The sequence below is a fragment of the Amycolatopsis sp. WAC 04169 genome, assembly GCF_003947535.1.
GTDB lineage: Bacteria > Actinomycetota > Actinomycetes > Mycobacteriales > Pseudonocardiaceae > Amycolatopsis > Amycolatopsis keratiniphila.
On the sequence record NZ_QHJI01000006.1, the window covers coordinates 112457 to 170127 of the forward strand.

The 57671-nt window shown below is 70.3% G+C and carries 49 protein-coding genes (2 of these 49 running past the window's edge); 28 read left to right on the forward strand and 21 right to left on the reverse strand.

The genetic code is table 11. From position 1 onward, the window contains the following. Window positions 1-345, reverse strand: the 5' end (the start) of a protein-coding gene (locus DMC61_RS16735) for a cytochrome P450 (protein WP_016332111.1). It extends 846 nt beyond the left edge of the window; only the first 345 of its 1191 coding nucleotides appear in the window; it begins with the start codon at window positions 343-345; its stop codon lies beyond the left edge, outside the window. A gap of 112 nt (window positions 346-457) precedes the next feature. Between DMC61_RS16735 and DMC61_RS16740 the strand changes: the two genes are divergently transcribed. Next, window positions 458-1024, forward strand: a complete 567-nt coding sequence (locus tag DMC61_RS16740) for a TetR/AcrR family transcriptional regulator (RefSeq protein WP_016332110.1) — start codon at window positions 458-460, stop codon at window positions 1022-1024. 40 nt (window positions 1025-1064) lie between these two features. Next, window positions 1065-1967: a phosphotransferase family protein gene (locus tag DMC61_RS16745; RefSeq protein ID WP_125690058.1), complete on the forward strand. Its 903-nt coding sequence runs from the start codon at window positions 1065-1067 to the stop codon at window positions 1965-1967. On the opposite strand, the gene DMC61_RS16750 is transcribed toward DMC61_RS16745, so the two are convergent. Both DMC61_RS16750 and DMC61_RS16755 read right to left on the reverse strand, forming a co-directional pair. Further along, window positions 1948-3150 (reverse strand): cytochrome P450, encoded by a 1203-nt coding sequence (locus DMC61_RS16750; RefSeq protein WP_125690059.1) that lies wholly within the window; start codon window positions 3148-3150, stop codon window positions 1948-1950. The two genes, DMC61_RS16745 and DMC61_RS16750, sit on opposite strands and share 20 nt — an antisense overlap. A 45-nt stretch (window positions 3151-3195) precedes the next feature. Continuing rightward, on the reverse strand, window positions 3196-3747 hold the full coding sequence (locus DMC61_RS16755) for a TetR/AcrR family transcriptional regulator (protein WP_199750014.1): 552 nt from the start codon (window positions 3745-3747) through the stop codon (window positions 3196-3198). Between the two features lie 52 nt (window positions 3748-3799). On the opposite strand from DMC61_RS16755, the gene DMC61_RS16760 reads away from it, so the two are divergent. Continuing rightward, window positions 3800-4348 (forward strand): hypothetical protein, encoded by a 549-nt coding sequence (locus tag DMC61_RS16760; RefSeq protein WP_125690061.1) that lies wholly within the window; start codon window positions 3800-3802, stop codon window positions 4346-4348. Here DMC61_RS16760 and DMC61_RS16765 read toward each other — a convergent pair. After that, window positions 4328-7102: an FAD-binding and (Fe-S)-binding domain-containing protein gene (locus tag DMC61_RS16765; protein ID WP_370456413.1), complete on the reverse strand. Its 2775-nt coding sequence runs from the start codon at window positions 7100-7102 to the stop codon at window positions 4328-4330. The two genes, DMC61_RS16760 and DMC61_RS16765, sit on opposite strands and share 21 nt — an antisense overlap. An 86-nt stretch (window positions 7103-7188) precedes the next feature. Here DMC61_RS16765 and DMC61_RS16770 point away from each other — a divergent pair, with 86 nt between their 5' ends. From DMC61_RS16770 to DMC61_RS16800, 7 genes are all read left to right on the forward strand, one after another. Next, window positions 7189-8364: a GAF domain-containing protein gene (locus DMC61_RS16770; protein WP_016332104.1), complete on the forward strand. Its 1176-nt coding sequence runs from the start codon at window positions 7189-7191 to the stop codon at window positions 8362-8364. Continuing rightward, entirely contained in the window at window positions 8349-8975 is a 627-nt protein-coding gene (locus DMC61_RS16775) for a response regulator transcription factor (protein WP_125690062.1), read from the forward strand. The genes DMC61_RS16770 and DMC61_RS16775 overlap by 16 nt, the downstream gene beginning before the upstream one ends. A 179-nt stretch (window positions 8976-9154) precedes the next feature. Beyond that, window positions 9155-9964: an ABC transporter ATP-binding protein gene (locus DMC61_RS16780; RefSeq protein ID WP_043848629.1), complete on the forward strand. Its 810-nt coding sequence runs from the start codon at window positions 9155-9157 to the stop codon at window positions 9962-9964. Next, complete coding sequence (locus DMC61_RS16785) at window positions 9961-10737, forward strand: ABC transporter ATP-binding protein (protein WP_199750015.1); 777 nt, start codon at window positions 9961-9963, stop codon at window positions 10735-10737. Before DMC61_RS16780 ends, DMC61_RS16785 begins: the two co-directional genes overlap by 4 nt. Beyond that, entirely contained in the window at window positions 10734-11612 is an 879-nt protein-coding gene (locus DMC61_RS16790) for a branched-chain amino acid ABC transporter permease (RefSeq protein ID WP_016332100.1), read from the forward strand. Before DMC61_RS16785 ends, DMC61_RS16790 begins: the two co-directional genes overlap by 4 nt. Further along, window positions 11605-12762: a branched-chain amino acid ABC transporter permease gene (locus DMC61_RS16795; protein ID WP_016332099.1), complete on the forward strand. Its 1158-nt coding sequence runs from the start codon at window positions 11605-11607 to the stop codon at window positions 12760-12762. Before DMC61_RS16790 ends, DMC61_RS16795 begins: the two co-directional genes overlap by 8 nt. Further along, the gene (locus DMC61_RS16800) at window positions 12759-14009 is read left to right on the forward strand and encodes an ABC transporter substrate-binding protein (RefSeq protein ID WP_016332098.1); all 1251 of its coding nucleotides are present in this window, start codon (window positions 12759-12761) and stop codon (window positions 14007-14009) included. Before DMC61_RS16795 ends, DMC61_RS16800 begins: the two co-directional genes overlap by 4 nt. Here DMC61_RS16800 and DMC61_RS16805 read toward each other — a convergent pair. Then, window positions 13951-15009, reverse strand: a complete 1059-nt coding sequence (locus DMC61_RS16805) for a Glu/Leu/Phe/Val dehydrogenase dimerization domain-containing protein (protein ID WP_125690064.1) — start codon at window positions 15007-15009, stop codon at window positions 13951-13953. The genes DMC61_RS16800 and DMC61_RS16805 overlap by 59 nt on opposite strands. 112 nt (window positions 15010-15121) lie before the next feature. On the opposite strand from DMC61_RS16805, the gene DMC61_RS16810 reads away from it, so the two are divergent. The 3 genes from DMC61_RS16810 (at window position 15122) to DMC61_RS16820 (ending at window position 16623) form a co-directional block, all read left to right on the forward strand. Continuing rightward, a complete protein-coding gene (locus DMC61_RS16810) occupies window positions 15122-15601 on the forward strand; it encodes an Lrp/AsnC family transcriptional regulator (protein WP_016332097.1) in 480 nt (159 codons plus the stop codon). A gap of 132 nt (window positions 15602-15733) precedes the next feature. Then, entirely contained in the window at window positions 15734-16003 is a 270-nt protein-coding gene (locus tag DMC61_RS16815) for a hypothetical protein (protein ID WP_063271359.1), read from the forward strand. 41 nt (window positions 16004-16044) lie between these two features. Then, window positions 16045-16623, forward strand: coding sequence for a GNAT family N-acetyltransferase (locus tag DMC61_RS16820; protein WP_125690065.1), 579 nt, complete (start codon window positions 16045-16047; stop codon window positions 16621-16623). On the opposite strand, the gene DMC61_RS16825 is transcribed toward DMC61_RS16820, so the two are convergent. After that, window positions 16620-17255, reverse strand: coding sequence for a YigZ family protein (locus tag DMC61_RS16825; RefSeq protein WP_125690066.1), 636 nt, complete (start codon window positions 17253-17255; stop codon window positions 16620-16622). The genes DMC61_RS16820 and DMC61_RS16825 overlap by 4 nt on opposite strands. 551 nt (window positions 17256-17806) lie before the next feature. On the opposite strand from DMC61_RS16825, the gene gltB reads away from it, so the two are divergent. The 4 genes from gltB (at window position 17807) to DMC61_RS16845 (ending at window position 26823) form a co-directional block, all read left to right on the forward strand. Beyond that, window positions 17807-22345, forward strand: coding sequence for a glutamate synthase large subunit (gene gltB, locus DMC61_RS16830; RefSeq protein ID WP_125690067.1), 4539 nt, complete (start codon window positions 17807-17809; stop codon window positions 22343-22345). A 65-nt stretch (window positions 22346-22410) separates the two neighbouring features. Further along, window positions 22411-23862: a glutamate synthase subunit beta gene (locus tag DMC61_RS16835; RefSeq protein WP_125690068.1), complete on the forward strand. Its 1452-nt coding sequence runs from the start codon at window positions 22411-22413 to the stop codon at window positions 23860-23862. 501 nt (window positions 23863-24363) lie between these two features. After that, window positions 24364-25776 (forward strand): Dyp-type peroxidase, encoded by a 1413-nt coding sequence (locus tag DMC61_RS16840; RefSeq protein ID WP_125690069.1) that lies wholly within the window; start codon window positions 24364-24366, stop codon window positions 25774-25776. Between the two features lie 261 nt (window positions 25777-26037). Next, window positions 26038-26823, forward strand: a complete 786-nt coding sequence (locus DMC61_RS16845) for a DeoR/GlpR family DNA-binding transcription regulator (RefSeq protein WP_125690070.1) — start codon at window positions 26038-26040, stop codon at window positions 26821-26823. Window positions 26824-26986: 163 nt separating this feature from the next. Here DMC61_RS16845 and DMC61_RS16850 read toward each other — a convergent pair whose 3' ends face one another. The 5 genes from DMC61_RS16850 to DMC61_RS16870 are packed head-to-tail and all read right to left on the reverse strand — an operon-like array spanning window position 26987 to window position 31509. Continuing rightward, on the reverse strand, window positions 26987-27880 hold the full coding sequence (locus tag DMC61_RS16850; RefSeq protein WP_016332088.1) for an ROK family protein: 894 nt from the start codon (window positions 27878-27880) through the stop codon (window positions 26987-26989). A gap of 56 nt (window positions 27881-27936) precedes the next feature. After that, window positions 27937-28566: a response regulator transcription factor gene (locus DMC61_RS16855; RefSeq protein WP_125690071.1), complete on the reverse strand. Its 630-nt coding sequence runs from the start codon at window positions 28564-28566 to the stop codon at window positions 27937-27939. Then, window positions 28563-29846: a sensor histidine kinase gene (locus DMC61_RS16860; protein ID WP_125690072.1), complete on the reverse strand. Its 1284-nt coding sequence runs from the start codon at window positions 29844-29846 to the stop codon at window positions 28563-28565. Before DMC61_RS16860 ends, DMC61_RS16855 begins: the two co-directional genes overlap by 4 nt. 3 nt (window positions 29847-29849) lie before the next feature. Beyond that, entirely contained in the window at window positions 29850-30590 is a 741-nt protein-coding gene (locus tag DMC61_RS16865) for an ABC transporter permease (RefSeq protein WP_125690073.1), read from the reverse strand. Between the two features lie 10 nt (window positions 30591-30600). Then, window positions 30601-31509: an ABC transporter ATP-binding protein gene (locus tag DMC61_RS16870; protein WP_125690074.1), complete on the reverse strand. Its 909-nt coding sequence runs from the start codon at window positions 31507-31509 to the stop codon at window positions 30601-30603. Window positions 31510-31822: 313 nt separating this feature from the next. Between DMC61_RS16870 and DMC61_RS16875 the strand changes: the two genes are divergently transcribed. Together DMC61_RS16875 and DMC61_RS16880 are read left to right on the forward strand one after the other, a co-directional pair. Next, window positions 31823-32029, forward strand: a complete 207-nt coding sequence (locus tag DMC61_RS16875) for a CbtB-domain containing protein (RefSeq protein WP_005162643.1) — start codon at window positions 31823-31825, stop codon at window positions 32027-32029. 15 nt (window positions 32030-32044) lie between these two features. After that, the gene (locus DMC61_RS16880; RefSeq protein ID WP_125690075.1) at window positions 32045-32800 is read left to right on the forward strand and encodes a CbtA family protein; all 756 of its coding nucleotides are present in this window, start codon (window positions 32045-32047) and stop codon (window positions 32798-32800) included. 62 nt (window positions 32801-32862) lie between these two features. Here the strand turns inward: DMC61_RS16880 and DMC61_RS16885 are convergent, their stop codons facing one another. Further along, entirely contained in the window at window positions 32863-34323 is a 1461-nt protein-coding gene (locus DMC61_RS16885; protein ID WP_125690076.1) for a cobyric acid synthase, read from the reverse strand. After that, window positions 34320-35252, reverse strand: a complete 933-nt coding sequence (locus tag DMC61_RS16890; protein WP_125690077.1) for a cobalamin biosynthesis protein — start codon at window positions 35250-35252, stop codon at window positions 34320-34322. Before DMC61_RS16890 ends, DMC61_RS16885 begins: the two co-directional genes overlap by 4 nt. Window positions 35253-35288: 36 nt before the next feature. Here DMC61_RS16890 and DMC61_RS16895 point away from each other — a divergent pair, with 36 nt between their 5' ends. From DMC61_RS16895 to DMC61_RS16905, 3 genes are read left to right on the forward strand one after another with little or no spacing between them, the layout of a single operon-like run. Then, on the forward strand, window positions 35289-35894 hold the full coding sequence (locus DMC61_RS16895; RefSeq protein WP_016332080.1) for a bifunctional adenosylcobinamide kinase/adenosylcobinamide-phosphate guanylyltransferase: 606 nt from the start codon (window positions 35289-35291) through the stop codon (window positions 35892-35894). Between the two features lie 7 nt (window positions 35895-35901). Beyond that, window positions 35902-36915 (forward strand): nicotinate-nucleotide--dimethylbenzimidazole phosphoribosyltransferase, encoded by a 1014-nt coding sequence (gene cobT / locus DMC61_RS16900; RefSeq protein WP_125690078.1) that lies wholly within the window; start codon window positions 35902-35904, stop codon window positions 36913-36915. Further along, the gene (locus DMC61_RS16905) at window positions 36912-37658 is read left to right on the forward strand and encodes an adenosylcobinamide-GDP ribazoletransferase (protein WP_125690079.1); all 747 of its coding nucleotides are present in this window, start codon (window positions 36912-36914) and stop codon (window positions 37656-37658) included. The genes cobT and DMC61_RS16905 overlap by 4 nt, the downstream gene beginning before the upstream one ends. Window positions 37659-37911: 253 nt before the next feature. Here the strand turns inward: DMC61_RS16905 and DMC61_RS16910 are convergent, their stop codons facing one another. Both DMC61_RS16910 and DMC61_RS16915 read right to left on the reverse strand, forming a co-directional pair. Beyond that, a complete protein-coding gene (locus tag DMC61_RS16910; RefSeq protein ID WP_125690080.1) occupies window positions 37912-38532 on the reverse strand; it encodes a hypothetical protein in 621 nt (206 codons plus the stop codon). Between the two features lie 112 nt (window positions 38533-38644). Next, a complete protein-coding gene (locus DMC61_RS16915) occupies window positions 38645-39037 on the reverse strand; it encodes a MerR family transcriptional regulator (protein ID WP_125690081.1) in 393 nt (130 codons plus the stop codon). Between the two features lie 64 nt (window positions 39038-39101). Between DMC61_RS16915 and DMC61_RS16920 the strand changes: the two genes are divergently transcribed. Further along, window positions 39102-39986, forward strand: a complete 885-nt coding sequence (locus tag DMC61_RS16920) for an NAD(P)-dependent oxidoreductase (RefSeq protein WP_125690082.1) — start codon at window positions 39102-39104, stop codon at window positions 39984-39986. Here the strand turns inward: DMC61_RS16920 and cobC are convergent. From cobC to DMC61_RS16940, 4 genes are read right to left on the reverse strand one after another with little or no spacing between them, the layout of a single operon-like run. Continuing rightward, window positions 39967-40986, reverse strand: coding sequence for an Rv2231c family pyridoxal phosphate-dependent protein CobC (cobC, locus tag DMC61_RS16925; RefSeq protein WP_125690083.1), 1020 nt, complete (start codon window positions 40984-40986; stop codon window positions 39967-39969). The genes DMC61_RS16920 and cobC overlap by 20 nt on opposite strands. Beyond that, complete coding sequence (locus DMC61_RS16930) at window positions 40979-42313, reverse strand: cobyrinate a,c-diamide synthase (protein ID WP_125690084.1); 1335 nt, start codon at window positions 42311-42313, stop codon at window positions 40979-40981. Before DMC61_RS16930 ends, cobC begins: the two co-directional genes overlap by 8 nt. Continuing rightward, window positions 42307-42921 carry a cob(I)yrinic acid a,c-diamide adenosyltransferase gene (gene cobO, locus DMC61_RS16935; RefSeq protein ID WP_125690085.1) on the reverse strand — a complete coding sequence of 205 codons (615 nt, stop codon included), beginning with the start codon at window positions 42919-42921 and terminating at the stop codon, window positions 42307-42309. The genes DMC61_RS16930 and cobO overlap by 7 nt, the downstream gene beginning before the upstream one ends. Continuing rightward, window positions 42921-44882 (reverse strand): putative cobaltochelatase, encoded by a 1962-nt coding sequence (locus DMC61_RS16940; RefSeq protein ID WP_125690086.1) that lies wholly within the window; start codon window positions 44880-44882, stop codon window positions 42921-42923. The genes cobO and DMC61_RS16940 overlap by 1 nt, the downstream gene beginning before the upstream one ends. A gap of 61 nt (window positions 44883-44943) precedes the next feature. On the opposite strand from DMC61_RS16940, the gene cbiE reads away from it, so the two are divergent. Genes cbiE through DMC61_RS16965 form a run of 5 tightly spaced genes read left to right on the forward strand, consistent with a single transcriptional unit; the run spans window position 44944 to window position 51711 of the window. Next, window positions 44944-46083, forward strand: a complete 1140-nt coding sequence (cbiE, locus tag DMC61_RS16945; RefSeq protein ID WP_125690087.1) for a precorrin-6y C5,15-methyltransferase (decarboxylating) subunit CbiE — start codon at window positions 44944-44946, stop codon at window positions 46081-46083. Then, entirely contained in the window at window positions 46080-46841 is a 762-nt protein-coding gene (gene cobM, locus DMC61_RS16950; RefSeq protein ID WP_125690088.1) for a precorrin-4 C(11)-methyltransferase, read from the forward strand. Before cbiE ends, cobM begins: the two co-directional genes overlap by 4 nt. Continuing rightward, window positions 46838-47833 carry a Gfo/Idh/MocA family protein gene (locus DMC61_RS16955; RefSeq protein ID WP_125690089.1) on the forward strand — a complete coding sequence of 332 codons (996 nt, stop codon included), beginning with the start codon at window positions 46838-46840 and terminating at the stop codon, window positions 47831-47833. Before cobM ends, DMC61_RS16955 begins: the two co-directional genes overlap by 4 nt. Continuing rightward, on the forward strand, window positions 47830-48573 hold the full coding sequence (locus DMC61_RS16960) for a cobalt-precorrin-6A reductase (RefSeq protein ID WP_199750016.1): 744 nt from the start codon (window positions 47830-47832) through the stop codon (window positions 48571-48573). Before DMC61_RS16955 ends, DMC61_RS16960 begins: the two co-directional genes overlap by 4 nt. Before the next feature lie 33 nt (window positions 48574-48606). Continuing rightward, window positions 48607-51711, forward strand: coding sequence for an arabinosyltransferase domain-containing protein (locus DMC61_RS16965; RefSeq protein WP_125690091.1), 3105 nt, complete (start codon window positions 48607-48609; stop codon window positions 51709-51711). A 104-nt stretch (window positions 51712-51815) separates the two neighbouring features. Here the strand turns inward: DMC61_RS16965 and helR are convergent, their stop codons facing one another. After that, window positions 51816-53999 (reverse strand): RNA polymerase recycling motor ATPase HelR, encoded by a 2184-nt coding sequence (gene helR, locus DMC61_RS16970; protein ID WP_125690092.1) that lies wholly within the window; start codon window positions 53997-53999, stop codon window positions 51816-51818. A 108-nt stretch (window positions 54000-54107) separates the two neighbouring features. Then, window positions 54108-57671, reverse strand: the 3' portion of a protein-coding gene (locus tag DMC61_RS16975) for a WD40 repeat domain-containing protein (protein ID WP_125690093.1). Its footprint extends 105 nt past the window's final position; only the last 3564 of its 3669 coding nucleotides appear in the window; its start codon lies beyond the right edge, outside the window; it ends in the stop codon at window positions 54108-54110.

Sequence of the window (57671 nt, forward strand, 5' to 3'; positions counted from 1 at the left end):
GCGCGGGCGCAGCAGTTCGACGCGGCGCATGGTGAACGCCTTCGCGACCAGCGTGCGCAAGCGGGTGTGATCCGGCGGGTCCATGCTCAGGATCCCGCCGGGCCGCCTGCCGGGCGCCATCCGCGGCTCGTCCTTCTCCGCCGCCATCGCCCGGGAGAACCGCCGGTCGCCCAGCACGAACCGGGCGTCGGCATACCGGGTGGCGAGCCAGGCGGGCTCACCGTGCGGGAGCCGGACGCGGAGCATGCCCTTGGTGGCGCGGGCCGCCGCGTACGCCTCGTTGAGTTCGAGGCCGGCGTCCTCGTTGAAGGGATAGGCGACGAATTCGGTGTCTGTGGTGGTCATTTGTCCGGAAACCCCCCGGCTCGGCGGTTTGTAAGCAACTGCTTACAACGCTAACCATGATCACGCTGAGCGTCAATGCGCCTACCGTGCGACGCCCGGCTAGCCTTTGCCGATGACGGAAGAACCGCAGGTCCGCAGGCGCGACGCGGCCGCGACCAGGGCGGCCCTGCTCGACGCGGCGGCGGCCCTCTTCGCCGAGCGCGGCTTCGACCGGACGACCGTGCGCGACATCGCGAAACTCGCCGGCGTCAACCAGGCCTTGCTGTTCCGCTACTTCGGGTCGAAGGACGCGCTGTTCGAGGAGGTCCTGGCACGCGGTGGACGCGAGCAGATCGCCACCACCCCACCGGACGAACTGCTCGGGACGGCGTTGCGCAGCATGCTGGAATCCGACACCGGCCGCGACCGCACCCTCGACGCGTACCTGCGCTCGACGGGCCACGACAGCGCCGCGGCCGCCGTCCGGCGGCAGCTCGGCGAGGAGTACGCGAAGGTGCTCGCCACCCTGAGCGACGCCGACGACGCGGAGCTGCGGGCCGACCTCGTCCTCGCCTGGCTGCTCGGGATCGGCCTGGTCCGCGACATCACCGGCAAGGAGCCGCTGGCCAGCGCGGATCCCGACGACGTCTGCCGTCTGGTGCTCGGCGCGGCGCGGACCCTGCTGGAGCGCAGCGGGTAATTCCGTCGCCGTCCACGGCGCACTGCTCTACGGTCGTGCCGTGATCACGTTCCCGCCCGCCGGCACCGAAGCCGAGTTCGACGCGCTGACCAGGCAAGACCTGCTTCCGGCGGTGACGTCGCTCGGTTTCGGCGAAGCCGTCCCGTTCACCGAGGGCTCTCTGCCGGTCTACGCCGTCGGCGACGATCTCGTCCTCAAACTCTTCCCGCCGGTGCATCTCGACGAACTGCCCACCGAGCGGACGATGCTCGAAGCCCTGCACGGGAAACTGCCGATCCCGACGCCCGCCGTGCACGACACCGGCGAGCGGGACGGCTGGGGCTACGTGCTCATGGAACGCCTGCACGGCGAAACACTCAAGGACGCCTGGCCGAAACTGTCCACAGAGGACAAACATCGGCTCGCGCCCGAACTCGGCGAGGCGCTGGCCGCCCTGCATTCGCTGCGCGACCCCCGCCTCGACATCATCAGCCCGCCGGACTGGGCCGCGTTCGTCGCCGGACAGCGCGCGAAGGTCGTCGAGCACCACCGGCGGACCGGGCTCGACGAAAGCTGGATCGCGCAGATCCCGGCGTTCCTCGACTCCGTCGAGCTGGGCAGCCCGCCGGTCGTCCCGCTGCACACCGAATTCATGCGCGACCACCTCATGGTCACCCACGACGGCGGCCGTCCGCGGCTGACCGGGCTCTTCGATTTCGAACCGGCCATGCGGGGCGCGGCCGAGTACGACTTCGTCGCCGTCGGCCTGTTCGTTTCCGGCGGGGACAAGGATTTCCTGCGGCGGCTGCTCGCCGGCTACGGCACCGAGCCGGACGAGGAGTTCTCCCGTCGTTGCCTGGCGTACGCGCTTTTGCACGTGTACAGCAACTTCACCTGGTATCTCAGGGTTCTCCCCGCGCCGGAGGAACCGACGCTGGAGAGCCTCAGCCGCGCTTGGTGGTAGCCCAGGTCACGGGCACCGCCTCCGGGCCGCGGATCGAAAGCGGCGGACGCCAGGCGATGGCCGAGGCGGGAACCGCGAGGTCCAGCCCCGGGAGCCCGTCGAGCAGGGTCCGGAACGCGATCTCCCCTTCGAGCCGGGCCAGCGCCGCGCCGAGGCAGAAGTGGAGCCCGTGCCCGAAGCCCAGTTGCGGCGCGTTCCGGCGCCGGATGTCGAACCGTGAAGCGCCGGGAAAGGCGGCTTCGTCGCGGTTCGCCGCGCCGGTGTGCGCCAGCACGGCCTCACCGCGCCGGACCCGGCCGGCGCTCAGCTCGACGTCTTCCAGCGCGACGCGGAGCAGCGACGCGTCGGCCGGTCCGTCGAACCGCATGATCTCCTCGACCGCGCCTTCCGTCAGGCTCGGATCCGAGCGCAGCGCGGCGAGCTGATCCGGATGTGCCGTCAGCAGCACGATCCCGGTCGCGATCAGGCTGACCGTGGTCTCGTGCCCGGCGAGCAGGAGCTGGGTGGCGAGATCGATCAGCTCGGCCTCGGTGAGCCGGTCGCCGTCCTCGTCGCGAGCGTGCACGAGGACGCTCAGCAGATCCTCTCCCGGCGTCTCCCGTTTGACGGCCACGAGCGCCGCCATGTCGTCCGCCCCGTCACGCCGCGCCTGCGCCACTTCCGCCGGGCCGTACGCCATCGGCGTGACGATCACGCGCGACCATTGGCGGAACCGTTCCCTGCCTTCGTAAGGGACGCCGAGGATTTCGCACATGACCGCGGTGGGCAGCGGGAAGGCGAACATCTCCACGAGATCCAGCGGCGGCCCGTGTTCGGCCATCGCCCGCAGCAGTGTGCCGGCGATTTCCTGGATCCGCGGCCGGAGCCCGGCGATTCGGCGGACGGTGAAGGCCTGCGCCGTCAGCTTCCGCAGCCGCGTGTGATCGGGCGGGTCCATGTTCAGGATGCTGTGCTCGCCGGTGGAGAAGTCACCGGGTTCGATGAGGCACGGCGCGCCCGGGGCGAGCAGGTTCCGGGAGAACCGCGTGTCCGAGAAGATCAGGCGGACGTCTTCGTACCGGGTCACCAGCCAGCCTTCGCAGCCGCTGGGGAAGACGACCCGGGACATCGGCGGATATTCGGCGTAGATCGCGCCCATCGGGGTCGCGGGGTCGTCCTTCGCCGCGGGATAGGTGGCTGTCATGGAGCATGATGATGAGCGGCGCTGCGTGCGGCCGGAAGGCCCTTCTCACCAGGTGATAATCCCGCGCAGGAAGTCCAGATAGGCCGGGCGTTCCGGATCGGCCAGCAGGGTGCCGCCGCTCGCGCGGTGCGCCTGGATCAACCCGACGAACGCCGTGTACGCCAGCAAAGCGCGATGGCGGGCCTCGGTTTCCGGGCAGTCCATCTCACGGAAGCACCGGACGATGAACTCGACGCGCCGCGCGGTGACGTCGGCGAGCAGCGGGCCGATCACGGGGTCGCCGGCGTGCGCGAGCAAGGCCAGCTCCTCCCGCTCGTCCTTCCCCCCGAAGACGACTTCGAAGAGTTCACGCAGCCTTTCGGCCGGATCCGATATCCCGTCCAGCAACGTGATCAGCGCCTCGGTGTGCTGTTCGGCCCACCGGCGCACGGCGGCCTCGACCAGCGCGTCGCGGTTCGCGAAATGCCAGTAGAAACTGCCTTTCGTCGTCCCGAGTTTCGCCGCGATGGGCTCGACGGCGATCGCGCCGACGCCGCCTTCGCACAGCGCTTCGAGCGCCGCGTCCGCCCAATCCTCCCGCGCGAGCTTCCGTTTCACGCGGCATACGCTACCGTATGGGAAACCATACGGCACCGTACGGGAGGCGGACATGCCCTTCGGATCACCCGCGAACTGGGGCGCGACCACGGAAGAACGCCGCCGCGCGCAGCCGGCGGACACCCTGCTCGACGGCCCGATCGCGCGCTTCGACCGCGCGGTCACCGTGCGGGCGCCCGCCGCGCTCGCCTACCGCTGGCTCTGCCAGATCTCGGTCGCGCCCTACAGCTACGACCTGCTCGACAACCGGGGGAAGCGCAGCCCCGGCAGCCTCACCCCCGGCGCCGACGAACTCGCTCCCGGGGACACGCTGATCGTGTTCGAGCTGACCGAGGTGCGGCGGGGCCACAGCCTCACCGGGCGGACCTTCGCCGAATCCGAGAAGGTGTTCGGCCCGGTGGCCGCCACGTACTCGGTCGAGCCGATCGACGAGCGGTCGTGCCGCATGCTGTGCCGCATCGTCGTGACCTCGAAAGGGCTGCGCGGGCGCCTCAAGGAGTTCCTGCTCGGCTGGGGCGACCTGATCATGATGCGGAAACAGTTGCTGACGTTGAAGAAGTACGCCGAACGCGATGCGCGGCTAGGGCAGCGCGCGCCTTAACAGCTCCGCCAGGTGCACGGCCCGCCGCCCGTCGAGCTGCTCGATCTGCGTCCGGCAGCTGAAGCCGTCCGCGACCACCTCGGTGCCCTCGGCCGCGGCGCGGATCGCGGGCAGCATGCGGTCTTCGGCGCAGGCGACGGAAACGTCGTAGTGCCCGCGTTCGAAGCCGAAGTTGCCCGCGAGTCCACAGCAGCCGGAGTCCATTGTGGAATTGTGGATACCCGCGGCACGCATGGCGGCCTCGTCGGCGTCGAAGCCGAGCACGGCGTGCTGGTGGCAATGCACCTGGCTGAGTGCCTCGACGTCCAGCGAACGGAATTCCAGCGGCGAATCCTCGACGAGTTCCGCGAAGGTCCTGGTCCGTTCGGCGAGCAGTTCCGCGACCGGGTCACCGGGCAGCAGCGCGGGGAGGTCGCCGCGGAACAGCGCCGTGCAACTCGGCTCCAGCCCGGCCACCAGGTACCCCGACCGCAGGTACGGTTCGAGCACGGAAAGCGTGTGTCGCAACACTTTCTTCGCCACGTCGAGCTGTCCGGTCGACACCCAGGTGAGGCCGCAGCAGACGCCGCGATCGGGCAGGGCGACGTCGTAACCCGCGGCGGTGAGCACCTCGGCCGCGGCGTCGAGGACGTCCGGCGTGAGGTAATTGTTGAACGAGTCGGGCCACAGCACCACGGGCCGGGAGCCGGTCGCCCAGCGCTTGAGATCCGTACGCCGCCGGGTGAACGGCGCCTTCGCGAACGTCGGCAGATCCCGTTCCGGCGCGATCCCGCCTAGCTTCTTCAGCAGCCCGGAGAACCGGCGCGACATCGTGTTCGCCAGCCGGGGCGCGAGCGACGCCGCGCGCAGCCACACCGGCAGCCAGCCCATCGAATAGTGCGAAGCCGGGCGGATCCGTCCTTTGTGGTGCTGGTGCAGGAATTCCGCCTTGTACGTCGCCATGTCGACGTCGACCGGGCAATCGGACAGGCACCCCTTGCACGACAAGCAGAGATCCAGCGCCTCGGCGACTTCCTCCGAGCGCCAGCCGTCGGTGATCAGTTCGCCGTTCACCATCTCGGCGAGCAGATGCGCGCGGCCCCGCGTCGAATGCTTCTCCTCGCGCGTGGCGCGGTAGCTCGGGCACATCACGCCCGCCCCGGTGGTGTTGCGGCATTTCCCGACACCTACGCAACGCCGCATCGCCTGCCCGAAGCTCCCCCGGTCCTCCGGGTACGCGAGCGCAGTGACGTCTTCGAGCTCCAGCGGCGCGCGCCGGACGCGGAGATCGGCGTCGACCGGCCTGGGGTTCACCAGGATGCCGGGGTTCATCATCCCCGCCGGATCGAAGATCCCCTTGAACCGCGCGAAAAGCGCGAGGATCTCGGGACTGTACATCCGGGACAGCAGCTCCGAACGCGCCTGGCCGTCACCGTGCTCCCCCGACAGCGAGCCGCCGTGCGCGGCGACCAGATCCGCCGCCTCCTCCAGAAACGACCGGAATCCGGCGATCCCTTGCGGTGAAAGCAGATCGAAGTCCAGCCGCAGGTGCAGACAGCCCTCGCCGTAGTGGCCGTAGACGACGCTCTTGCGCCCGTGCTCACGCATGAGCCGCTTGAACTCCCGCAGGTACGCGCCCAGCCGCTCGGGCGGCACGGCCGCGTCTTCCCAGCCCGGCCAGGCTTCCGCTCCCCCGGCCAGCCGGGTCGCGAGACCGGCGCCCTCCTCCCGGATCCGCCACAGCCGCTTCTGCGCCGCCGCGTCGTCGAGCAGCGCGGATCCGGTCAGCGCGCCGCGAAGCGCGTCGATCAGCCCGCGCGCCTGATCCGGGTCGGCCATTTCGACGAACAACCAGGCGCCACCGGGCGGCAGGCCGTCGGCGCGGCCGGGTTCCAGCAGCGCGACGAGATCGGCGTCGACGCCTTCGACGGTCAGCGGCGACCACGGCAGGATGGCAGGGACCGCGTCGGCCGCGGCGATGTCGGACTCGAAGCCGAGCACCGCGAGTACCTTGCGCCGCGGGACCTCGGCGAGTGAGACCGTCGCTTCCAGCACGGTGACGCAGGTGCCCTCGCTGCCGACCAGGGCCTTGGCGACGTCGAAACCGTTCTCCGGCAACAGGTGTTCCAGTCCGTAGCCGGAGACCCGCCTGCTGAAGGAGGACAGTTCGGTGCGCAGCAACGCCAGGTTGTCCCGGACCAGCGCGCGCAGCTCGGAGAAGACCCGGCCTTCGGTGCCGGGCCTGGCCGCCCGGGAGTCCACTTCGGACGGTGAGGTCGGTCCGACGGTCAGCCGGGTGCCGTCGTAGAGCAGGACGTCCAGTTCGCGGACGACGTCGACCGTGCGGCCCCAGGCCACCGAATGCGAGCCGCAGGCGTTGTTGCCGATCATCCCGCCGATCGTGCACCGCGAATGCGTCGACGGGTCGGGGCCGAACCGGAGACCGTGCGGTGCGGCGAGCCGCTGGAGGTCGTCGAGGACGGTGCCCGGGGCGACCCTCGCCGTGCGGGCCGCCGGGTCGAGGCCGAGGACCCCGCCGAGGTGACGCGAAGTGTCGATCACGACGCCCGGCCCGCACGAGTTGCCCGCGACGCTGGTGCCGCCGCCGCGGGCGATCACCGGCAGCCCGGCCCGGCGGCAGGCGGCGGCGGCCTCGATCACCTCGCCGGTGCTCCGCGGCAGCACCACGCCCTTCGGCACGTGCCGGTAGTTGGAGGCGTCGGTCGTGTACAGCGCCAGTGTCGCGGCGTCGGCCAGGATCTCCACGGGGTCCATTCAAGACAACCGCGGGCGAGAACGCATCGGTGAACCTCTCCGGACGGGTGTGTCGGAAACCACGTCCGGTGTGCGATCGTGAGCGCGTGACGGCGAGACGGCACGCCGCTGAAGAGCTCGCCGCCGAGCACAGCGCGGTGCTCGGCGGGCTTCTTCGCGAGCGCGAAGAGCTGCTCGCGACCCTCGACCGGGTCGCGGCCCTCAACGGCACCGCGCGGCTGATCCGCGAGTCGATCGGCACGCATTCCGGCTTCGTCGCCGAGCTGGCCGGGCCCGAACAGGCGGTGATCCGCTGGATGTCGGGCACCCGCACCGACGCCCTGCAGGATCTCGCCGTGCCGATCGGCCAGGGCATCGGCGGACGGGTGCTCGCGCTGGGCAGGCCCGTGCGGGTCAACGACTACGTCAGCTCGCCGAGTATCACCCACCAGTTCGACGCGCAGGTCCGCGGCGAGGGGCTCGCCGCGATGATCGCCGTCCCGATCGTCAGCGGGACCGAGACCGTCGCCATCGCGTACGCCGCCATGCGCGAGCGCCGCGACTTCGGCGACGACGCGGTCCAGTCCCTCGAGGACATCGCCACCGAGGCCGGCCGGGCGCTGAAACTGGCGTCGGTCGCCGAGGCCGACCGCGAGACCGCGCTGTCCGCCGAGCGGCTCCGCATGCAGAGCGCGCTGCACGATTCGGTGGGCGCGCTGCTGTTCTCCATCGGCGTCCAGGTGCGGAACCTGCACGAGGACATCAGCGACAACCCGGCGCTCGAATCGCGGCTGCGGCGGCTGGAGGGCGACGTGTCGGCTGCGTCGAGGGCGCTGCGCGAGTCGCTGCTCGCGTTGTCGGAATCGAGCCCGGAACGCGCGCTCCCGGTGGAGCTGGCCGAGCACTGCCGTTCGTTCCAGGCGCGCTGCGGCGTCCCCGCGCGGTTCGTGCAGCTCGCCCCGGTGCCGCGGCTGGACGCCGAACGCACCGGCCTGCTGGTGGCGGCCGTCCGGGAGGGCCTGCTCAACGTCGAGAAACACGCCGAGGCGCTGTCCGTCGTGGTCAGCCTGCTGCCCAGCGACGACGGCGTGCAGGTGGTCGTCGCCGACGACGGGACCGGTCATCGCTCCGAAGAGGATGAGCCCGAGCCGGGGACCGGGATGGGGCTGCGCGCGCTGGCCGAACGCGCCGCGCGGCTCGGCGGCCGGGTCAGCCTGGTCCGGGACGACGACGATGGGTGCACGCTGCGCGCCTGGGTGCCGGAACCGTGCCGTCGCCGGTGACGGTCCTCGTCGTGGACGACCATCCGGTGGTCCGCGACGGGGTGAGCCTGCTGCTGCGCTACGACCCGGCGATGACCGTGGTCGGCTCGGCCGAGACCGGCCGGTCCGCGATCCGGCGGGCGGGTGAGCTGAAACCGGTGCTGATCCTGCTGGACCTGCGGCTGCCGGACATGCTCGCGCCCGAGGTCATCGCCGAACTCCGGCGCGTGCATCCGGCCTGCCGGATCGTGGTGTTCACAGCGCACGGCGACCATCAGGGCGTGCGGGCCGCGCTGGACTCCGGGGCGCACGGCTGCCTGCTCAAGGACGTCGCCGGGACGGATCTGGTGGCGGCGTTGCGGCAGGTGCTCAAGGGTGAGCGCGTCGTCGATCCGCGGATCTTTCCCGACAACGGCCAGCGGTCCGACGCGCTGGCCCGCAGCGGCCTGACGCGGCGCGAGTACGAGGTGCTGCGGTTGGCCGCGCAGGGCCAGACGAATCCGGAGATCGCGGAATCGACCGGGCTGGCGCGGAATACCGTCAAGACCTATCTGCAGTCCGCGCTGCACAAACTCGGCGCCCGGAATCGCGTCGAAGCCATCGGCAAGGCCTCCGAAGCCGGCCTCCTCTGACGCGTTTCGTCCTCTGAATGCGGTAGTTGCACGCGCAAGTACCGCATTCAGAGGACGAATTGCGTCGTGTCCGTTTTGTGTCCGGGTGGGTCTCCAAGTGGGGGTAACGCGGCGGAGGGTGCCCACGCAGGATGACCGCCACCGATCGTGACTCGCGTCACACGAACGGAGGAGGCGGCTTGCTCAGTGTTCGTGATCTCCAGGTGCGGTACGGCCGATCGGTGGCCGCGCTGCACGGGGTCGACCTCGACGTTTCACCTGATGGCGTGCTGGCCGTCCTCGGCAGCAACGGGGCCGGGAAGTCGACGCTGCTGCGCACCGTCTCCGGCACGCTGCGTATGCACCGCGGCTCGGTTTCCGCCGGCGAGGTGCGCTACGACGGCAAACCACTGACCAAATTGGACCCGGCCCGCATCGTCGGTCTCGGCGTGGTCGGCGTCCCGGAAGGCCGCCAGGTCTTCGCGCGGATGACGGTCGAGGAGAACCTGCGCGCCGGCGGGATCGGCGCCCGCTCCCCCGAGCAGCGCGCCGCCGCCCGCAAACGCGTCGACGAGCTCTTCCCGGTCCTGTCCGAACGCGCCAAACAGCGCGCCGGCCTGCTTTCCGGCGGCGAGCAGCAGATGCTCGCGATCGGCCGCGCGCTGATGTCCGGCCCGCGGCTCCTGCTGCTCGACGAACCTTCGCTCGGTCTCGCGCCGAAGATCGTCGAGCGGATCGGCGACATCATCCGCGAGATCCACGAGCAGGGCACCGCGGTGGTGCTGGTCGAGCAGAACGCCGTGATGGCGTTGCGCGTCGCCGACCACGCGATCGTCCTCGAAGTCGGCCGGGTCGCGCTGGCGGGCACGACGGCCGAACTCGCGGCGAGCGAGGAGGTCCAGCGGCTCTACCTCGGCGGTCACGCCGAATCGCAGGCCACCGCCGAGGCCGAAGCCGCCGACGCCCGCAAGCACCTCGCGGGCCGGAGCCTGTCGAGGTGGGCAGGATGACACCGCCCGAATTGCGCGTCGAGAACGTGACCCTGCGCTTCGGCGGGATCCGGGCGCTGGACGATGTCTCGTTCACCGTCGGCTCCGGCTCGCTGCACGCGCTCATCGGCCCGAACGGCGCCGGGAAGTCCAGCTGTTTCAACGTGATCAGCGGCCTCTACCGGGCCAACTCGGGCAGCGTCCGGCTCGGCGACACCGTCCTTTCCGGACTCCCGCCGCATCGGCTCGCCCGTCTCGGGGTCGGCCGGTCGTTCCAGAACGCCGCCCTCTCCCCCGGCTCGACCGTGCTCGACAACGTCATGCTCGGCCGTCACGCGCTGACCAAGGGCGGCTTCCTCGCCTGCGGCCTCCGTCTGCCGTGGACGGTCCGGGCCGAACGCCGCCATGCCGGACGGGTGCGGGAGATCTGCGACTTCCTCGGCATCGGCGCGCTGGTGGACCTGCCGGTCGGCGCGCTGCCCTACGGTGCGGTGAAACGCGTCGACCTCGCCCGCGCGCTCGCCGTCGAACCGGTACTGCTGCTGCTCGACGAACCCGCGGCGGGCATGAACGCGACCGAGACCGCCGAGCTGGCCGGCACGATCCGCGACGTCCGTGACGAGCTCGGCATCTCGATCCTGCTGGTGGAACACGACATGGGGCTGGTGATGGGCATCGCGGACCGGGTCACCGTCCTGGACTTCGGCAAGCGCATCGCCGACGGCACACCGGCCGAGGTCCAGTCGGATCCGGACGTGATCAAGGCATATCTCGGCACGGAGGCCACGGCGTGAACACATTCCTGCAACTCGTGGTGAACGGGCTCGGCAAGGGCGCGGTGTTCGCGTTGCTGGCGCTGGGTTTCGTGATCATCTTCAAGGCCACCGAGGTGGTCAACTTCGCACACGGCTCGCTCGTGCTCTTCGGCGGCTACCTGGTCGTCGTGACCCGCGAAGCACTCGGCTGGGTGGGTGCCTCGCTGGTCGGCATCGTCTCGGCGGGTCTACTCGCCCTTCTGCTGGAACGGTTCCTGCTGTCCCGTTCGCGGCACGCCGACGCGAACAGCCTGGCGTTGCTCACCATCGGCGTCGACGTGATCGTCACCGAGGAGATCGTGCGGCGGCTCGGTGTCACGTTGCCGTTCCTCGGCGACGCCTGGGACGCGAAACCGTTCCAGCTCGGCGGGATCACGCTGTTCCGCACGCATCTGGTGGCGCTGGTCGTCGCCGCCGTGCTGATCACCGCGTTCACGCTGGCGTTCAAGTACTCGAACTGGGGCGTCGCGATGCGGGCACAGGCCGAGAACCGCGAGGCCGCCGCGCTGATGGGCATCCGCAGTTCCCGGGTGACGGCGACCGCCTGGGTGGTCGCGGGCGTGCTCGCCGGGGTCGCGGTGCTCTTCATCGCCACACAGGACTTCTCCGGCGCGGGGCTGTCCCGCGGCACGCACTCCATCGCGCTCGCGGCGTTCCCCGCGGCCATCCTCGGCGGGCTGGACTCGACCGCGGGCGCGGTGGTGGGCGGGCTGGTCGTCGGGCTGGTCGAGGCGCTTTCGGCGCAGTACGTGTCGTTCGACTTCTCCAAGAGCGCGGTCTTCCTGGTGATGCTCGTGGTCCTGGTGGTGCGGCCGTCGGGGTTGTTCGGGACGAGGGAGAGCACACGTGTCTGACACCGCCGTGAAAACCCCCGCCGCCGCACCGACGGCGCCGCCCCCGAAACGCGATCGGGGACGCCTGCTCAAGGCGCTGGCCTGGGTCGCGCTGCTCGTGGTCCTGCTCGCGATCCCGCTGTACCTCGACGCCGCCTGGCTGAAGGCCGGGCAGTACATGATGATCGGCGGGGTCGGCGCGATCGGGCTGACGCTGCTGGTCGGGCAGGCCGGGCAGTTGTCGCTGGCGCACGCGTTCTTCCTGCTGGCGGGCGCGACCGGATACACCGTCCTTTCCGGACCGGCCGACGACGAGCGCGTGTTCGGCCTCGGGCTCGACCCCGGGCTGTCGCTGGTCGGCGCGGTGGTCATCGCCGCGTTGCTGGGGCTGGCGTTCGCGCCGGTCTCCGGACGGCTGCGCGGGATCTACCTCGGGGTCGCCTCGCTTTCGCTGGTGTTCCTCGGGCTCTACTTCGGACAGTCGGCCGAAACGCTGACCGGCGGGACATCGACCGGGCGCACCCCGGAACCGTTCTCGCTGTTCGGCTTCCCGTTCACCAACGACGGTCCCGAGATCGAGCTGATGGGTGTGCCGATCCGGCAGGCGGAACGGCTCTGGTACCTGTTCCTGCTGCTGACCGTGCTCGCGTTCGTCGTGGCCAAGGCGGCGGTGCGCAGCCGGGTCGGCCGGTCGTGGCGGGCGGTGCGGGACAACGAGGCCGCCGCGTCCGTGATGGGCGTCAGCGTCACGCGCGCCAAGGCCGGCGCGTTCGCCGTCTCGTCGGCGTACGCGGGGCTCGCCGGCGCGATGACCGTGCTGTGGTTCGACATCCTCAAACCCGACGAGAGCGAATTCGGCACGTACGGGATCAACATCTCCATCGCCTTCCTGGCCATGGTGATCATCGGGGGACTCGGCTCGGTGCCCGGCGCGCTGGTGGGCGCGCTGATCGTCAACGGGCTGCCGCAGGTGCTTTCGCTGTACTCCGCCGATCTCGGCTGGTTCTCCGGAACCGGGGACGGCGCCTTGACCCCGATTTTGGTCAGTTCGTTCGTCTACGGCGCCGCGATCATCCTCGTGGTGCTCTTCGAACCGGGCGGACTCGCCGCGATCGGCCGACGGATCACACCCGCCAGGAAACCTCATCTCCCGGAGGAGCAAGACAAATGAAGCGTACATATCCGGCCGTCGCGCTGGCGGCGGTCCTCGCCCTTTCGGCGTGCAGCACGAAAGCGGGCGACTCGGGGTCCTCGGGGGCGGACGGTTCGGGCGTCAAGGCCGGCAAAGGGGTGACGGCCTCGGAGATCACCCTCGGCGTGATGACCGACAAGACCGGGGTGTTCAAGAACCTCGGACTCGGCATCACGCAGGGGAACGAGTTGTGGGCCAAGGACTTCAACGCCGCGGGCGGGGTGTGCGGCCGTCAGGTCAAACTCGAGACCGTCGACCACGGCTACAAGGCGGACACGGCGAAGACGCTGTATCCGCAGATCGAGCCGAAGGTCCTCGGCTTCGTGCAGTTGCTCGGCTCGCCGGTGGTGGCCGCGCTGAAGCAGAACATCGCCTCGGACAAGACCGTCGCAGCGCCCGCGTCGTGGTCTTCGGAACTGCTCGACAACCAGTACGTGATGATCGTCGGGACGACGTACGACCTGGAGATCATCGACGGGCTGTCGTACTTCCAGGAAAAGGGCCTGGTGAAGGACGGCGACACGATCGGGCACGTCTACATCGACGGCGAATACGGCAAGAACGGCCTGCGCGGCTCGCAGTACTACGCGAAGAAGCACAACCTGACGGTGAAGGAGGTCAAGATCACCTCCACCGACAACGACCTCACCAATATCGTCACCGGGCTCAAGGGCGACGGCGTCAAGGCCATCGTCCTGACCACTTCCCCGGCGCAGACCGGTTCCGCACTCGCGGCGAACAAGGCGCTCGGGCTCGACGTGCCCGTGCTCGGCAACAACCCGGTGTTCGACCCCGTGCTGCTGAAGAGCCCCGCGGCGAACGCGCTGGACAAGCTGACGATCGTCGCCAGCAGCGTCCCGTTCTCCGCCGACATCCCCAAGGCCAAGGAAGTCGCCACGAAGTACAAGGCGGCGTACAAGGAGACCCCGAACGGCGGGATCCCCTACGGCTACGCGGTCGGCGAGGTGTGGGGCGCGGTGCTCAAGAAGGCCTGCGAGAACAAGGACCTCACCCGTGAGGGCATCGCCGCGGCGCTGAAGCAGACGACGTCGGCGAGCACGGGCGACCTCGTGGCGGCGCTGGACTTCTCGAAGGCGGGCACCCCGGCGACGCGTCAGGTGTACGCGGCGACACCGGACGCGTCGGCCGAGGGCGGGGTCCGCTACGTCAAGCCGCTGTTCGAGGCTCCCGAGGCGAAGGAGTACGTGGCCCCGCACCAGAAGTGAGTCTCGTTTCGGCGAGCGCGTCCGCTTCGGCCAACGGTGTGGTGCCGTTGGCCGAAGCGGCGTCGAGGATCTCTTGCGTGGTCTTCTCCAAAGCTTCGACCCGGGTGAGCGCCTCGGCGTGGCTGAGGTTCTCCTTCTCGCGGCCGAGGGTGTAGACGACTCCCCCGGCGCTCGCGACGAAATCCGGGATCCACAGGACTCCCCGGGCGGCGAGGGCCTCGGCAACGGTGTCGTCGGTGAGCTGGTTGTTGGCCGGGCCGACGACGAGCGGCGCGGCGACCTCGGTTCCCGGGCCGAAGACCCCGCCGACGGCCGCGGGGATCAGGACGTCGGCCTCGATGCCGAGCACCTTCTCCGGCGCGACCTGTTTGAGCCCTTGCTCGCGGGCCGCGGCGAGGCGTCGTTCATCCACATCGGACACGACGACCTCGGCGCCCCGCGTGGCCAGCGCGACGGCCAGATGGGCGCCGACCGAGCCGTAACCGCTGATGACCACCTTGCGACCGTTCATGTCGTCGTCGCCGAAGACCGCACGCGCGCCCGCTCGCAGGGCGGCGAGCACCCCGACGGCGGTCGGCCCGCTCGAAGAACCGGTGCCGCCGTGCTCCTCGGGCAGGCAGAAGACGTGCGGGGTCCGCTCGCGCAGCACGAGCATGTCCTCCGGACCGGTTCCGACGTCGGGCCCGGCGAGATACGCACCGTCGAGTGACGCGATGAGGTCGGCGTGGTCGAGCAGGACCTCGCGCCTCAGCTCGGCGGACGGCACGCCGTGGAGCGCGACGACGCTCTTGCCGCCGCCGAAGTCCAGGCCCGCGACCGCGCATTTGCGGGTCATCGCCGCGGACAGCCGCAGGACGTCGTCGATCGCGTCGTGGACGCGCGGGTAGATCTTGAACCGGCAGCCGCCGACGGCCGGGCCGAGCGTGCTCGAATGCACGGCCACCATCGTCGTCACCCCGGACCGGCGCCCCCGCCGGACGACCAGCTCCTGTACGGACATCTGGCTCCCTTTCTCCGCATTTAGCCGACTGAATGCGCCGAAGTTAGGCTGATGCGCAGGACTACAGGGGCTTTGCCGAACGATATTCGGCAGGCTCGGCGAAGGAGTGGGCGTGGACGAACTTGATTCGGCGATCATCCGGGAACTCCAGGCGGATGCGCGGCAGTCGAACCGCGACATCGCCCGCAAGGTCGGCGTCGCGCCGTCGACCTGCCTGGAACGGACGCGGCTGCTGCGGGAGCGCGGCGTGATCCGCGGGTATCACGCCGACATCGACCTGCGCAGCCTCAACCGCGGCGTGCAGGCGATGGTCTCGGCGCAGGTGCGGCCGCTGAGCCGGGAGGTGATCGATTCGTTCCAGCGTTCGGTCGCGGAATTGCCGGAGGTCCTCTCCGTTTTCGTCACGGCAGGAAGCGACGATTTCCTGATCCACGTCGCCGCCCAGGACGTCGATCAGCTCCACGCATTCCTGGTGGATCGCTTGGCGAAGCGCAAAGAGATCATCGGATTCCGGAGTTCGATCATTTTCCGGCATCTGCGCAAGACCGAGCTGGAACCCCTTCCGCGTCGAATACCGGGTGACACCCCCTAGGTCGTCACCCCGGAATACCCGACACACCACCCCTAAGTACGCCCGAAATCCGAGACTTCGCATCGTAGGAGACGGAAACTGTCGGGGGTATGGGTTTGACTGTTCACAGCGGAAACGGAAAGGAGGCACGCCATGGACGTTCGGACCGGCCTGAATCATCGTGAGCGGGCCACCCTGAGAGCCGTGGCCGAGGGCCACGCCGAGATCAGCTGCAGTTGCGAGCCGGATCTGTTCGTCGACGGTCTCGCCTGCTGCGACCAGCACACCGCGCATCGCCTCGCCCACCTCGGCCTGGTGATGCCCGCGCGGGGCGGCCGATGGGGCGAGCGCGTTCCCGCGCTGCTCACCGAGGCCGGGGCGATGGCGCTGGAAGGCGCGTTCCCTCCGCTGGCCGCCGCCTAAAAGCGTTTGCGGGGGCGCGCGGGGAGCGCCACGATCTCGTGATGCGTGTCTTCCTGGAGACCGAGCGGCTCGTGCTGCGGCAGTTCACCGGCGCCGACGTCGACGATCTGTTCGCGCTCTACGACGATCCCGAAGTCATGCGGTACCTCAATGGGGGCGAACCCGCCGACCGGGCGGAGATCGAAAACCAAGACCTTCCCGCCTTTCTCGGTTACTACGAGCGTTTCCCCGGTTACGGGTTCTGGGCGGCGATCGAGAAAGCGAGCGGGGATTTCCTGGGGTGGTTCCATTTCCGCCCGCTGCGGGGGCATCACACGGACGACCCCGAGCTGGGTTACCGGCTGAACCGGTCTTCCTGGGGCAAGGGGTATGCGACCGAAGGTTCGCTCGCGCTCCTGGAGAAGGGGTTCACCGAATTGGGGGCCCGGCGGATCTGGGCGGCGACCATGGCGGTGAACCTGAAGTCCCGCCGGGTGATGGAGAAGATCGGGATGCGCCACGTCCGGACCTTTCACGAGCACTTCGACCACCCGATCCCCGGCACGGAGAAGGGCGAGGTCGAGTACGCCATCACCCTGGAGGAGTGGCGGGCGGTGCATAAACCGCATTCAGAGGACTAAATGCGGCCGGTGGGCAGCCAGGTTTCGCCGATCTCCTCGGCCAGGGCCTCCCCGCCGGTGAGGTCGGCGAGCCAGGCGTGGAACGCGTCGCCCTGGTCCGGCGCGAGCCCGACGTCGAAGTGCGCGACGTCCTCGAAGCGCGTCGCGTGCAGCAGGTACGGCGACGAGCGGATGTCGTTCTCCAGGCGGCCGGCCCGGTCGTAGTCGACGACGACCTCCACCAGCCGCAGCCGCCGGTACTCCCGCACGCCGATGACGTCGACGGCCTCCGAAACGGCCTGCCCGTACGCGCGGATCAGCCCGCCGGCGCCGAGCAGCACCCCGCCGAAGTAGCGGGTCACCACGGCGACGGTGTCGGTCAGGTCGCGGCGGCGGAGCACCTCGAGCATCGGGGTGCCTGCCGTGCCCGCGGGCTCCCCGTCGTCACTCGACCGTTGGGTCCTGCCATCGGCGCCCAACACGAACGCGTGACAGTGGTGCCGGGCCGCCGGTTCGGCCTTCCGACGGCCCGCGATCAGCGAGCGGGCGGCCTCTTCCGAGGTGACCGGCGCGAGCGCGCAGAGGAAGCGCGACCGCCGGATTTCGATCTCGTGGACCCCGGTACCCGCCACGGTGAGATAACGATCCGCCATCGGCCAAGCCTCTCAAACCGGGCAGCTCACTCTGCCGTTCGGGCGATTCGGCGGTCACCCAAGGTCATCGCAACACCGGCGAAACCCACTCTCCCGCGCGACCCAGATCACACTTTCGGACGAGTCGGGCAGTGATAACCGCAGGTCAACGCGCCGATGCACCACTCAGTGGACACGTCATTCCAGCCAGTGGGCAGATGATGTTTGAAGTCAACGCCCGCGTGGCATTTCCCACCCCGACCAAGCGACGTATGTCGATAACAGCGATTTCACACTATCGTCATAAGACCGGCGAACCCGGGAGTAACACGTGTACCCGCCAGCCACCCACCACAGCGGCCGGGCGGCGCCCACGTGCACAGCAGTACCGATATGCGCATCGGCCGCCCAGTGCAGTGCGGCTCTACGAGGCCTGCCCCCGTTTCCGCGGGCGGGATCGTTCCCTCTCGACTGACCATCGCGGTCCCGGACCACTCCGTTAACTGGTTCACGTCCGAACCACCCGAACGGAGTGTTACCGGTCGCGCCGACGCCTTGGGAGGCGGCCAGCCGTGACCCACCATGCCAGCTACAAGGGCAGCAAGGCCCCCGAAGGCCTGTACGACCCGGAGTTCGAACACGACGCCTGCGGTGTCGCGTTCGTCGCCGATCTCTCCGGTAAACGCGATCACGGCATCGTCGCCAAAGCGCTGATCGCGCTGCGGAACCTGGAACATCGCGGGGCCCGCGGCGCCGACCCGGAGACCGGCGACGGCGCCGGGATCCTCATCCAGGTCCCCGACGAGTTCTATCGCGAGGTCGTCGGCTTCGACCTTCCCGCGCCCGGCGCCTACGCCGTCGGCACGGCTTTCCTTCCGCAGGACGAAAACGCCCGCGGCCGCGCGATGACGACCATCGAGCGCGTCGCCGCCGAAGAGGGCATGCGCGTGCTCGGCTGGCGTGACCTGCCGGTCCACACCGAACACGTCGGCACCGGCGCGGCCGAGACCATGCCGTATTTCAGCCAGTTGTTCCTGGCGGGCAACGACGCGCTGGAGGGCCTGGAGCTGGAGCGCGCGGCCTTCGTGGTGCGCAAACGCGCCGAGCACGAACTCGTCGAGGACGACGTCTATTTCCCCAGCCTCTCCTCGCGCACGATCGTCTACAAAGGAATGCTCACCGAGCCGCAGGTCGAGAAGTTCTTCGCCGACCTCACCGACGAGCGCGTCACCAGCGCCATCGGCCTGGTGCACTCCCGCTTCTCCACCAACACCTTCCCGTCGTGGCCGCTGGCGCACCCGTACCGGTACGTCGCCCACAACGGCGAGATCAACACGCTGCGCGGCAACCGGAACTGGATGGACGCGCGCGAGGCGCTCCTCGAATCCGACCTGATCCCCGGTGACCTCAAGCGGATCTACCCGATCATCACCCGTGGCGCCAGCGACTCGGCGTCGTTCGACGAGGTGCTGGAACTGCTCCACCTCGGCGGCCGCTCGCTGCCCCACGCGGTGCTGATGATGATCCCGGAGGCCTGGGAGAACCATCAGGAGATGGACCCCGCGCGCCGCGCGTTCTACGAGTTCCACTCGACGCTGATGGAGCCGTGGGACGGCCCCGCGCTGGTCTCCTTCACCGACGGCACGCAGATCGGCGCGGTCCTCGACCGCAACGGCCTGCGCCCCGCCCGGTACTGGGTCACCGAAGACGGCCTCGTCGTCCTCGCCAGCGAGGTCGGTGTGCTGGAGCTGGAGCAGTCCACGATCGTCCGCAAAGGACGGTTGGAGCCGGGCCGCATGTTCCTCGTGGACACGGCCGCCGGCCGGATCGTCGAGGACGAGGAGATCAAGAACGAGCTCGCCACCGAGCATCCGTACGACGAATGGGTCGAAGACGGGCTGCTCCCGCTCGACGGGCTTCCCGAGCGTGAGCGCGAGATCCCGCCGCACGCCGCGCTCGTGCGCCGTCAGCAGGCGTTCGGCTACACCGAGGAGGAACTCGACGTCCTGCTCGAACCGATGGCCCGCACCGGCGCGGAGCCGATCGGTTCGATGGGCAACGACTCCCCCATCGCGTCGCTGTCCAGCCGCCCGCGGCTGCTCTTCGACTACTTCATCCAGCTCTTCGCCCAGGTGACCAACCCGCCGCTGGACGCGATCCGCGAGGAACTGGTCACCTCGCTGGGCACCCAGCTGGGCGCGGAGCCGAACCTGCTGCAGGCCGACGCCAAGTCGTGCCGCCGCATCGTGCTGCCGTTCCCGGTGTTGGACAACGACGAGTTCGCGAAGCTGGTGCACGTCAACGACGACGGCGACCTGCCGGAGTTCCAGGCGGTCACCGTGCAGGGCACCTACGACGTCCACGGCGGCGGCGAGGCGCTCGTGCGGCGGCTCGACGAGATCCGCGCCGAGGTGTCCGCGGCCATCGCCGAGGGCGCGCGGCTGATCGTGCTGTCCGACCGCGGGATCGACGAAGACCACGCGGCCATCCCGTCGCTGCTGCTCACCGGCGCGGTGCACCACCACCTGGTGCGCGAGAAGACCCGCACGCAGGTCGGCCTCATCGTCGAGGCGGGCGACGCGCGCGAGGTGCACCACATCGCGTTGCTGATCGGCTACGGCGTCGCGGCGGTGAACCCGTACCTGGCGATGGCGACCGTCGAGGAGATGGCCGATCAGGGCCTGATCGCCGGTGCCACCGCCAAGCAGGCGACCGCGAACCTGATCAAGGCGCTGGGCAAGGGCGTCCGCAAGACGATGTCGAAGATGGGTGTGTCCACAGTGGCCTCCTACACCGGCGCGCAGATCTTCGAAGCGGTCGGGCTCGGCGACGAGGTCGTCCAGAACTGCTTCACCGGCACCACTTCCCGGCTCGGCGGCGTCGGCTTCGACACGCTCGCGCTGGAGGTCGCCGAACGGCACCGTCGCGCTTTCCCGCGCGATGGGTTCCGCGCGAACCACCGCGAGCTGGAGACCGGCGCGGACTACCAGTGGCGCCGCGAGGGCGAGCCGCACCTGTTCAACCCGCAGACGGTGTTCAAGCTGCAGCACTCCACGCGTGCCGGGAAGTACGAGATCTTCAAGGAGTACACGAAGGCCGTCGACGACCAGGCGCAGAAGCTGTACACGCTGCGCGGCCTGTTCGACTTCAAGATCGGCGAGCGGCCCGCGGTGCCGATCGAGGAGGTCGAGCCGGTCTCCGAGATCGTCAAGCGGTTCGCGACCGGCGCGATCTCCTACGGGTCGATCTCGGCGGAGATGCACGAAACCCTGGCCATCGCGATGAACCGGCTCGGCGGCAAGTCGAACACCGGTGAGGGCGGCGAGGATCCGGAACGGCTCTACGACCCCGAGCGCCGCAGCGCGGTCAAGCAGGTCGCGAGCGGCCGGTTCGGCGTCACGAGCGAGTACCTGGTCAACGCCGACGACATCCAGATCAAGATGGCGCAGGGCGCGAAGCCCGGCGAAGGCGGCCAGCTGCCCGGCGCGAAGGTGTACCCGTGGATCGCGAAGACGCGGCACTCCACGGCGGGTGTCGGGCTGATCTCCCCGCCGCCGCACCACGACATCTACTCGATCGAGGATCTGGCGCAGCTGATCCACGACCTCAAGAACGCCAACCCGGCCGCGCGCATCCACGTGAAGCTCGTGTCCGAGGTCGGTGTCGGCACGGTCGCGGCCGGGGTTTCCAAGGCACACGCGGACGTCGTGCTCATCTCCGGGCACGACGGCGGCACGGGCGCTTCGCCGCTGTCGTCGATCAAGCACGCGGGCGGCCCGTGGGAACTCGGGCTCGCCGAGACGCAGCAGACGTTGCTGGCCAACCGGTTGCGTGACCGGATCGTCGTGCAGACCGACGGCCAGCTCAAGACCGGCCGTGACGTCGTCATCGCCGCGCTGCTCGGGGCCGAGGAGTTCGGTTTCGCGACCGCGCCCCTGGTGGTGTCCGGCTGCATCATGATGCGGGTGTGTCACCTCGACACCTGCCCGGTCGGCGTCGCGACGCAGAACCCGAAGCTGCGCGAGAAGTTCAGCGGCAAGGCCGAGTACGTGGTGAACTTCTTCGAGTTCATCGCCCAGGAGGTCCGGGAATACCTGGCGGAGCTGGGTTTCCGGTCCATCGCCGAGGCCGTCGGCCACGCGGAGATGCTCGACAAGCGCAAGGCGATCGACCACTGGAAGGCCGCCGGTCTCGATCTGACGCCGATCTTCCACGTGCCCGACATGGCGCCCGCCGGCCTGCGTCACCAGCAGACCGTGCAGGACCACGGGCTGGAGAAGGCACTCGACAACACGCTGATCCAGCTCGCCGAGGGCGCGCTGTCGTCCGGCGACAAGGTGCGGCTGGAACTGCCGGTGCGCAACGTGAACCGGACCGTGGGCACCATGCTCGGCCACGAGCTCACCAAGCGGTGGGGCGGCGAGGGCCTGCCGGACAACACGATCGACGTGACCTTCACCGGCACCGCCGGTCAGTCGTTCGGCGCGTTCGTGCCCAAGGGCATCACGCTGCGGCTCTTCGGCGACGGCAACGACTACGTCGGCAAGGGCCTGTCCGGCGGGCGGCTCGTCGTGCGGCCGCCGAAGGTGGCGCGGTACAACGCCGAAGAGCACATCATCGCGGGCAACGTGATCGGCTACGGCGCGACCAGCGGCGAGATCTTCATCCGCGGCAAGGTCGGCGAGCGGTTCTGCGTGCGCAACTCGGGCGCGCTGGCCGTCGTCGAAGGCGTCGGCGACCACGGCTGCGAGTACATGACCGGTGGCCGGGTCGTCGTGCTCGGCGGCGTGGGCCGCAACTTCGCGGCCGGGATGTCGGGCGGTGTCGCCTACGTGCTGGACCTGCCCGCGCACCGGATCAACCCGGAGATGGTCGACATCGACCCGCTGGATTCGTCCGATGTGGACTTCCTGCGCGAGGCGCTCGAAAAGCACTACAACGAAACGGAGTCCGCCGTCGCGCGTGCGCTGCTCGCCGACTGGGACGCCGCCGTCGACCGGTTCGGCAAGGTCATGCCGAAGGACTACAAACGCGTGCTCGCGGCGCAGGCGAAGGCCGAGCGCGATGGGCGTGACGTGAACGAGGCGATCATGGAGGCAGCTCATGGCTGATAATCGCGAAGCCGGCTATGAGTGCCGACTGGGTGCGGGTATCCCGCAGGACACGGAGGCCGCACATGGCTGACCCCAAGGGCTTTCTGACCACCACTCGCGAGACGCCCAAGAGCCGTCCCGTCGACCTGCGCCTGATGGACTGGCGCGAGGTGTACGAGGACTTCGCGACGTCGAAACTGCAGAAGCAGGCCGGGCGCTGCATGGACTGCGGTATCCCGTTCTGTCACCAGGGCTGCCCACTCGGGAACCTCATCCCCGAGTGGAACACGCTGACCTGGCGCGACGATTGGCGCGACGCGGCCGAGCGGCTGCACGCGACCAACAATTTCCCGGAGTTCACCGGGACCCTCTGCCCGGCGCCGTGCGAGACGGCGTGTGTGCTCGGGATCAACGACGATCCCGTCACCATCAAGCGGGTCGAGATCTCGATCATCGACCGGGCCTTCGAGGAAGGCTGGGTCACGCCGCAGAAGCCGGTGGCGCTCACCGGCAAGAAGGTGGCGGTGGTCGGATCCGGCCCGTCGGGACTCGCCGCGGCGCAGCAGCTCACGCGCGCGGGCCACAGTGTCGTGGTCTTCGAGCGGGCCGACAAGATCGGCGGGCTGCTGCGCTACGGCATCCCCGAGTTCAAGATGGAGAAGCACCGGCTCGACCGCCGTCTGGACCAGATGCGCGCCGAGGGCACGGAATTCCGCACTTCGGTGAACGTCGGCGTCGACCTCACCGTCGAGGAACTGAAGTCGTCCTACGACGCCGTCGTCCTCGCCGGTGGCGCGACCGCGTGGCGCGACCTGCCGATCCCCGGCCGCGAGTACGCCGGTATCCACCAGGCGATGGAGTTCCTGCCGCACGCCAACCGCGTCGCCGCCGGTGAACTGGACGTCTCGCCGATCAGCGCCGAGGGCCTCGACGTCGTGGTCATCGGCGGCGGTGACACCGGCGCGGACTGCGTCGGGACGTCGCACCGCCAGGGCGCGAAGTCGGTGACGCAGCTGGAGATCATGCCGAAGCCGCCGCTTTCGCGGTCCGACGCGCATCCGTGGCCGACGTACCCGATGATCTACCGCGTCTCGTCCGCGCACGAGGAGGGTGGCGAGCGGCTGTACTCCGTCAACACCCAGGAGTTCGTCGCGGACGCCGACGGCCGGGTGCGGGCGCTGAAGCTGGTCGAGGTGCGCAACGAGGGCGGCAAGTTCGTCCCCGTGGAAGGCACCGAGCGCGAACTGCCCGCGCAGCTGGTGCTGCTCGCGATGGGCTTCGTCGGCCCGGAGCGGGAAGGCCTGCTGGAGTCGCTCGACGTCGAGCTGGACCAGCGGGGCAACGTCGCCCGCGACAAGGAGTTCAAGACCAGCGTCGACAACGTCTTCGTGGCGGGCGACATGGGCCGCGGCCAGTCGCTCATCGTGTGGGCGATCGCCGAGGGCCGCTCGGCCGCGGCCGGGGTGGACGCGTTCCTCACCGGACGGGACGTGCTGCCCGCCCCGATCGCTCCGACCGACCGGCCACTCACCTAGGCCGTCTTCGCGTGAAGGCCCCCTTCCCTCGGCTGAGTCGAGGGAAGGGGGCCTTCACGCGCTCGGCGCCTGGTGCGGCGGCGTGGCCAAAGTCGTGACTCGCGTGATCAGGCACGTGACTCGCGTGATCAGGCGCGTAACTCGCGTGACTGGATGCCGCACTCGATGTTCCGCCTCCAATCACGCGAGTTGCGGCCTTGATCACGTGAGTTCCGGCTTCGATCACGTGAGGGCGGCGCCGCCTCCTCGCGTACCCCGCCGCGTTTAGTCCTCTGAATGCGGTAGTTGCGCGTGCAACCACCGCAAGCAGAGGACTAAATGCGGGGAGTGAGCGGAGCATTGGTTCTTTCGAGTGAAAGAACCGCCGGAAGAGTGTACTTGCGGGTGATGACAGCAAGGTTTCGGTATCGGTTGTATCAAGGGGTAAGTCCCGTACGGCGGCGGGGACCGGCAAGACCTGCCGGGGCCGCCGGACGGTTCCCAAGGAGGGGGTTCCTTGACATGTCCGTCGATCTGACCGTGCCGCTGGAATGGAAGACCGCCACCGGCGATGCCGCGAAAATGCTCGAAGAACTACAGCCGAACATCCTGAAAGCGCACGCGCGGGACCATTTTTCCGCGCTTTTCCTCCGTTTTTCGGAGCCCGGGAGCGCGATGAAGTTCCTCGCCTCGCTCGTCCCGCTGATGAAGTCCGCGAAGACCCACCTGACCGAGGTCGAGCGCTTCAAGACCGAAGGCGTGAAGGGGACGCCCTACGTCGGCACCGGGCTGACGGCGGCGGGCTACCGGTTCCTGAAAATCGAGGCACCGCAAGATGATTCCTTCCTCCTGGGCATGCGCGCGCAGGAGACCCGCGAGAAGCTGAACGACCCGCCGCGCTCCACGTTCGACAGCGGATACCACGACGAGATCCACGCCGTCGTCATCGTCGGCGACGGCGCCGACGCTCCGATGACCGCCCGCCGGAACGCGGTTCTCGCGCTGATTCCGTCGACCGTTTCCGTCGTCGCCGAGGAAACCGGATTCGGCCGCGTGAACGCCAATGGCGACGGGATCGAGCATTTCGGCTACGTCGACGGCCGGAGCCAGCCGCTCTTCCTGGTCGAGGACATCCACGCGGAAAAGACGGGAACGGACGGGATCAGCGTCTGGGATCCGAGCGCCCCGCTGAACCAGGTGCTCGTTCCGGACCACGCTGCTCCCGATCCCGAAGTCCATTTCGGCAGCTACTTCGTTTTCCGCAAATTGGAACAGAACGTGCGGCGGTTCAAGCTGTCGGAAGAGGCGCTGGCGGATCAATTGGGCCTCGTCGGCGAAGACCGGGAGCGGGCGGGCGCGATGATCGTCGGCCGGTTCGAGGACGGCACGCCGTTGACCGCGCAACGGGAAGAGGGCGCGGAAAGCCCGGTACCGAACAATTTCGACTACGGAAGCGACATCACCGGCGCCAAATGCCCCTTTCAGGCGCACATCCGGAAGACGAATCCGCGCGGTAGCGGCGGCGCGGAACCACCGCCGCAGGAACGCCTGCACCTGATGGCCCGGCGGGGCGTGCCCTACGGCGAACGGGCCGACGATCCGAACGCCGATCTGCCGCCGTCCGCCCGGCCCAGCGGCGGGGTCGGCCTGCTGTTCATGGCGTTCAATTCGGCACTGAGCGACCAGTTCGAGTTCACGCAGCAGAACTGGTCGAACAACCCGGGCTTCCCGATCCCGGCCGACGGGGTCAAGCCGCCGGGCCTCGATCCGGTCATCGGCCAGGGCCCGCGCCCGGAATCCGTCTACACCGCGGAATGGGCGGGCACGCGGACGGTGACCGCGGATCCGATCCCGCAGGCGGTGACGCTGAAGGGTGGCGACTACTTCTTCATGCCGTCACTCGCCTTCCTGCGCGGACTCGGCGGCAAGGGCTGACGCGTTATCCGCTGAACGTCACCGGAACGGGCGTAAAGCGGATATCAGTCCGGAGTCGGCGGCGATAGCCTGCGAAACGGGCCGGTCCTGGGCGTACCGGCCGCGGGCGGGCGCCGGTCACACTGGGGGTGGCCGGCGCCCGTTCACTCCGCCCTTTCTTCCCGGCGCCCGGAATCCGCCGCTTCTCTCCGGCCGTATCGCGACGCGTAGTACTTTGTCCGGTGCGGTAAGCGACATCGCGCTTCGGGGAGGGAGCTGGTGATGAATCGGCATGAACGGCTGACGGCTTTATTGGACATGGTGGGAGAGCGGGAAAAAGTCGACGTCGAGGTTTCGGCGGGCGAACTCGGTGTCTCCCCCGCGACGATCCGCCGGGACCTCGATCATCTGGCGGGCCGCAATCTCGTGGTCCGCACCCGCGGCGGCGCCGTCGCGAGCAATGTCGCCTACGACCTTCCGTTGCGGCACAAGGCCGCGCGCAACGCGCCGGAACAGCAACGGATCTCCGCCGCCGCGGCCAGGATGGTCGATCCGGGCATGGTGGTCGGGCTCAACGGCGGCGTCACGAGCACCGAGGTCGGCCGCGCGCTCGCGACCCGCCCGGACATGAGCGAGCCGACCGGCGGGCCGTCGCTGACCGTGGTGACGAACGCGCTCAACATCGCCCACGAACTCGCCGTGCGGCCCAATATCAAGATCGTGGTGACCGGCGGGGTCGCGCGGCAGCAGTCGTTCGACCTGTCCGGGCCGCTGTCGCAGCTGTTCCTCGACCAGATCTCGCTGGATCTGGTGTTCCTCGGCGTCGACGCCTTCGACCCGGTGCACGGTGCACAGGCGCACCACGAGGGCGACGCGAACACGAACCGGCTGATGGCGGCCCGCGCCCGGCAGGTCGTCGTCCTCGCCGACAGCGGGAAGCTCGGCGGTCACGCCTTCGCGAAGATCTGCGCGACCGCCGACGTCGACGTGCTCGTCACCGACGGCCGCGCCGATCCCGCGCGGGTGCACGCCTTCGAAGAGGAAGGCGTGCGGGTGGTCAAGGCTTGAGCCGATCGGCGAAGCGGGAGAGGATCCGCGATCAGAACCGTACGCGTGAACCCGCCTCGGCCGAAGGCCCAGCTATCGCGGTGGCAGGACGCCCTGACCGCCATCCGCAGGTGGCTGACCAGGCAGCGTCCTGCCGACGTCGATCGCGGACGCGGGTTCACCATCAGACACTGAGCCGGTCCAGCGCCAGCAGCGCCGCGCCGAGCCTGCCCGCCTCGTCGCCGAGGCGCGCGATCCGCAGTTCGGGCATCCGCTGGAACTGCAGGTTCGCCGCCAGCCAGGCCCGCACCGGCTCGAGGACGTAGTCGCCCGCGGTGAAGAGGCCGCCCCCGAGGACGACGACTTCGGGCGCGAGCAGGGTGACCAGGGTCTTGATGCCGTGGCCGAGCCCCTCGAGCGCGTCGTTGACCACGGAGATCGCGGCCTCGTCACCGTGGCGGGCGGCGTCGACCACCTGCTCGGCGCCTTCGGCGGGCCGCCCGGTGTGCTCGCTGTAGCGGCGGGCGATGGCCGAAGCGGAAGAGATCGCTTCGAGGCATCCGGTCGCGCCGCAACCGCACGGCAGCCGGTGGCCGACGTCGATATGCCCGATCTCGCCGCCTTGCCCGCCTGCGGCGTACAGCCGCCCGTCGAGCTGGAGCGCGGCCGCGATCCCCGTGCCGACCGGGATGAAGGCGGCGTCGGTGCAGCCCTTGCCCGCGCCGACACGGAACTCCGCGAGCCCGCCCGCGCGGACGTCGTGCCCGAACGCGAACGGCAGGCCGAGCCTGCTGTCGAGCATCTCGCCGAACGGCACGTTCCGGAAGTCGAGGTTCGCCGAGAACCGGGCCACCCGCTCGACCTCGTCGACGATGCCGGGGATGACCACGCCGACGGCGTCCGGCGTACCGGTCCCCGCCTGCTTGCCCAGCGTTTCCACGATCCGCGCGACCTGATCGGCGAGCGCCTCGCCGTCCGCCCCGCGCGCCGTCGGCTCGCGCAGGCTGGCGAGGTCCTTCAGGTCCGCGTCGTACAAGGCCGCCTTGATGGACGTTCCGCCGACATCGAGTGCCGCCACCGCAGGTGTCATGGCTGGATTTTGGCATGCGCCCCACCATGGACGGCAGGGCTCCGTCAGCCGCGCGGGGTCAGGTACCCCTGGGAGAACGCCGTGGCCACGGCGGCCGCCCGGTCGTTGACGCCGAGTTTCGCGTACACGTGCAGCAGGTGTGTCTTCACCGTCGCTTCGCTGATGAACAGCCTCTTCGCGGCCTCGCGGTTCGTCGTGCCCTGGGCGATCAGTTCCAGGACTTCCAGTTCACGCTGGGAGAGCGGGCCTGAGGCCGGCTGCCGCATCTGCCCCATCAACCGGGTCGCGACCGAGGGGGAAAGCATCGCCTTACCCTCCGCGGCCGCCTCCACCGCACGGAACAGTTCGTCCCTCGGCGCGTCCTTCAGCAGGTATCCGGTGGCACCGGCTTGGATGGCGGGCAGCACGTCGCTGTCCGTGTCGTAGGTGGTGAGCACGAGGATCCGCGAGGGCACCCCGCGTTTCGCCAGCTCCTCGATGGCGGTGACGCCGTCGATCCGCGGCATCCGCAGATCCATGAGGATCACGTCGGGCCGGAGCTTCACCCCGGTGGCGATGGCCTCCTCGCCGTCCCCGGCCTCACCGAGGACCTCGAAGCGCGGGTCGGCGCTGAACATGCCCCGCAGCCCGTCCCGCACCACGGGATGGTCGTCGACGATCAGCAGCGAGATCACCGCTCGGCCCCGGCCGGGATCGCCGGGACGGACGCCGAGAGCGCGGTGCCCCCGCCCGGCTCCGACTCGATGTCGAGGCGGCCGGCGAGGCGCTGCACGCGCTGCCGCATCCCGGCCAGCCCGAACCCGCCGTCGACGGAACCGTTGGCGCGCCTGGCGGCCGGCTCGAAGCCCACGCCGTCGTCACGCACGTCGAGCGTCACCAGATCCTCCATGTACGACAAGGTCAGGCCGACTCGGCCGGCCTTCGCATGCTTGGCCACGTTGGCCAGTGCCTCTTGCGCGGCCCGGAGCAGCGTCACCTCGACATCGGCGTGCATGGGCCGGGGATCGCCGGTGGTGGTCAGCACCGCCTCGATGTGGTTCACCTCCGACCAGCGCCGGGTCACCTCGCCGATCGCGTCCTGGAGCCTGCCCTCGGCGAGCGGCTCCGGCTGCACCGCGTGCACCGTCCGGCGTGCCTCGGTCAGGCTTTCCCTCGCGAGGTTCATCGCGTTCGTCACGTGCCGGTGCGGCGCCGAGGGCTCGTCCAGGGTCTGCTCGGCGGCCTGGAGCTGGGTGAGGATGCCTGCCAGCCCCTGGGCCAGCGTGTCGTGGATGTCCCTGGCGATCCGCTGCCGCTCGTCGAGCACCCCGGCTTCCCTGGCCTGGACCAGCAGCTGGGCGTGCAGGCCGGCGTTCTCCTCCAGCGCCGCCTCCAGCCTGGTGTTCGCCTCGTGCAGTTCGGTGAGCGCCTGCTTCTGTTTGAGGTTGCGCTGGTCCGACTGCTCGGCGATGCGGGAGAAGGCCCCGGACAGCACGGTGATGATCACGCTGAGCGCCGCCCACGCCACCCACATGTCCTCTTCCTGGATCCCGGCCAGCCCACCCAGGTACGCCACCGCCGAGATCACGGACGTGGCGGCGACCCCGACGTACCGCCAGCGGCCTTTCAGGTAGTGGAACGCCTGGGGGTAGCCGATGAAGGCGAACAGGCCGTACCACGGCGCGACCGCGACCAGGCAGGCCGTCAGTACCATCAGCCCCGTGTAGTACAGGCCCATCAGCGGCCCGTTCCGGTGCCATTCCGGGTGAAGCGTGTGGAACCAGAAGGACCAGGCCAGGATCCCGGCCGAAAGCGCGAGCACGGCCGGGAGGTGCACCGGCACCCGCCAGATCGGCAGCAGCACCGAGATGAGGACGCCGATCGCCAGCAGGACGTACGGAAGGACCTTGAAGACCGTCGTCTCGACCCGTTCCCAGTGGTCGGACTCCGCACGCAGCTCCGCTTCGATGCCCACGACTCACTCCCAGCGGAAGTACCGGGCGGCCAGCCCGCCTGCCACGATCGTCCACCCCAGCAAGACCGCCACCTGCAGTGGTTGCGGCCAGTGACCGGCGGCGGCGTCCTGCAATGATTGCACGCCCGCGCCCAGCGGGGTGAAGTCGCTGATCTTCCTCAGGACGTCGTTCATCTCGGCGCGCGGCACCCAGAGACCGGCGAAGAACAGGATCGGGAAGAACAGCAGGGTCCCGATCGCGCCCGCGCTCTTCCCGGTCGGTGCGACGGAGGCGACCAGCAGGCCGATCGCGAACATCGCGAGCGCCGTCAGCAGGTAGGCGATGAGATACGCGGGCAGCTGCCGGGGCAGGCCCACGTCGTACAGCACCCTGCCGATGGCCAGCAGGACCAGCATCGTCGCCACGGACATGATCGTGGACATCAGCAGCTGCGCGCCGAGCAGGACGCGCGGTTCGACCGGGGTGGTCCGCATCCGCCGCAACACGCCTTTCTCCCGGTAGGTGGCGAGCAGCTGGGTCACGCTGTTGAGCGCGAACAGGGCGAGGCCCATCGTGACGATGATCGGCAGGTACAGGGTGATCGCCCTGGCACCACCGAGGTCCGCGCTGGGTTCTCGCAACGCGGGGAACGCGCCGAGGACGACGAGCAGGAGCGGCGGGAAGGCGAGTACGAAGAACACGAGCATCGGCTCGCGGAAGAAGAGTTTGGTCTCGGCGACGGTGAGCCGGGCGAGGGCGGACATGGTGTTCTCCTCAGGAGTCGATGGTGCGGCCGGTGAGCGCGACGAACGCGTCGTCCAGCGACGCCTGCTCGACCCGCAGGCCGGCCGCGGTGACCTGGTTGCGGGCGAGCACGGTGGTGACGGCGAGCAGCAGGTCGCCCGTGCCGGTCACGACGAGCTGGTCGCCCGCGCGGTCGACCGAGGCGACCTCGGGCAGCGCGGTCAGCACGGAGTGGTCCAGCGGGGCGGACGGACGGAACCGGATGCGTTGCCGGTCGTCGACGCCGGCGACCAGCCCGGCCGGGGTGTCGAGCGCGACGACACGGCCGGAGTCGATCACCGCGATCCGGTCGCACAGTCGTTCCGCTTCCTCCATGAAATGCGTGACCAGCAGGATCGTCACGCCGCGGTCGCGGACGCGCTCGATCAGGCCCCACGCGTCACGGCGCGCCTGCGGATCCAGGCCGGTGGTGAGCTCGTCGAGCACCGCCACCCTCGGGTTGCCGATCAGCGCGAGCGCGATCGACAGCCGCTGCTTCTGCCCACCGGACAACCTGCGGAACTGGGTGCCGATCTTGTCGGTCAGATCGAGGATGCCGAGGAGTTCCCGCCAGTCGGCCGGTTCGCGGTAGAAGGAGCCGTACAGCTCCATCGCCTCGCCGACCTTCAGCTTGTCCGGCAGCTCGCTTTCCTGCAGCTGCGCGCCGAGCAGCTGCCGCAGCTCGCCGGTTTCGTTGCGCGGGTCGATCCCGCAGACCCGGATGGTGCCGCCGTCCGGGACGCGCAGCCCCTCCACGCACTCGACCGTCGTGGTCTTGCCTGCCCCGTTGGGGCCCAGGATGCCGAAGATCTCGCCCTGCTCGACGGCGAAACCGACCCCGTCCACCGCGGTGTGGTCGCCGTAGCGTTTGACGAGGTCTTCCACCTCGATGATTGCCATACGAAGACCATCCCGCGCGGCGCGGGTCCGCCGAATCAACCGCGTGGCCACGGCTGAGACTGTCGTTGGTGGAGCCCCCATCAACCGATCGGTGGATGCCCGTGACGTCACGAGCCTGCGCCGATCGGGTTCCGTCACATTGACCGGACGCTTCGTGGCGACCTACGCTCGGTCGGCCAGACGACGGCACCCGGAACGCGGTGAGAATCCGCGCGGTCGCGCCACTGTGACCCCGAGTCATCGGGGAAGCCAGACCCGGAGCCGTCGTGACACCCCTGAAGAGGCCGCGCTAGCCCGAGGAGGTCCCACCGCCATGTCCGAAGCGGTAGCCGCAGTTCCCGTCCCCGTCCGGATCCCCGTCCGCGAGATCCTGCCCTGGGCGGTGCTCGTCATCCTCCTTTCGCTGATCACCCTGTACTTCATCAGCGCCGAGCAGGGCGCGGTGTCGGTGTTCGCGAACTCGTACGTCCACGAGTTCGTCCACGACGGCCGGCACCTGCTGGCCTTCCCCTGCCACTAGGCGGGCAAGCGCCCCATGATGAGGACCTTGCTGGTCCGCGGCATGCTCGCGGGCCTGGTCGCCGGTGTCCTGGCGACCCTTTTCGCGTACTTCTTCGGTGAGCCTTCGGTCGAGACCGCCATCGGTCTCGAAGGCACGGCAGCGCATTCGCACAGTGCTCCGGGTGCCCACGAACACGCCCCCGCCGAGGCCGAGGAAGAGCTCGTCACGCGTGGCGTGCAGAGCACCGTCGGCCTGTTGACCGGCGTCGGCTTGTACGGCGTCGCGGTCGGCGGGCTGTTCTCGCTCGCGTTCGCCTTCACCTACGGCCGCCTCGGCACACTGCGGCCGCGAGTGACCGCGGCGTTGCTCGCGAGCGGTGCCTTCGTGGTCGTGTTCCTGGTGCCGTTCCTGAAATACCCGGGGAATCCGCCCGCGGTCGGCCAGGCGGGCACGATCGGGAGCCGGACTTCGCTGTACTTCGGCTTCGTCGCGCTTTCGCTGCTGGTCGGCATCCTCGCCGCGGCGTTCGGGCGGAAGCTGGCCGACAAGCTCGGCGCCTGGCGTGGCGGCCTGCTCGCCGCGGGCGGGTACGTCGTGCTGATCTCGGTGGCGGCGGCGCTGCTGCCGTCGATCGACGAGGTGCCCGACGGGTTCCCGGGTTCCACGCTGTGGACCTTCCGGCTGGCGTCGGTCGGCACGCAGGTGGTGCTGTGGACCGCGCTCGGGCTGGCCTTCGGCGCTTTGGCCGAGAAGGCTTTGAAGAGCAGGGACACCGTGCGGGCAAGCTAGCGTTTCGTCCTCTGAATGCGGTAGTTGCGTGTGCAAGGACCGCATTCAGAGGACGAAATGCGTCAGGGGACGCCGGGCGGCACGAAAGGCAGAGAGCCGTCGGCACCGTCCTCGATCAGGCGCAGGAGCCGGGCGGTGTCGACGTGCTCTTCGACGGCGTCGGCGAGCCTGTCGAGCATGCTCTCCCGCAGCGCGCCGAACCCCGGTGCCCCGGCGGCCGGTGACCAGTCCGCCACCTCGCCCAGCCACGCGCGCCGGAAACCGTCGTTCTCGAAGGCACCGTGCCACATCGTTCCCCACACCGCGCCTTGCCGACATCCGTCCAAAAAGGACTCGGCGGGGCCGGTGGCGGTCACGGTGCCATGGTGGATCTCGTACGCCTCCACGGTTTGCCCGCGCCACGAGCCCGTCGGCCGGGCCAGCACTTTGTCGGCGCTGAACGAAACGCGCGTCGGCAGCAGGCCGAGACCGGGGACGACCCCGGCGCCCGATTCGACGTCGTCCTCGATCTCGGCGGCCAGCATCTGATAGCCGCCGCAGATCCCCAGCACCGGACGTCCCGCCTCGGCGCGCGTGCGCACGGCGTCCGCCAGGCCACGCGCCCGCAGCCACGCCAGATCGTCCACGGTCGCGCGGGAACCCGGCAGGATCACCACGTCGGCGGACCGGACCGTGTCCGGATCGGCGGTCAGCGCGACCGAGACCCCGGGCTCGGCGGCGAGCGCGTCGACGTCGGTCGCGTTGGAGGCCCGAGGAAAGCGCACGACGGCGACCCGCAAAGACCCGCCGGAGGCACCCCAGCCCGCGGCGGCCAGCGCGTCCTCCGAGTCGATCCACACCTGGTCGAGCCAGGGCAGCACACCGAAGACCTCGCGGCCGGTGAGCTTCTCCAGCGTCTCCAGCCCCGGCCGCAGCAGGCCGACGTCGCCGCGGAACTTGTTGACCAGCCAGCCCGAAACCAGCGCCTGGTCTTCGGCGGACAGCAGGGCGAGGGTGCCGAACATCGCGGCCATGACCCCGCCGCGGTCGATGTCGCCGACGACGACCACGGGCAGGCCGAAACGCCGCGCCAGCCCCATGTTGACGTAATCGCCTTCGCGCAGGTTGATCTCGGCCGGGCTTCCCGCGCCTTCGCACAGCACGACGTCGAAACGCTTTCGCAGCGAAGAGAACGTGTCGAAGGCGATCTCGGCGAGCCCGGCCCGGCCCGTCGCGTACTCCCCCGCTTCCAGCGTGCCGAACGGTTTCCCGAGCGCGACGACGTGGCTGCGGCGATCACTCCCGGGTTTCAGCAGCACCGGGTTCATCGCGGCTTCGGGTTCGACACGGGCCGCGCGCGCCTGGAGCCATTGCGCGCGGCCGATCTCGGCGCCGTCCGCGCACACCATCGAGTTGTTCGACATGTTCTGGGACTTGAACGGCGCGACCCGCACGCCCCGGCGCGCGAGCCAGCGGCACAACGCGGCGGTGACCAGGCTCTTGCCCGCGTCCGACGTCGTCCCCGCGACGAGCAGGCCGCTCACCGCGACACCGCCACCGCGACGGCGAGCGCGGCGAGCCCGACCGCCCTCGACAGCCGGACCGCGCGGCGCACGTCCACCGGTTCCGGTTCGCGGCCGTCGCCGAGGACGCCGCGGCGTTCGGTGCGGCCGCCGTAGCTGTTCGTCCCGCCCAGCTTGATCCCGAGCGCGCCGGCGAAGGCGGCCTCGACCTGGCCCGCGTTGGGGCTCGGATGGTGCTTCCCGTCGCGGCGCCAGATCCGGAACGCGGGTTTGGCGAAGCCGCCGGCCAGCGGCGCCGACGCCACGGTGAGCGCCGCGCCGACCCGGGACGGCACCAGATTCGCTAGGTCGTCTGTCCGCGCCGACGCCCAGCCGAAGTTCGCGTACTTCGGCGATCGGTAGCCGACCATCGCGTCGAGCGTGTTGAGCGCGCGGTACCCCAGCAGGCCGGGGATCCCGGCGACCGCGCCCCACAGCAGCGGCGCGACGACCGCGTCGGAGGTGTTCTCGGCGATGGACTCGGTGGTGGCGCGCGCGAGCTGCTCGGTGTCGAGGCCGGTGGCGTCGCGGGCGCACAGATGCGAAAGGCGGCGCCGGGCTCCGGGCAGGTCGCCGTCGTCGAGCAGGTGGGCCATACGCGTGCCCTCTGCCGCGAGGCCCTTCCCGCCCAGAACCACCCACGTTGACGCCGCGGTGAGCGCGAACCTTGCGAATGGACGCTTCCGCGTCAAGAACTGGGCCGCGACCCCCAATCCGGTGACGGTGCCCGCGCAGGCCGCGGTGTACGCGGCGCCCCGAACCTTCGAATCGGCGTAAATCCGCTGTTCGAGGGCTTGCGCGGCGCGGCCGAAGCCCGCGACCGGATGCCACTTCCGTGGATCTCCGAACACGGCGTCGGCGACGTAACCGGTCACGAGTCCGGCTGCGGTGGCGGCTTGTCGGAGTGGCACGTGGCGAACGGTAGCGCGTGCACGAGAATGCGGGGTATGACCAAGCTGACGCATCGCCTCGCGAGGGTCCTGGAGACCCTCGCGCGGGCACTTCGCCGCTATTCGCGCGACGACGGCAAGGTGCTGATACTGGGCGGCGTCCGCTCTGGGAAGTCACACCACGCCGAGCGGCTCGCGTCCCGTCACCCGCACCTGACCTACGTCGCGCCCGGCCTGCCGCCGAGCGCCGAAGATCCCGAATGGGCCGCCCGGGTGGCCGCGCACCGCGCGCGGCGGCCGAGTCACTGGAAGACGGTCGAGACCACCGACCTGGCCACGGTGCTGCGGACGGCGACGCATCCGCTGCTCATCGACTGCCTCGGCACGTGGATCAGCCGGGTGCTCGACGAGGTCGGCGCCTGGGACCAGCGCAAGGGCTGGGAGCGGCGGCTCGACGACCGGCTGGAGGATTTCCTGGCCGCGTGGGAGCAGGCGGACGTGCCGGTGATCGCGGTCAGCAACGAGGTCGGCAGCGGTGTGGTGCCCGCGACGGTGTCCGGACGCGTTTTCCGTGATGTGCTGGGCGCGTTGAACAACCGGGTGTCAGCCGTGTCCGACCGGACCGTGCTGGTCGTGGCCGGACGGATGCTCGACCTGCCTTAGGAGTCCTATGCGTATCGCCATCCCGGACGCCGCCGCCGAAGCCGCCGCGCGCGCCAGACTGGACGGTCTGGTCAAGCCGCTCGGTTCCCTCGGACGGCTCGAAGACCTGGCCGCGTGGCTCAGCGCGGCACACGGCGCCGTCCCGCCGCGGCCTCTCGACGACGTCCGGGTGGTCGTCTTCGCCGGGGACCACGGGGTTTCCGGGATGTCGGCGTATCCGCGCGAGGTGACCGCGGCGATGGTCCGGGTGTTCCTCGCCGGCAAGAGCGGCGTCAGCGTGCTGGCCGGGCTGGCCGGGGCGAAGGTGCGCGTGCTGGACATCGCCGTGGACTGGGACGGCGCGGACGTGCCCGCCGAAGTCACCGCGCACAAGGTCCGGCGGGGTTCCGGCGCGATCGACGTCGAGGACGCACTCGCCGAGGGCGAGGCGCGGACGGCGTTCGAGCACGGGCTGGCGATCGCGGACGAGGAGATCGACGGCGGCGCGGATCTGCTCGTCCCCGGCGACATGGGGATCGGCAACACGACGATCTGCGCGGCCGTGGTCGCCTCGCTGCTCGGCCTTCTCCCGGAGGACGTCGTCGGCACGGGCACCGGGATCGACGAGGACGGGCGCGCGCGGAAGCTCGCGGTCGTCGAGGCCGCGTTGATCAGGTCCGGTGCGGTGAAAGACCCCTTCGCGTTGCTGACCTCGCTCGGCAGCGCTTGTCTCGCCGCGACGGCGGGCTTTCTCGTGCAGGCGGCGGTTCGCGGGGTGCCGGTGCTGCTCGACGGCGTGTTCTCCGGGGCCGCGGCGCTCGTCGCCCGCGAGATCGCGCCGGGGGCGGAGCGGTGGTGGCTGGCCGGGCACCGTTCGACCGAGCCGTCGCAGGCGTACGCGTTGAAGGCGCTCGACCTGGAGCCGATCCTCGATCTCGGGCTGCGGCTCGGCGAGGGCAGCGGCGCCGTGCAGGCGGTCCCGGTGCTGAGGGCGGCGCGGGCGATCCTCGCGGACATGGGTCTGCTGGCGGATCTGGCTTGATCGCCGACGCGCTGAAGATGGCCGTCGGCACCCTGACCACGGTCCGGGTGCCGGCGCCGAAAGTGATCGACCGGCGGGTGGCGGGCGGGGCGATGGTGCTCGGCCCGCTGGCCGTCGTGCCGCTCGCGGCCGCCGCCGCGGTGATCGTGTTCCTGGGTGAGCTGATCGGCCTGCCCGCGTTCGCGTCCGCGGCGCTCGCGCTGGGCGCGGTCGCGCTCGGCAGCCGCGGGCTCCATCTCGACGGACTCGCCGACACGGCCGACGGGCTCGGCGCGTCGTACGACCGCGCGCGGGCGCTGGAAATCATGCGGCGCGGGGATTCCGGGCCGACCGGGATCGCGACCCTGGTGCTGGTGCTGCTCGTCCAGGCCGGTGCGCTGGCCGGGGCGATCTCGGCCGGACACGGGATCGCGGCGGCCGCCGTCGCGGTCTTCGCCGGACGCGGGGTGCTGTCGCTGTGCTGTGCGCGCGGCGTCCCGTCGGCCCGGCCGGAAGGGCTGGGCGCGACCGTCGCCGGTTCGGTGCCGGTGTGGGCGGCGGCCGCGGTCTTCGCCGTGCTGGCGGGCGCGGCGGCGCTGGTGCTGCCGTGGTGGCAAGGACTGATCGCGGTGGCGCTGGGCTATCTGGCCGCGTCGGCGCTGCTGGCGCGGTGCGTTCAGCGGCTGGGCGGGGTGACCGGGGACGTGCTCGGCGGTTGCGTCGAGGTCGCCGTCGCGGGGGCCTTGCTGGCTTCGTCGTTCTGAGGAGCCGCCAGTTTCTCGTCGATCTCCCGCAGGCCGGCTGCGGATGCTGCGAAAGTGGCCTTCGCGACATTGGAGGACAGGCGCTTGGTCGGGCGTTGTCTCAGAGCCTGGTGTGCCCCTCGCGACGATGTAGGAATCGGGACACTCAACGTCCCAATTCCTACATCGTCAACTCCGACGCCCACGCAACCGTCGTCCTCGTGCAGGTCCGGCGCAGGCGGGTAAATACCGATCCGTTCTGAAGCGACCCCGGTCAAGCGGGCTTGTCCGCCGCCAGTTTCTCGTCGATCTCCGGCAGCCAGAAGCACAGTTCGAGGGTCTTCATCCCGGCCCACAGGCCGAGCTTGCGGCCCTGGGAAACCAAAGTGAGCGAGGCGAACAGCAGCAGCGCGGCGATCACGGCGGCGACGAACGGGTGCTTGCCCGCGAAGATGTCGACGATCGCGGCGACGGCGCCGAACAGCAGCGGCGGCGCGCAGTTGCGCACCATGAGCCCGGACGCGCGCAGCCGCGTGACGTCGGCCGCGACCTCCTTGTCGTGCAGTTGCAGCGCGCACAGCAGCAGATGCGTGTTCTCCTTCAGGAACGCGCGGCCCTCGGCCGAGGGCATCCGGCGCACGAACTCCGCGGCCGCGTCCCGGTTCCGCCTGCGCGGCACGATCCGCTCCAGCGCTTCCCCGAGCGGATAGGCCAGATAGCCCAGCAGGAAGCTGAGTACCACGATCACGACGACCAGCACCACGGTCGGCACGCCGCCGATGCTGGCGGCCGTCAGGATGTGGAGCTTCGCCCCGAGATAGCCGAAGAACGCGACGTACAGCGCGCCGGGGATGGTGTAGGCGAAGAGATCGAAGACGCCGATCACGAAGTTCACCGGCTTATCCAACCACTTCGAGGGCCTGGTTGGTCGTGAGTGTCGTTCCAGCGACACTCACGACCACCTGTACCGAACACGCCACCTTTTCCTTACTTCTCAATGACCGCCCTTATCGCTCACGAGCCAGGGCTCCGGCGACTTCGTCGGCATGCGGGACGGTCGCCGCGATGATGCCGTCCAGCACCTTCCGCGTCGCCGTCATCTCGTCGATCGCCGCGGTGATCCGGTCCCGCTCCCGGTACAGCTCGGGCAGCAGATCGACGCAGGCGGGCGCCAGGCCGTTCCCCAGATCGACCATGCACGGCAGCACGCCGGCGATGGTCGCGGTGCCCAGCCCCGCGGACAGCAGGGTGCGGATGTTGCGCACCCGCGCGACATCCGCTTCCGAATATTCGCGGTAACCACTCGGCCTTCGCGCCGGATGCAGGAGGCCCTGTTCCTCGTAATAGCGGAGCAACCGTTCCCGCACGCCCGTCCGCCGCACCAGCTCACCGATCCGCATGAGAACAACCATTACACGATCAGGAGTTGACTCTCACATCGATGAGAGACTTTAGCCTTGCCCCATGACCGATCAGAACCTCCCGGTGACCGTCGCCGGGCTCGGCCCGATGGGCGCCGCGCTCGCCGCCGCCCTGCTCGACCGCGGTCACGACGTGACCGTGTGGAACCGCTCCCCCGGCAAGGCCGCCCCCTTGGTGGCGAAAGGCGCGCGGCAGGCGGACGACATCGTGGACGCGGTGTCCGCGAGCCGTCTGCTCGTGGTCTGCCTCGCCGACTACGACGCGCTTTACTCCGCGCTCGGCCCTGCGCGGGAAGCCTTGCGCGGCCGCGTAGTGGTGAACCTGAATTCCGGCACGCCGAAGGAGGCACGCGAGGCCGCCCAGTGGGCGGAAGGCCACGGAATCGGCTACCTCGACGGCGCGATCATGGTTCCTCCGCCCCTGGTCGGGCACACCGGCTCGCTCTTCCTCTACAGCGGCTCCACCGAGATTTTCGAGACGCACAAGGAGACGCTGGCCGACCTGGGCGATCCGGCCCATCTCGGCACGGACCCTGGCCTCGCCGTGCTGTACAACACCGCGTTGCTGAGCATGATGTACTCGTCCCTGAACGGTTTCCTGCACGCCGCCGCGCTGGTCGGCAGTGCCGGGGTCGGGGCGGCCGAGTTCACGGAGATCGCGGTGGACTGGTTCCTGCCCTCGGTGATCGGCGGGATCATCAAGGCCGAGGCGCCCACCATCGACAAGGGTGAGTATCCCGGCGAGCTTGCTTCCCTGGAAATGAACGTCACGACGCTGAAGCACATCATCGGCACCAGCGACGAGCAGCGAGTGGACGCCGGGATCCCGGCCGGGAACAAGGAACTGCTGGACCGGGCGGTCGCCGCGGGGTTCGGCAAGAGCGGCTACTCCTCGGTGATCGAGGTCCTCAAGCGGGGAGCCGCCTGACCGCCGCGAGCGCCGCCAGGAAAGCGTCCACCGTCTCCCGGTCCCGCACCGCGATCCGCAGGTACCGCGCGTCCAGCCCCGGGAAGGTGTCTCCACGCCGGACGGCGAACCCGTGCTCCCGCAACCGTTCCCGGACGACATCGGCACCCGGGAGCCGCACGAGCACGAAAGGCCCCCGGGGCTCCCCCAGCACCTCGACACCCATAGCGGTCAGGCCCGAGACCAGGTACTCCCGGTCCGCTTCCGCCGCCACGGCCAGTTTCTCGGCTTCCTCCAGCGCCGCGGGACGGCAACACGCCTCCACGGCGACGGCGGCCAGCGACGACACCGACCACGGGGGCTGAACGGCGCGCAAAAGGTCCACAATGGACTCATCGGCCAGGACGTACCCGGCACGCAGCCCGGCGATCCCCCAGGTCTTCGTCAGGCTGCGGAGGACGACGAAACCGGGTTGTCCCGCAACGCTTTCGGTCTCGCCCGGGACGGCGTCGAGGAAGGCCTCGTCGACGACGACCAAGCGATCCGGGCGGCCCAGCGCGAGCAGGTCCGCGGCCGGATGCAGCACGGAGGTCGGGTTCGTGGGGTTCCCGACGAAGACCAGATCGGCTTCTTCCGGCACGTCGCCCAGCCGGAAGCCGTCGTCGGGCGACAACACCACCCGGTGCACGGCGTGGCCGGCCGCGCGCAGGGCGGCTTCGGGTTCGGTGAACTGCGGGTGCACGACCACCACGTACGACGGCCGCAACGCCGTGGCCAGCAACGTGAACGCCTCGGCCGCGCCGGAGGTCACCAGGACCCGGGATTCGGGCAGCGAGTGCCGGGCGGCGACCGCGGCCGTGGCGGCGGTGACGTCCGGATAGGCGGCCAGATCATCCAGTGCCGCCGCCAGTTCGGCGCGCAGCCAGGCGGGCGGCGCAGGCAGACGGACATTGACCGCCAGATCGACGAGACCTTCGCCGACCTCGCGATCGCCGTGGTGCCAGAGGTCGTAGTCAGCCATGGGCGCGCACCGCGGCGGCGAACCGTTCGGCGAGTTCGGGGTACCCCGCCCAGTGGACGTGCAGGTACGACGCGTGCAGGGACGCCGACGCGAAGCCGTCCGGAGTACGGTCCCAGCCCCAGGCCGGGGTCGGGCCGCTGCCGGGTTCGATGATCGTGCGGTGGAACTCGTGCCCGGTGACGCGTTGCCCGGCGACCGCGAGCACGCTGTCGGCGGGCGAGAAAGCCTTGCGGTACCCGAGTTTTCCGCGTTTCGTCATGGTGGCCGAGGCGTCGAGGACGCCGGTCATCGGCGTCCCGTCGATGTCCTGGCACAGGTACAGCAGCCCCGCGCATTCGGCCACGACGGGCATACCGTCGCCGACGGCTCGCGCGATCGCCGTGCGGAGCGGCAGATTCGCCGAAAGCTCTTCGGCGTGCACCTCGGGGAATCCTCCACCGAAGTACAACCCGGCGCAGCCTTCGGGAAGTTCCTTGTCCTGCAAGGGATCTACATCGACGACGTCGACCCCGGCGGCGGCGAGCAGTTCGACGGCCTCGGTGTAGCGGAAGGTGAACGCCGGACCGGCCGCCGCGGCGACCACCGAACGCCGCCCTTCGACCGCGAAAGGAGGCCGCCAGGGCTCCCCCGAAAGCCGGGAAGCCGAGCGCGCCACCTGCACGATCGCGCCCAGGTCCACGCCCTCGCTGATCCACGCGGCCAACTCCGGCAGCAACCGTTCCGACTCACTCGCCCGTTCGGCCGCCGGGACCAGGCCGAGATGACGGCTCGGCGCGTGGATTTCTTCGTTGCGGTACAACGTTCCCAGCAGCGGGACGCCGGTCGCCTCCAGCGCGGTGACGATCTCGTCCGCGTGCCGCTGCGAACCCAGCTTGTTGAGGATGACACCGGCCAGCCGCACGCGGGTGTCGTACTGCGCGAATCCGAGCACGGTCGCGGCGACACTGCGCGACGCGGCCGACGCGTCCACGACGAGCACCACCGGCGCGTCCAGCAACCGGGCGACGTGCGCCGTCGAGGCGTAGCCCTCGGTGCCGAGCGCGCCGTCGAACAAGCCCATCACGCCTTCGATGACCGCGATGTCGGCACCGGCGGAACCGTGCCGCAGCAACGGGATCAGCCGGTCCTCGCCCTGGAGGAACGGGTCGAGGTTGCGCGGCGGCCGTCCGGTGGCGAGGGAGTGATAGCTCGGGTCGATGAAGTCGGGGCCGACCTTGTGCCCGGAGACCTTCAGCCCCCGCGCGCGCAACGCCGCCATCAGGCCCGCGGCGATCGTGGTCTTGCCGTGCCCGGAGCCGGGCGCGGCGATGACCACGCGGTTCACCATTCGATGCCTCGCTGGCCCTTTTGCCCGGCGTCCATCGGATGCTTCACCTTCGTCATCTCGGTGACCAGGTCCGCCGCGTCGATCAGCTCCGGCGGCGCGTACCGGCCGGTGATCACCACGTGCTGGTGACCGGGACGCCCGGTCAGCGTCGAGACGACGTCGTCCACTTCGAGCCAGCCCCATTTGAGCAGGTAGCTGAACTCGTCGAGGACGTAGAAGTCGTGGGTCTCGGCGGCGAGACGGCGTTTGATCTCGGCCCAGCCCTCACGCGCGTTCTCGGCGTGGTCCTCCTCGGAACCGGATTTGCGCGCCCAGCTCCAGCCTTCGCCCATCTTGTGCCACTCGACCGCGCCGCCCTGCCCGGTGTCGTCGTGCAGCTTGCCGAGGGCACGGAACGCGGCTTCCTCGCCGACGCGCCACTTCGCCGACTTGACGAACTGGAACACGCCGATCGACCAGCCCTGGTTCCACGCGCGCAACGCCATCCCGAACGCGGCGGTGGACTTGCCCTTCATCTCGCCGGTGTGCACGGCGAGCAGCGGGCGGTTGCGCCGCTGGCGGGTGGTGAGACCGTCGTTCGGCACCGTTTCCGGTTTGCCCTGTGGCATTACGCCGCCTTTCCGGAGATACGGCTGCGGACGGCGCCCGCGAGGGTGTCGGCGGCGACCTCGGCGACCGGAACGTGTTCCGCGCCAAGGTGTTCCGCCAGTTCGGCGGCGAGCCCGAGGCGCATCTTCCCGCTCTCGCAGTCCATCACGATCGACGTCACGTTGCCGGCCAGCAGCCCGGCCGCCTGCCGCGCGCGCTGGACGGCGTCGGCGCCGCTGGTCGCGCGGCCGTCGGTGACGACGACGAGCAGCGGGCGCCGCAACGGATCACGGACCGCCTCGATACGCAGAACCCTTGCCGCTTCGAGAAGTCCTTCCGCCAGCGGTGTGCGGCCCCCGGTCGCGAGACCGTCCAAACGGGACGCCGCGGCGTCGACGCTGATCGTCGGCGGGAGCGCGAGTTCGGCGCCCGAGGCGCGGAAGGTCACCAGGCCCACCTTGTCGCGGCGCTGGTACGCGTCGAGCAGCAGCGACAGCACGGCGGTCTTCACCTCGCGCATCCGCTGGCGCGCGCCCATCGAGCCGGACGCGTCGACGCAGAACAGCACCAGGTTGCCCTCGCGCCCTTCCCGCCGCGCGAACCGCAGATCCTGAGGCCGCACCACGAGTCCGGCGCCGCTGCGACCGCGGGAACGCTGATGCGGCGCGGCCGCGCGCACGGTCGCGAGCAGATGCGGATGCCCGTCCTTGGTCCCGGCGGGCTGGACGCCGATGGTCCGGCCGTTGTCGGTGATCGCCCGCGACCGCCGTCCGGCCGCGCCCTCACCGGTGCCCTTCACCTCGAAACGCCTGGCACGGAAGGCTTCCCCGGCGCCGACCGGCTTCTGGTCGCCGCCACTCCCGCCGCCTGACGGCTCCTGGCCACCTTGCGCGGGCGGCGGGGCCTCACTGCCCTCGGGAGGGGCACCGGAACCGGAACCGGGACCGTCGTCGTCAGGACCGGGCCCTTCCGGTTCGGCGTCCTGCAACGCCTGCTCCAGCTGCTCCTCGGAGATACCGGGCGCGTCGAAGGGATTGCGGCGACGGCGGTGCGGGAGCGCGAGCCGGGCCGCGACCCGGACGTCGTCGGTGGTCACCTCGGTACGCCCGGCCCAGGCGGCGTGCGCGACCGCGGTCCGCGCGGTCACGATGTCCGCGCGCATCCCGTCGACCTCGAACGACGCGCAGACCTCCGCGATCTGCCGCAGCGCTTCGTCCGGCAGTTTGACCGACGGCAGAAGTCGTTGCGCCGCCTCGATGTCCGCGGCGAGTTCGGCGTCGGCCGCGGCGTACTGGCCGGCGAAACCGTCGGGGTCCGCCTCGTAGGCGAGCCGCCGCCGGACGACCTCGACGCGCAGTTCGGGATCCCGGCTGGACGCGACCTCGACGGTGAGCCCGAAGCGGTCCAGCAACTGCGGCCGCAGCTCGCCCTCCTCGGGGTTCATCGTGCCGATCAGGACGAACCGGGCCGCGTGCGACACCGAGACACCCTCGCGTTCGACGGTCGCGCGGCCCATGGCGGCGGCGTCGAGCAGCGTGTCGACCAGGTGGTCGTGCAGGAGGTTGACCTCGTCCACGTACAGCAGCCCGCGATGCGCGGCCGCGAGCAGGCCGGGCTGGAAATCGGTGACGCCGTCGGCGAGCGCGCGTTCCAGGTTCAGCGAGCCGATCACGCGGTCTTCGGCCGCGCCGACCGGCAGTTCCACCAGCCGCGCGGGACGGCGGTGGGCGGGCGAGCCCTCCGCGTGCGGGCCGTCGGGGCAGGCCGGATCGGGTTCGACGGGGTCACAGGAGAACCGGCACGCGTCCACGACGTCGACGCCGGGCAGCAGCCCCGCCAGCGCACGCACCATGGTGGATTTCGCCGTGCCCTTCTCACCGCGCACGAGCACCCCGCCCACGGCGGGCGAGATGGAGGAAAGCACCAGCGCCAGGCGCAGATCCGGCATCCCCACAACGGCGGTGAACGGGTACGGCTTCACAGCTCTCCCTCATCCTCGACGACCTCCGGCCGATCATCGCACAGGAAATCCGTCGTCTAGCGTGACCGAGGTGCGCGAAAAATCACCCCTGACGGTCGTCGGGATCGGGGCCGACGGCTGGTCCGGCCTGTCCTCGCAGGCCAGGGAAGCGGTCCTGAACGCCGACGTGGTCGTAGGCGCTCCGCGTCAGCTCGCGTACCTGCCCGCCGGGATGAAATCCGAGCCCTGGCCGAGCCCGCTGTTGCCCGCTCTGGACGGCTTCCTCGCCGAGCGCGAGGGCCGTGTCTGCGTGCTCGCCAGCGGCGATCCGCTGCTCTCCGGCATCGGCACGACGCTGATCCAGCGCGGCTACGACGTCGAGGTCCTGCCCGCGCTCTCCTCGGTGACGCTCGCCCGCGCGCGGCTCGGCTGGGCGGCGGAGGAGACCGAGGTGGTCACCGTCGTCGGCCGCGCGATCGCCAGGGTGAGCCGCGCGCTCGCGCCCGGCCGGAGGATTCTCGTCCTCGGCGCGAACGCCGAAGACCTGCTCGACCTGCTCAAAGCCCGCGGTTACGGCAAGAGCCGCGTCACCGCGCTGTCCGACCTCGGCGGCCCCGACGAACGCGTCGGCCCCGGCTCGCTGACCGTGTTCGCCATCGAGGCCGACGGTCCCGCGCTGCCGCTGACCGGGCTGCCGGACGACGTCTTCGAGCACGACGGCCAGCTCACCAAACGCGACCTCCGCGCGTCCGCGCTGGCCAGGCTCGCGCCGACGCCCGGCGAACTGCTGTGGGACGTCGGCGGGGGCGCGGGCAGCGTCGGCATCGAGTGGTCCCGCGTGCATCCGCTGAACCGGGCGATCGCGATCGAGCGGTCGCCGGAGCGGGCCGACCGGATCACCCGGAACGCGCACGCGCTCGGCATTCCGGAACTCGATGTGGTGACCGGCGCGGCGCCGGAGGCCCTCGAAGGGCTGGCCACCCCGCAAGCGATCTTCATCGGCGGCGGAGTGACCGTGCCCGGTGTCCTGGACGCCTGCCTGGCGACCGGCGCGCGGATCGTCGCGCACGGCGTGACCCTCGAATCCGAACAGGCCCTGGCCCGCGCGTACGGCGAACACGGCGGGGAACTGATCCGCGTCGCCGTCGAACAGGCCGCGCCGCTCGGCGGATTCACCGGCTGGACCCCGGCTCGAGCCGTGACCCAATGGAGCAAGTCGTGACTGTCCACTTCATCGGCGCCGGTCCGGGTGCGGCCGACCTCATCACCGTGCGAGGCCGTGACCTGCTCGGCCGCTGCGAAACCTGCCTGTACCCCGGGAGCATGACGCCGACAGCACTCTTGGCGTACTGCCCGGACGACGCCGAGCTCATCGACACCGCGAACCTCGACCTGCCCGCGATCGTCGAGCGCATGGTCGAGGCGCACCGGAAGGGCCACGAGATCGCGCGGCTGTGCTCGGGTGATCCGTCGATCTACAGCGCGGTCGCCGAGCAGATGCGCCGCCTCGACGCCGCCGGCGTTCCGTACGACGTCACGCCGGGCGTGCCCGCGTTCGCCGCCGCGGCCGCGCTGCTCAACCGCGAACTGACCGTGCCCGAGGTCGGGCAGAGCCTGGTCATCACGCGCGCCCAGGCGCGGTCCACGGCCATGCCGCCGGGGGAAACGCTGGCGAACTTCGCGCGCACCGGCACCACGCTCGCGCTGCATCTGGCGATCAACCGCATCGAGCAGGTAGTCGACGAACTGCGGCCGTTCTACCGCGAAGACTGCCCGGCCGCGGTGGTCGCGCTGGCCAGCCAGCCGGGTGAGCAGGTGCTGCGCGGCACGCTCGGCACCATCGCCGCGCAGTCCCGCGAGGCCGGGATCACCCGCGCCGCGATGATCTTCGTCGGGGAAGCCCTTGCCGCGGAAGGCTTTCCCGACAGTTTCCTGTATTCGGCCACCCGTGACCGCGCTAGCCAACCGGAGTCGCTGTGAAGAGCCTTCGCTGGGGCCTGCTGGCCGCCGGGACCATCGCTGCCGAGTTCGCGGCGGGCGTCGAAGAGAGCAAGCACGGAGTGCTCGAAGCGGTCGCCGCGCGATCCGGTGACCGGGCGGCCGAGTTCGCGAGCCGTTTCGAGATCCCGAAATGCTACGGCGCCTACGAGGATCTGCTCGCCGATCCGGACGTCGACGCGATCTACATCTCGACGCCGCATCCGCTGCACGGCGAATGGGCGATCCGCGCGGCCGAGGCGGGCAAGCACATCCTGTGCGAGAAGCCGCTGACGATGTCCGTCGCCGAAGCCGAGAAGGTCATCGACGCCGCCCGCGCCAACGACGTCTTCCTCATGGAGGCGTTCATGTACCGGCTGCATCCGCAGATCCGGCGGCTGGCCGAGCTGATCTCCTGCGGTGCCATCGGCGAGGTCCGTGCCGTGGACGTCGCCTTCAGCTACAACTTCGCCGTTCCCCGGCTCACCGATCCCGCGCTGGGCGGCGGCGGGATCTTCGACGTCGGCTGCTACTGCACTTCACTCTCGCGGCTGGTCTCGCAGGCGGCGATCGGGCAGGACGTCGTCGAGCCCGAAGAAGTGCTCGGGATGGCGAGGCTCGACGAGAACGGCGTCGACGAGGTCGCGTTCGGGCTGCTGCGGCTGCCGGGCGGGATCCTCGCGCAGCTGGCCTGCGGTTTCCAGCTCACGCAGGACGATCACATCCGCGTGTACGGCTCGGAAGGTCAGCTGTACGTGCCGAAACCGGCGTGGATCCACGAAATGCGCAAGCCGAAGACGTCGCAGATCGTGCTCACGCCGGAAGGGGGCGAGCCCGAAGTGATCGAAGTCGAAGCGACACAAGGCCTTTTCGCCCGCGAAGCCGACCACGTCGCCACCCACCTCGAAGACCGGCAGGCGCCCGAGCTCACCTGGGCGGAGACGCTCGCGAACCTGCGCACGCTGGAGCGGTGGCGCGAGGCTGTGGCCCGATGAAGCTGCTGATCCTGGGCGGCACCGGCGAAGCACGCGAGCTCGCGAAGGAACTGGTGGCGCGCGGAGAGCACGTCGTCTCGTCGCTCGCGGGCCGCGTCGCGCGTCCGAAGCTGCCGCACGGCGAGACCCGCGTCGGCGGCTTCGGCGGTCCGGAGGGGCTCGCGCGCTGGCTGACCGAGAACGACGTCGACGCGGTGATCGACGCCACGCATCCCTTCGCCGAACGCATCGGCGCGAACGCGGCCATCGCGGCGAGGGAAACGGGTACACCGTTGCTCAGGCTGGCCAGGCCCGGCTGGACCGAGCAGCCCGGCGACACCTGGCACTGGGCCGACGACCTCGACCACGCCGCGCGGCTGCTCCCGGCGCTCGGCGGACGCGTGTTCCTCACCAGCGGGCGGCAGGGCCTCGCCGCCTTCGCCGCGCTGGATCTCTGGTTCCTGATCCGCTGCGTCGACCCGCCCGAAGCCCCGCTCCCCCGGCGGCACGAAATCCTGCTCGACCGGGGGCCGTACACGGTGGAGAAGGAACGCGCGCTCATGGAGCGGCACGGCATCGAGGTCCTCGTCACCAAGGACAGCGGTGGCTCGATGACCGCGGCGAAGCTCACCGCGGCCCGCGGGCTCGGCCTTCCGGTGGTCGTCGTGCGGCGGCCGCATCGGCCGGAAACGGCCAGCGTAACGACAGTTCAGGGCGCTATAACCTGGTTGCGCGGCGCGGTGAAGGGCAGCCCTGCGTAAGCCGTTCGGACCAGACCCGTTAGCGTTGCGCCGATGCGTTTGATCGCTGTCACGCTGGGGTTGCTGTCCGCCTTGTGCGCATTGGCTTTCCCCTTCCTGCCGGTGGTGCAGGACACAGCGGAGGTCGTCTGGCCAACGGGCGGCGACACCCGCTCCGTCAACGCGCCCTTGACCGGGTACTGGGCGCAGGACCTGCGCGTCGATCTGCCGTGCACGACCGTCCGTTCGCTGGACGCGCGTTCGCAGGGCCAGGCGCTGTTGTTCTCCACCGTGCCCGACGGCCGCACCGACCCGCGCGCGGGCAAGGGCGTCGGCCTGCAGCTGCGCATCGACAACGGTGTGCTGCTCGCCTCCAGCCAGGGCCAGCAGATCGTGCAGCAGCCCCTCCCGGAAAAGAACTGCGACGTCAAGCTCCGCGCGGACGCGAACCAGATGACGGTGACCGTCGCCGAGACCGTGGTGTTCCACGCCGAGGGCGACGTCCGGCCGCGGCTGGTGGGGATCTACTCGTCGATCAACGCGAGCAAGGATCCGATCGCCGGCCTGCACGTCTCGGTCGTCCCGGACACCCGCTACCAGACCTCGCCGACGGTGTGGAAGTGGATCATCGGCGTCATCGCGGCGCTGTCGTTCATCGGCTGCCTGATCGCGGTGTGGCGGATGGACTCCGGATTCGCCCGCCGCGCGCCACGCTGGGCGCCGGTCGGCTGGTGGCGGCTGACCGCCCGCGACGCGACGGTGATCATCGCGCTCGGCGCTTGGGTGTTCATCGGCCCGGTCACCTCGGACGACGGCTACATCCTCACGATGTCGAGAGTGGCCGAAGAGACCGGCTACCTCACGAACTACCACCGCTGGTTCGGGGTCGCCGAAGCGCCGTTCGGCTGGTTCTACCACGTGTATCAGCTGATGGCGCACGTCAGCACGGTGCCGCCGTGGATCCGGCTCCCGTCGTTCGTGCTCGGCGTGCTGAGCTGGCTGCTGATCAGCCGCGAGGTCATGCCGCGCCTGGGCACGCAGGTCCGCACGAGCCGCGCCGCCGGCTGGGCCGCCGCCGCGGTGTTCCTGGTCTGGTGGATGCCGTTCAACAACGGGGTCCGGCCGGAAGCGATCCGCGCGCTGGGCTCGCTGCTGGCGATCTGCGCCGTCGAGCGCGCGCTGGTGACCCGCCGTCTGCTGCCGTTGTGCCTCGGGCTGACCGCGGCCGGGTTCACCCTGGCCGCGACGCCGACCGGGCTGATCGCGGTCGCGCCGTTCCTGGTCGCCGCGCGCCCGCTGTACAAACTGGTCCGCCAGCGCGCCGAGAACGGCTGGCTGCCGGTGCTCGGGCCGGTGCTCGCCGCCGGGCTGCTGGTGCTGGTCGTGGTGTTCGCCGACCAGACCTTCGCCACCGTGCAGGAGGCGACCCGGATCCGCACCCTGGTCGGCCCGAACCTGTCGTGGTTCCAGGAACTCGCGCGCTACCAGCTGCTGTTCGAAAGCCTGCCGGACGGCTCCGTGCCCCGCCGGTTCCCCGTGCTGCTGGTGCTGCTGTGCACCGGGACCTGCCTGGTGGTGCTGCTGCGCCGCGGCCGGATCCCCGGCGCCGCGCTCGGCCCCAGCCGCCGCCTGATCGGCACGGTCGCGCTGTTCTTCCTGCTGCTGGCGCTGACCCCGACCAAGTGGACGCACCACTTCGGCGCGTTCGCCGCGGTCGCCGCGGCCATGGCGGCGTTGACCGCGCTGGCGACCAGCTCGACGGTGCTGCGCTCACGGCGCAACCGGGCGGCGTTCCTCGCCGGGCTGCTCGTGGTCGGCGCGCTGGCCGCGACCGGACCCAACTCGTACTGGTTCGTCTCGAAACTCGGTGTGCAGTGGACGGCGGTGGCGCCGTCGATCGGCGGGGTCCCGCTGTCGACCATCCTGCTGATCGCGGCGGCGATCTCCGGGGTGTACGCGTTCGTGGAGAACGTCCGCGCGCACCGGCCCGGTCTGCAGGCGGGACCACAGGAAGGGCGGAGCCGGTCGCTGCGGCTCGGTTCGCTCTCGCTGGTGGTGGTCTGCGGCCTGATGGCCACGGGCGAGTTCGTCAGCATGGCGTGGGCGATCCACAACCAGCAGGGTTCCTACAGCCTCGGCGCCGCGAACTTCGGGCATCTGTTCGGCAAGAGCTGCAACCTCTCCGACCACGTGATGGTGGAACGGGACGCCGCGACCAGCATCCTGCGGGCCCAGCCCGAACAGCGGACGGTCCCGGTGAAGAAGGAGGAGCCGCCCGCCGGGCAGACCCCGCCGCCGCTGCCCGATCCCGAGCAGGACAACGGCCGGGTGCAGACCGGGTTCCACACCCGCGCGATCGACGACAAGGATCCGCTGGCCGAACCGCCGCACGGCTTCAAACCCGACGAAGTCCCGATGTGGAGCAGCTTCCTCGACCCCGAGACGCGGGCCGGGCGCCTGCGCAGCGACTGGTACGCCCTCGCCGAAAAGCCCGCCGACGGGCAGATCGTGGTCGCCACCGCGGGCGCGGCCCGGCGGCCGACGTCGGTCAGCCTCGACTACGGCGTGAACACCAGCGAAGGCGTGAAGGTCGTCCGCAGCCAGTTCGTGCTGCCGCCGGGCGCCGGGACGAACGGCTGGAACGACACCCGGATCAACCTGCGCGACCTGCCGGCCGAGACGACGTCCGTGCGGATCAACATCGTCGACAACGACCTCACCGAGGACGGCTGGATCGCCGCGTCCGCGCCCCGCGTGCCGACGTTCACCACGCTGACCGAGAAGATCGCGGGCAAGCCGGTGTACGTCGACTGGCCCGCGTCGTTCGTCTACCCGTGCGTGCAGCCGGTGACCTCGCACGACGGCATCTCGAAGATGCCCGAGTACCGGATCACCGCCGGCGCCGTCGCCGACGAGGCGAACTGGGCGTCCAGCACCAACGGCGGCCCGATCGGCTGGCTCGAAGAGGTCGCGGCCGAACCCGAGGTGCCCAGCTACCTGATCGGCCAGCCGAGCCAGTCCTGGGGCCAGCTGCTGCAGGTCGAACCGTTCACCGAGGGGATCGCGCCGACGATCGTCCACGGCGAGAAGGTCGTCCCCGGCTGGTGGTCACCCGGCCCCGGACCGCGCCAGCCGAACGGCAAGGACCCGACCCGCTGACATGCGTGATCAGCCGGACGACACGCATGATTGAACGGACGACACCTGTGATCAGACGGACGGCGAGAGTGTCGTCCGTCTGATCACGAGTGTCGTCCCCCCAGTCACGCGTGTCGTCCGTTCAGGCCCGCCAGCGCGGGCGGCAGCGGGCCTTCGTGAAGGACGCCGAGCCGCTGCGTAGCGCGCGTCAGCGCCACATAGAGCTCCGCGGCACCTCGCGGCCCGTCGGCCAGGATCCGCTCCGGGTCCACGACGAGGACGGCGTCGTACTCGAGTCCCTTCGTCTCCGACGCGGGCACCGTGCCCGGCACGCCGGGCGGTCCGATCACGACACTCGTGCCTTCACGCCCGGCTTCGTCCTTGACGAACTCCTCGATGGCACCCGCCAGGGAATCCGCGTCGACCCGCCGCGCCCACGGCCGGACCCCGTTGGACCGCACCGATTCCGGCGCCCGGACCTCCGGCGCGAACTCGGCGAGCACCGACGCCGCGACGGCCATGATCTCCGCCGGGGTCCGGTAGTTCACCGTCAGCGAGCGATACACCCAGCGCCCCGGCACGTACGGCTTCAACATCGCGTCCCACGAGCGCGCCCCCGCCTCGGACCGGCGCTGCGCCAGATCGCCGACGACGGTGAACGACCGGTTGGGACAGCGCCGCATCAGCACCCGCCAGTCCATTTCGGACAGTTCCTGCGCCTCGTCGACCACGACGTGCCGGTACGTCCAGTCCCGGTCCGCCGAGGCACGCTCGACGAGACTGCGCGTGTCGTGCTCGACGAACCGGTCGGCGAGTTCGTCGGCGAAGAGCAGGTTCTCCGCCGACAGCATGACGTCCTCGTCCATCTCCTCGCGGTCGAGTTTCATCGTGTCGAACACGCCTTCGGCGTACTCGGCCTCGGCCTTCTTCTCCCGCGCTAGCGCCATCTCGGCGGCCTTGTCCTCCGCCTTGTCGCGGCCGAGCAGGTCGACGAGTTCGTCGAGCAACGGCATGTCCGACACCGTCCATGCCTCGCCGTCGGCGCGCAGGAGCGCCTGGTCGGCCCCCGCTGCGCGAAGCCGCTCCGAGGACGAAAGCAGTGTCCCCAGCAGGCTTTCGGGCGTGAGGATCGGCCAAAGGTCGTCGAGCGCGGCGGTGAACGTCTCGCTCTCCGCCAGTTCCTTGAGCAAGTCCTTCCGCAGCCGCTCCCACTCGTCGCGATCGTCCCGGCTGAGCCAGCCGCGACCGATCCGCGCGATCGCCCGCTCGGTCAGCACGTAGGTGACGATGTCGGTGAACGTCCCGCGTGCCTCGTTGTGCGGCAGGCCGCTCTTGCGTGCCTCGTCGCGGGCCCATTCCGCGGTCTCGGCGTCGATCCGCACGGTGACGTCGGCGAGGTCGATCAGCACCGGCTCCTCCGGCAGCCGCTGACGGTCGGCGACGGCGGCCTTGAGGACGTCCAGCATCTTCAGCGAACCCTTGAGCCGCGTGACCTCCGGCCCGTCCTCGGCGGTGACGTGCTTGCCGGGCACGAGATCGCCGGTGGTCATGAACACCACGTCGGTCTCGCCCAGCGACGGCAGGACACGGCCGATGTGGTGCAGGAACGCCGGATTCGGCCCGACCACGAGCACGCCGTGGCGCTCCATCCGCTCGCGCTGCGTGTAGAGCAGGTATGCGACGCGGTGCAGCGCGACCACGGTCTTCCCAGTCCCCGGCCCGCCCTCGATCACGAGCACCCCGGGGTGCTCGTGCCGGATGATCTCGTCCTGTTCGGACTGGATCGTCGCGACGATGTCCCGCATCCCCTCGCCACGCGGCGCGTTGACGGCCGCGAGCAGCGCCGCGTCACCCTCCGCGTCGCCGCCGGGGCGGCCGAACACCTCGTCGGTGAATCCGAGCAGCTCACGGCCGTGCGTGTGGAACTGACGGCGACGGCGCATCTTCTCCGGCGTCGCCGCGGTCGCGGTGTAGAACGGGCGCGCGGCCGGCGCCCGCCAGTCGAGCAGCACCGGTTCGTAGTCGTTCTCCTCGTCGAAGAGACCGATGCGGCCGATGTGGGCGGTCTCCCCCGCCAGGCTGTCCAGCCTGCCGAAGCACAGCCCGTTGTCGACGACGTCCAGCCGCCGCGACTCCCTCGCCAGCGCGCGCACCTCGACGTCACGTTCCATGGCCGTCCCGCCGGTCCCGCCCAGCGCGGCCTGGTACTCCCCCTTCACCCGCGCGCGTTCGGCGTCCAGGCGCGTGTAGAGCCCGGCGACGTATTCGCGTTCGGACCGGAGCTCTTCTTCATGACCCTGAGTTGACACAGACTCCCATTTCGCCAGGTTTCGGCTACGGCGAGTGAGTCTGAGGCATCACCGGGGTCTTGTGGCAAGTCCCCCCATGCGCTATATGTTTATTACGGAGGGAGTCACTCATCCGCACGGTGGCGCGTAGTCGAGCCCCGGAAAGTACTTCTCCCACTCTTCCCGCGTGATCCTCGGCGTCGCCAGCCTGCAGATCTCCTCGCTCACCTTCGCGGTGTCCGTCTGCCACAGCTGCACGCCGCTGCTCCCGATCGCGAGCGTATGCCCGTCGTCCCGGTACGCCAGCGAGTTGACCGTCGCCCCGAAACCGGTGAGCTGCGTCGTCTCCACCGGTTTCCGCGGATCGGTCACATCCCACACCCGCACCGTCCGGAACGCCGACGCCGCCAGTTCCCGGCCGTCCGGGCCGAACGCGAGCGGCCCGACGCCTTCGGCGTGCCCGCCCAGTTTGACCGGCCGCGCGACGTGCGCGCGATCGGTGATGTCCCAGAGATAGACGTTCCGGTCGCTGCCGCCCGCGGCGACGGTACGGCCGTCGGGGCTGAGCGCCATCTTGAACACCGTGCCGCCGTCGGGCCGAAGAGTCGAGACGAGGCTTGGCCGTCGCGGGTCGGCGACGTCCCACAGGGTCACCGCGGACGAGTCCGGCCCCTGGCTCGCCACGAGCGTCCGTCCGTCGGGGGTGAACGCGAGCGACCACACCGTGCCGTCGCCCACCGGCAGATCCCGCGGCCCGGTGAACCGCCGGGGATCGCTGACGTCCCAGAGCGTGATCGGTCCGTCGTCGCGGCCGGAGGCGAAGGTCTTCCCGTCCGGGCTGAAGGCGAGCGAGTAGGTCGGCAAGACCTCGGTCGACGCCAGCAGTTTCGGCGCCGTCGGATCGCTGATATCCCATCGCTGCAGCACGAACGTCCCGCCGACGCCGGCGCCGGCGTGTGCGGCCAGCGCGAGACTCCGCCGGTCCGGGCTCACCGCGACCGCGGTGACGGTCGCGGGGCCGGGAAGTTTCGAAAGCTGCCTCGGCGCGCGCAGATCGTCCATCGACCACAGCCGCACGTCGTCCCCCGCGGTGACGAGGATGCGCCCCTGTTCGAGGAAGGTGCCGACGTTCCAGCCCGCGCTCGACGCCAGCGCGAGTTCGCCGACGTCCTGAAGCCGGACGGTTCGGTCGGCGCTGGTGGACACGATGGTCTTGCCGTCCGGGGAGAACGCGGTCCACCAGATCGAGTTCGTGTGCCCGGACAGCGGCGGCAGTTCCTTCGCCGGTCCCGTGACGTCCCAGAGCCGCACGGACTGGTCGTCCCCCGCGGTCACCACCAGCCTGCCGCTCGGGCTGAACCCGGCCGCCCAGACCACGGCCGGGGTGGTCAACGTCGACAGTGGCCGCGGCGCCGCCGGATCGGCGACGTCCCACAGCTTCGCGGTGCGATCCCAGCTGGTGGTGAGCAGCCGCTTGCCGTCCGGGCTCCACGACGGGGTGAGCTGAAGGTCCTTGTGTCCGGAAAGGACGGAGCGCCGTCGCGGCGCGGACGGGGTGGTGACGTCCCAGAGCTCCGCCGTCCAGTTCGTGTTCGTGACCGCGAGCAGCTTGCCGTCTGGGCTGAACGCGGCGCGCGCGAGTTGCGCGGCCGGGGTCCCGCCGAGCACCGCGAGCGGTTTCGGCGCGCCGAGGTCGGCGACGTCGGTGAGCCGCACGGTGCGGTCGTCGGAGCCGGTGACCAGCGTCCGGCCGTCGGGGCCGAAGTCGGCGGAGATCACGACCTCCCGATGCCCGGTGACGTCCGCTTTCCGCACCGGATGCCGCGGATCGGTCAGTTCCCAGAGCCGGACCCGATGGTCCCGGGTGACCGTCGCCAGCGCGCGCCCGTCGCGGCTGAACGCCAGCGGACCGCGGACCTCCGCCGAACCGGGCAGCGTCGACAGGAGTTCCGGCTGCCGCGAGTCGGCGATGGACCACACCTGCGTCGCCCGGTAGGCGTCGGAGGTGATCATGAGCTGCCCGCTCAGCGCGACGGTGACGTCGCCCGGGTCGAAGACCATCCGGGTCGCGAACGGCGCAGCCATCGACGCGAGCAGGCCGTCGTGGGTCTCCTGGATCGGCGCGAGCCGGTACGCGGCGAGACTGAGCTGGGTCGACAACGCCGGATTCGACTCCCGCAACGTCTTCGCGTCGACGACGGCTTTCCGCGCGAGCGCCTCGTTCCGTTGTTCGGTGGCGGTCCGCCCGGCGTCGACGGCGTACCCCACGGCGACACCCGCCAGGAGCAACAGGACACCGAGGAGCGCGACGAGTCTTCGCAACCTCCGCGTCCTTCTACGGCCGACGGCGGTCTCCTCGGCTTCGGCGTCGAGCCCGGCCTGAAGGAACGTCCGCTCGCGCGCGCTCAGCGCGTCCGGCTCCCGCTCCGCCCATTCGGCCGCGAGACCCAGCCGCGTGCCGCGATAGAGACTGCCCTCGTCGCGATCCAGCGACTCCCACAGCTCGGTCGCCTCGGCCAGTTGCCGGTGCAGGCGGTGCCCTTCACGGTCCTCCGCGAGCCAGTCGCGCAGCCGCGGCCAGCTGCGGATCAAGGCCTCGTGGGCGATCTCGACGCTGTCGCGGTCGAGGACGAGCAGACGCGCGTCGGCGAGGCGTTCGAGCACCTCCGTCGTCGCCGGGTCGTCGTCGAGTTCGCGCCGGTTGAGACGGCGCTTCGTGTCTTCGGTGCCTTCGCCGAGCGCAGTCAGGCGCAGGAAGATCTGCCGCACGACGCGCTGCCGGTCCGGCTCCAGATCCGTGTAGACCGCCTCCGCGGTCCGCGCGATCGCGTTGAGGATGCCGCCCGCCGCCTCGTACGCCGCGCTGGTCAACGTGATCCCCTGACGCCGCCGCCAGGTCTCCAGCAACGCGTGCGACACCAGCGGCAGCATCGCGGGCTGGCCGGTGGCGTCGGCGACGAGCGTCGTGACCAGCGCCGCCTCGACCCGGCAGCCCGCGCGGACGGCGGGTTCGACGATCGCGGTCCGGAGTTCGTCGGCGGTCATCGGGCCCACCATCACCTGCGCGTCGGTGAGCGCCTCGACCAGACCGGCGTGACGGCAGAGGTGACCGTAGAAGTCCGCGCGGACACCGAGGACGACCCGCGTGCCGTGCTCGTCGCGGGAGAGCGCGACCAGCGCGTCGATGAACTTCTCGCGTTCGATCCGGTCCCGGCAGAGCGTGTAGACCTCCTCGAACTGGTCGACGATCAGCAGCCGTCCCTCGGCGTCGAGATCCTCGTCGAGTGGATGCGCCCCCGGCGTGCGAAGGACGACGGGGCGTTCGCTCGCCGCCGCCAGCCCGGCCCGCAGGACCGACGACTTCCCCGACCCCGAGGCACCGAAGACCCCGACGAGTCGTTTCTCCGCCAGCTTGCCGGTCAGCTCGGCGACCAGCCGCTCGCGGCCGAAGAAGCGGTCGGCGTCGGCGGTCTGGAACGCGGCCAGCCCGAGGTACGGGAGTTCGGTCTCGTCGCGTACGCCGGAGGCCGCGGCGAGCCCGGCGGCGACCGCGCGCCAGCGCTCCTCCCACGCCGCGACGTCACCACCGCACGCGGTGACGTACGCCGTGGTGACCGCGAGCCCGGGCAGCTTCCGCCCGCCTGCGGCTTCGGAGAGCGCGGCGGCCGAGTAGCCCGCGCGGGTCGAGAGCTC

Bases quoted from the DNA above. Each gene is read 5' to 3' on its own strand.
- DMC61_RS16740 (WP_016332110.1), top strand. From the start codon at position 458: ATGACGGAAGAACCGCAGGTCCGCAGGCGCGACGCGGCCGCGACCAGG.
- DMC61_RS16750 (WP_125690059.1), bottom strand. From the start codon at position 3,150: ATGACAGCCACCTATCCCGCGGCGAAGGACGACCCCGCGACCCCGATG.
- DMC61_RS16760 (WP_125690061.1), top strand. From the start codon at position 3,800: ATGCCCTTCGGATCACCCGCGAACTGGGGCGCGACCACGGAAGAACGC.
- DMC61_RS16765 (WP_370456413.1), bottom strand. From the start codon at position 7,102: ATGGACCCCGTGGAGATCCTGGCCGACGCCGCGACACTGGCGCTGTAC.
- DMC61_RS16785 (WP_199750015.1), top strand. From the start codon at position 9,961: ATGACACCGCCCGAATTGCGCGTCGAGAACGTGACCCTGCGCTTCGGC.
- DMC61_RS16800 (WP_016332098.1), top strand. From the start codon at position 12,759: ATGAAGCGTACATATCCGGCCGTCGCGCTGGCGGCGGTCCTCGCCCTT.
- DMC61_RS16805 (WP_125690064.1), bottom strand. From the start codon at position 15,009: ATGTCCGTACAGGAGCTGGTCGTCCGGCGGGGGCGCCGGTCCGGGGTG.
- DMC61_RS16815 (WP_063271359.1), top strand. From the start codon at position 15,734: ATGGACGTTCGGACCGGCCTGAATCATCGTGAGCGGGCCACCCTGAGA.
- DMC61_RS16820 (WP_125690065.1), top strand. From the start codon at position 16,045: ATGCGTGTCTTCCTGGAGACCGAGCGGCTCGTGCTGCGGCAGTTCACC.
- DMC61_RS16825 (WP_125690066.1), bottom strand. From the start codon at position 17,255: ATGGCGGATCGTTATCTCACCGTGGCGGGTACCGGGGTCCACGAGATC.
- DMC61_RS16835 (WP_125690068.1), top strand. From the start codon at position 22,411: ATGGCTGACCCCAAGGGCTTTCTGACCACCACTCGCGAGACGCCCAAG.
- DMC61_RS16840 (WP_125690069.1), top strand. From the start codon at position 24,364: ATGTCCGTCGATCTGACCGTGCCGCTGGAATGGAAGACCGCCACCGGC.
- DMC61_RS16845 (WP_125690070.1), top strand. From the start codon at position 26,038: ATGAATCGGCATGAACGGCTGACGGCTTTATTGGACATGGTGGGAGAG.
- DMC61_RS16865 (WP_125690073.1), bottom strand. From the start codon at position 30,590: ATGTCCGCCCTCGCCCGGCTCACCGTCGCCGAGACCAAACTCTTCTTC.
- DMC61_RS16870 (WP_125690074.1), bottom strand. From the start codon at position 31,509: ATGGCAATCATCGAGGTGGAAGACCTCGTCAAACGCTACGGCGACCAC.
- DMC61_RS16875 (WP_005162643.1), top strand. From the start codon at position 31,823: ATGTCCGAAGCGGTAGCCGCAGTTCCCGTCCCCGTCCGGATCCCCGTC.
- DMC61_RS16880 (WP_125690075.1), top strand. From the start codon at position 32,045: ATGATGAGGACCTTGCTGGTCCGCGGCATGCTCGCGGGCCTGGTCGCC.
- DMC61_RS16895 (WP_016332080.1), top strand. From the start codon at position 35,289: ATGACCAAGCTGACGCATCGCCTCGCGAGGGTCCTGGAGACCCTCGCG.
- cobT (WP_125690078.1), top strand. From the start codon at position 35,902: ATGCGTATCGCCATCCCGGACGCCGCCGCCGAAGCCGCCGCGCGCGCC.
- DMC61_RS16915 (WP_125690081.1), bottom strand. From the start codon at position 39,037: ATGCGGATCGGTGAGCTGGTGCGGCGGACGGGCGTGCGGGAACGGTTG.
- DMC61_RS16920 (WP_125690082.1), top strand. From the start codon at position 39,102: ATGACCGATCAGAACCTCCCGGTGACCGTCGCCGGGCTCGGCCCGATG.
- cobC (WP_125690083.1), bottom strand. From the start codon at position 40,986: ATGGCTGACTACGACCTCTGGCACCACGGCGATCGCGAGGTCGGCGAA.
- DMC61_RS16930 (WP_125690084.1), bottom strand. From the start codon at position 42,313: ATGGTGAACCGCGTGGTCATCGCCGCGCCCGGCTCCGGGCACGGCAAG.
- cobO (WP_125690085.1), bottom strand. From the start codon at position 42,921: ATGCCACAGGGCAAACCGGAAACGGTGCCGAACGACGGTCTCACCACC.
- DMC61_RS16960 (WP_199750016.1), top strand. From the start codon at position 47,830: ATGAAGCTGCTGATCCTGGGCGGCACCGGCGAAGCACGCGAGCTCGCG.
- DMC61_RS16965 (WP_125690091.1), top strand. From the start codon at position 48,607: ATGCGTTTGATCGCTGTCACGCTGGGGTTGCTGTCCGCCTTGTGCGCA.